Origin of the sequence: Azospira sp. I09, assembly GCF_009177135.1 — a bacterium.
Classification (GTDB): domain Bacteria; phylum Pseudomonadota; class Gammaproteobacteria; order Burkholderiales; family Rhodocyclaceae; genus Azospira; species Azospira oryzae.
Genome location: NZ_AP021844.1, coordinates 1,519,639 through 1,574,756 on the forward strand (window position 1 = coordinate 1,519,639; position 55,118 = coordinate 1,574,756).

A 55,118-nucleotide genomic window follows, 5' to 3' on the forward strand; every position below is an offset into this window, starting at 1 on the left:
AGGAAGGATCGGGCCTCCCCCTCATCCGGGGCCTCCCTGCGGGGAGGCCCAGAGTGTTGCAAGCTTACTTCTTCTTGCCCGGCTTGGCTGCACACATGGAGCCAGGCATGGTCATGCTGGACTGGTAGGCGGAGATGGCCACCAGCTGTTCGTTGTTGTACTTCTTGATGATCTTCACCATGTCCGGGTTGGCGTTACGGCGGTGGCCGTCGCGGATCTCGGTCATCTGGCGCAGCAGGTACTTGTAGTGCTGGCCGGCGATCACGGGGTAGAACTTGTCCTTGACGCCTTCGCCGTTCTTGCCGTGGCACTCCAGACATTCCTTCTCGTACAGCTCCTTGCCCTTGGCGATCTGCATGGAGGCGTCGACGCCCTCATACTTGCCGTGGTCGGTGGGGATGCACAGGCCTTCAATGTAGGCAGCCACATCAGCCAGTTCCTGGGGATCGGTCAGGGTGGCGGCGAAGGGATACATGGTGGGGTTGTCGCGCAGACCGGCACGGATGTCGGCCATCTGCTTGATCAGCACGGTGGTGTGCTGGCCGGCGAGCTGGGGGAAGGTGCCATCGGGACGGCCGGCACCGGAAGGCAGGTGACAGGCGCCGCAGACCTCGTAGGCTTCCTGGCCGCGCTTCTTGTCGCCCTTGAGCTTCAGGGCTTCGATCTTCTCGCCCTCCTGGGCATTCCACTTGTAGTCCTTCGACTCGATACCGCCTTGGTGGGGAGCCGGCGGACCGGCATGGGCCACCCCCAGGGCGATGAGGGAAAGGGAGGCGGCGATGATCAGCTTTTTCATTTGAATCCCCTTACAGAGAGAAAATTGCTATGTGCTAATGTTAGTCGGGCCCGGCGGGGCCTGTATTTGATGCGGGTCAATCCGAAAAAAAGACGCCGGTCGGCAAGCTAGCCGCACCGCCGTCCTCCGGGGATTCGGATCAGGGCTTGACCTTGGACAGGTAGTCGGCCAGCGCCTTGATTTCTTCGTCATTGACCAGATGCATGACACCCTTCATGGCGGCAGTCTGGCCGTTGTTGCGGGCGCCGCTCTTGATGTCCTTCATCTGCTGCTCGGCGTAGGCGGCATTCTGGCCGGCCAGCTTCGGGTAGTTGGGCATCAGGGGCTTCTTGCCCTCGGCACCGTGACAGGCATTGCAGGTCTTCTCGGCAAACAGCTTGGCGCCGTCGGCAGCAAAGGCGGGGGCGGCCACAGCGGCGGCCAGGGCGGTGAAAAGCACCAGTTTTTTCATGGGTATTCCCTTTCATAAGAAAACGGGGAGCATGGTGATGCTCCCCGCGTTCAACAACTATTACCTGAATCAAATCCGGCGGATTACTTCACCTTCTTGGCGCCGTTCTGTTCCAGATAGGTCTTGGCGCGCAGGCCGAGGTCGGCTGCCTTCACCTGGTACTGCCAGACTTGCTCGGCCCACAGGGTGGCCTGGTTCCAGTCCTTCTTCTTGGCAGCGTCTTCATGCTTGGCCTTGGCGTCCTTGATCTTGTTCAGCTGATCGACGGCGTCGTCCATCATGTTCACCACGTCCGGGAAATCCTTGTAATTCACGGAGGTGATGTAGCCGACCACCTGATCGATGACGGCCTGGGTATCGGCCACCTTCTTCAGCTGCTTCTTGTAGTCGTCTTCGCTGTAGATCGCCTTCTCGGCACCGGCCGTCTTGGTCGCCTTCCAGCCCTTCGGCTTGACCAGGAGGTAGCCCTGCATTTCCAGGTGCAGCGCGGAGCAGAACTCGGTGCAGTAGTAGGGATAGACGCCTTCCTTGTCGGCCTTGAACTTGACCGTGACGGTCTTGCCCGGCTCGACGGAAGCATGGACGTTGTAGGTGGAGACGGTGAAGCCGTGGGTCTCGTCCTGGGCCCGTTCGAGGTTGGTCAGGTGGATGGTGATTTCGTCGCCCACCTCGGCCTCGATGGTTTCCGGGGTGATGTGGGAACGGATCAGGGTACCCTTGACCTCGATCTTGTTGCCCTTCTTGGTGGTGACTTCCTCACCGGCACGGACGGCGCCGGGGTGCGGCTTGTCGGTGCGGGAGTCGGTACCCACCTTGTAGCGGACGCCGGGCTTCAGCTTGGCGGCATCGATGGCGACAACGTAGTGCGGCTCGCCCAGCGGCAGGGGCATGTCGTACAGGAGCTGCATCTTGTCGTTGCTGATGTCGATCAGCTGGTGGTTCTGCGGGTGCAGGGGACCGACGGGCACGAAGCGGTCGATGGACAGCTTGTTCAGCGCCACCAGGTAACGGCCCTTGGGATCGGCGGAGTCACCTTCCATGGTCATCAGGTGACCGATGTTGTAGTGCACGCTGATTTTGTCGAGAACCTTGCCTTCACAGAAGTTCCACTTCACCACCTGGGAATCCACGTACAGGGAGGTGTAGGCCAGACACTGCTTGGAGTCGTACTGGGTGTGCAGGGGGCCGAGGCCCAGTTGCACCTGGGTGTGCAGCGCGTCCTTCATGGCGATCACGGGGATGCCGTAGGCGTCCTTGGACTCGAACTTGCCGGCCTTGATGGCGGCCTGGATCTTGTCGAAGGAATACACGGACACGTGGGTGTCGAGCTTGCCGGCAACGGTGATGAACTTGCCGTCCGGGGTCACGTCGACGCCGTGGGGAGACTTGGGTTCCGGAATCAGGAACAGCACGCCTTCCTTGACGGCAGTTTCGATTGCCAGGACGTTATGGCCGTTGATCTTCTTGGCCATGCCCTTGGCGACCAGTTCAGCAGCCTTCTTCCAGTTGATCACGTGCAGATAGTCGGTGTCCTTGGCGGAACAGCCGGCTTCATAGGGAGGACGACCCTTCTCGATACCGCCCACATAGCGCTCGGAGCAGAAGGAGTTGGTGAAGGACCAGCCGTCGGACGGACCCTTGCCAGCGTCGGACAAATCCTGGCTGTAGGGGGGCAGTTCGAGGGAGAAGGACTGCTTCGGATCGATGCGGCCTTCCTTGCGGTCAAACTTCCAGTAGGTGACGCCGCCGCGGTACTTCTCGTTGAACTCTTCGAGGGGGTAGAACTTCTTGTTTTCCAGCGGGGAAGCGTACTGGGCAGCCTCGATGACGTAGTCGGTGTTCGGGGTGACGAAGGCGCCGCCGTGTTCGGACTTGAAGATCGGGTTCACCACGATCTGCTTGGTCTCGAAATCGCGCAGGTCGATCACTGCCAGACGGGGATTGGCCTTGTCGTTGATGAAGAGGAACTGGCCGTCGTACTTGCCGTCGGTTTCGGAGATGGCCGGGTGGTGAGTATCACCCCAGGTGATCTGCTTGCCGTCGATCATGCCCTGGTTCAGCACGGCCTTGGAGTTCTCGTCGTAGCCGTAGCCCTGCCAGGGTTCGGGGGTGAACACGCCGATGTACTTGAGGATGCGCATGGACGGAATGCCATACACGATCACCTGACCGGACTGACCGCCGGAGGAGAAGGCGACGAATTCATCACGCTTACCGGTGGGAACGTAGGTCTTGGCCGCTGCCAGCAGGTCCTGCTGGGACAGGCTGCGACGTTTCATCACGTCCTGCAGGGACTCTGCTGCCGTGGCAGCCCCCGCTGCCGCGAAACCGATACCGGCTGCAACCAGCGCGGCGACGGTCTGCTTCATACGAGTCTTCATTTTGACTCTCCCGTTGATAAATAAAGGAAATTTCTCTGCTATTGCCCTAGGCACCATAGGGTGCGCACCTACTATGCGGCAATATGTCGCACATCATCGGCGCCGCCACACTTCTAAACTTTGATGCAGGTTAAATTGGGGAAATGGCTCGGGGTTGAGAATCGAGCCCATCGCCAAGCCAGTAGCGGCTTTGGCGTCATCGTGTCAGGATAGCCAAGGAATTACGCGCCTTCGCGGCACCGCCACCCGGCCCATCAAGCCCTAACGCGGTCCGCCGGCCCTCCGCAACACCGGTACCCATTACCTGCCCCAGCCCCGAAGCAACGAATGTCCAAAAAAATTATTTATGACCTGGCCATCCTCGGCGCCGTCATCGCCCTCGGCGGCCTCGGTTACACCCTGGCCCCCCTGCTCACCCCCAAGACCGACCTGGCAGCCCCCCTCTCGGACTGCGACCTGAACCGGGGCCCCTGCCGGGCGGCCCTGCCCGGAGGCGGCGAAGTGGAATTCAGCATCAGTCCCCGCCCGGTGCCGGCCCTCAAGCCCCTGACCCTGAGCGCCCGGGTCAGCGGCATCCCAGCCAGCCAGGTGGAGGTGGATTTTGCCGGGGTGGACATGAAGATGGGCTATAACCGCCCCCTGCTGGCCGCCGCCAAGGAAGCCGGCACCTTTGTCGGGCAGGGCAACCTGCCCGTCTGCATCACCGGCACCATGATCTGGCAGGCCACCGTGCTGGTCGGCAGCGGCGGCAAGAATATCGCCGTCCCCTTCCGCTTCGAGTCGGCCGCCCCGGAAGGCCACTGAAAGACACCATGCGCCTCATTGCCCTGCTCACCATCCTGGCCCTGGCCATCCCGGGCCTGCCCGGCTGTTCCCGCGACACCCCGCCAGCCCCCGGCGGCCTGACCCTGGCCGCCCCGCCCAGCGGCGGCGATTTCAGCCTGGACAGCGCCGACGGCCGTATCGCCACCCAGAACTTCCGCGGCCAGGTGGTCGCCCTCTATTTCGGCTACACCTACTGCCCGGACGTCTGCCCCACCTCCCTGGCGGCCCTCGGCAGCGCCCTGGAAAAGCTGACGCCGGCGGAACTGGCCCAGGTCCAGCCCCTGTTCATCTCCGTGGACCCGGAGCGGGACAGCGTGGCCCGCCTCAAGGACTACGCCGTCTTTTTCCACCCCAAGCTCAAGGGCCTGACCGGCACCCCGTCGGAAATCGCCGCCATTGCCCACGCCTACGGCGCCAGCTACAGCCGGCAGGAGGTCAAATCGGAAGGCGGCTATGTGGTGGACCACTCCTCTTTCGTCTACCTGCTGGCTCCCGACGGCCGCCTGGCCGCCTCCCTGCCCCACGGCACGACGCCGGAAGACATGGCCGCCGCCATGCGGCGCCTGCTGCCCCAACCCAAGTAACCGACTTCACCCACAGGAGTTCCCCATGCAACTGCACCGCCGCCTCATTTCCGCCGCCCTGGCCTGTTCCGCCCTGTTCGCCCTGCCGGCCCTGGCCGACAGCCCGATCAAGGTGGAAGACCCCTATGTGCGCCTGGTTCCCACCGGCACCCCCAACACCGGCGCCTTCATGGTCATCAAGAACAGCGGCAACGCCGACCGCAAGGTGCTGAAGGCCGAGAGCCCCGTCTCCAAGGTGGTGGAACTGCACAACCACATCAACGACAACGGCGTCATGCGCATGCGCCCGGTGGCCGACATCGAGGTCAAGGCCAAGGGCGAGGCCGTACTGCAGCCCGGCAGCCTGCACGTCATGCTGATCGGCCTCAAGCAGGACCTGAAGGAAGGCGACGTGGTGCCCATCACCCTGAAGCTGGACGACGGCTCCTCCACCAAGATCGAAGCCCCGGTACGCAAGATCCAGGTGCCCGCCGCCAAGCCGGAAGACATGGGCCAGCACAACCACGGCGCCATGAAGCACTGAGCCTGTCCGGACGCAGCAAAGCAAAGGGACTCCCGCGGGAGTCCCTTTTTGCTGGCCGGCGCTTCAGAACTGGCTGAAGTTGCGCCCCATGACGTGTTCGTCGGTGCGGTATTTGTCCAGTTGCTGGGTGCGCTCGAAATACAGGGGCGGGTCTGGCACCTGCATGACGCCGCAGGTGCCGACGGGCATCCAGCGCAGGCGCAGGGCCCGGGCCGCATGTTCGATGGAAATCTCCACGCTTTCCGAAATGCCCAGTTCCAGGCGCAGGAATTCCAGCATGTTGCGGCGGGTGCCGTCGTCAAAGCGGACGAAATCCTCCCAGGTGTGGGGCACCCAGGGCGTATCGTAGGTCAGGCAGAGCAGGCTGTGCCCCCGGTAGGAACGCAGGCGGCAACCGTCGGCGCAGCAGGTGCAGGCAAAACGCAGTTCCAGCGCCTTGACCAGGCCATCCATATCCATGCCCGCCTCCTTTCGCCCATGCCCAGATGCCCACCTGTTTCATAGTGGGAAAAAAGCGGGGCAAGCGCAAGGAGGGATTTTCCCGCCCCGGCGGAACAATCCCGACCTCAAGGACGGGCGGGTTCCTCGGTGACGAAGGCGATCTTGGCGATGCCCACCCGCTGGGCGGTGGCCATCACTTCCGCCACCTTCTCGTAGCGGGTGCCGCGGTCGGCCCGCAGGTGCAGTTCCGTTTCCGGCCCGGCCAGGCCCTGCAGGCGGGTGGCCAGGGCTTCGCCGGCCACGACCTCGCCGTTGATGAAGACCTGGCTGTTGCCGTCCAGGGCCAGCTGCACCACCTGGGGTTTCTGCTCCACCTGGGTGGCGCTGACCTTGGGCAGATCCACCGGCACGGCCTGATTGAGCAGGGGCGCGGTGATGATGAAGATCACCAAAAGCACCAGCATCACGTCCACCAGGGGCGTGGTGTTGATTTCCGCCATGGGCTGGGCGCTGCCGCCCTCGTTGAAGGATCCGAAAGCCATGCCGGCGGCCTCAGGCAACCCGCACCAGGCCGCCCTGGGGCACGGTGCTGGAGAGACGCACGCCGGTGGTGAGATAGGCGTGGAGGTCGTGGGCAAAGCCGTCCATCTGGGCCAGCACCAGGCGGTTGGCCCGGGTAAAGGCGTTGTAGGCCAGCACGGCGGGAATGGCGACGAAGAGGCCGGCGGCGGTCATGATCAGGGCCTCGCCGACGGGACCGGCCACCTTGTCCAGCACCACCTGGGAAGAGCCGGAGAGGCCCACCAAAGCGTGGTAGATGCCCCACACCGTGCCGAACAGGCCAATGAAGGGCGCCGTCGAGCCCACCGAAGCGAGGAAGGTGAGGCCCTGCTCGATGCGGGCCTGGGCGGTGACGATGCTCTGGCGCAGGCAGCGGGTGACGAATTCACTGGCATTGACGCCGGCGCCGATGCCCCGGGCCGCATGCTGCTCATGGGCCTGGGCGGCGTGGGCGCCGGAGAGGGCCAGGCCGGCCAGGATGCCGCTGGCGTCCTCGCGGCGGATGGCTTCCAAGGCTTCGGGCAGGGAATCGGCCTGCCAGAAGGCGGCCAGGGCCCGGCTCTGGGTGCGGGAGGCGCGCCAGTGGGCGATGAACTTGCCGACGATGACGCACCAGCTGGCCACCGACAGCAGCAGCAGGATCAGGGCGACGGAATGGGAAACCCCATCTCCCTGGGCCCAGAAATGGGAAAGACCGAGTTGGGTGTTCATGGGGACTCCTGCAATGGGTTAGCTGTCGAGAGCGAAAGTGATGGGAACGATGACCGAGGCTGCCACGGCCTCGTCGCCGCGCCGGGCGGGGACGAAACGCCAGCGCTGGACGGCCTCCCGGGCGGCGCTGTCGAGGCGGGAATAGCCGCTACCGGTCTGGATATCCACCTGCTCCGCCGTGCCCTGGGGCGTCACCCGCACCTTGAGCAGAACCTTGCCTTCCTCGCCGAAACGGCGGGACATGGGGGGGTAAACAGGTTTCGGGTTGTGCAGGTAGTCCGCATCGAAACGGGCCGGCACCAGGGTAGGTGCGGCCGCAATGGTGCTGCTGGCGGGACGGCTGGGCGGTGCTTCGGGAGCGACGAAGTCGCTGCTGACGGCCGCCGCCGGCGTTGCGGCCAGTATCGGTGCCGGCGTCTTCGCCAGCGGCACGGGGGCCGGCGCCTTGGGCTGCCGCGGCCGCTCGACCTTGGGCGGCATCGGCTGGGGCGGCGCCACCTCGGGCTGGGGCCTGGCCGCAGGCGCGGCGTCGATGAGGCGCACGCTCATCGGCTGGGGCACCATGGCGCTGACCACGGCACTACCGGAATGCAGGGCGTAGGCCAGACCGCCCCCATGGAGGGCCAGCACCAGCAGGAAGATCGAGCCCCGGCGCCCCCGGGAGAGGGAGGGCCATGGACTGGGCAATGAAGCAGACAGAAAACGATCCTTTTCGGGCCGCGAGGGGCCCCGCAGCGGCATCCCGACGAGGGCTCGCGGGACTGCCGGAAACGCCGTCGCCAGGGCGGCCATGCCGGCTTTGGCGAGAGGGTGGCGAACCCCGTAATTCTAGGGTTCAACGGCCGCCAAGGGGATGCGACCAAAGGTCGCAGGGGCGGCCGGAAAAGGGCGCCAGTCTTAGCGCAGGGAGAGTATCCAGCGCACCAGGGCCTGCAGGTCGGCATCGCTGACCCGCTTGTTGGGCGACATGAAATCGTCGCCCCAGACGCCGCTGCCGCCTTCCCTCACCTTCACCAGCAGGCGGGCCTCGGCTTCCGGGTCGTCCCGGTAGCGGCGCCCCACCTCGCGCCAGGCCGGACCCCGCACCTTGACGTCCACCTCGTGGCAATTGAGGCAGCGGTGCCGCTCGGCCAGTTCGAGCATGGCGGCATCCCGCTTCTTGTCCGCGGCCTGGGCCGGTACGGCAACCACGCCGAGCAGGGCGGCGCAGAGCAGGGTTCGGGTCGTCAGTGACATCCTCATCTCCTTCGACAAAAGGCGTGCACCATGAAAAAACCGGGGGCCGCAGCCCCCGGTCATTAGACAACGATTCCGACAATAACGCTTAGTACACGTCGTGCTGGGTGTTGTGGATGTTGAACTTGCCGGTGGGCGTGACCAGCTTCGGATCCTTGATCACGGTCTTGAACTTGCGGGTCTTGTCGTCCAGCACCACGATGGCGGAAGGCTCGGTCTTGTTGCCCGTCCAAACGGAGAACCAGACTTCGTCACCCTTCTCGTTGTACTCGGCATGCACCACCCGCTTCACGCCCTTGGTTTCCGGCAGGCCGGCCATCTTGGCGACGTTGATCACCTCAGGCTTGGCATCCGGGTTGCCCAGCTGGTCGATGCTGTACACGGTGACGGATTCGGCAGCATCCTTCTCCGGCATCAGCGGGGCATCGGCCCACAGGTTGTTGGACTTGGGATGGGTCTTGACGAACAGGGAACCGGAACCGTGGTTCTTCAGCTCGGCCACGACCTTCCAGGCGTACTGGGGATGCTTCTCCGGATCGGTACCGATCAGGCTGATAACGTCGGAACCCAGGTGGGAAGTGGACCACACGGGACCGAACTTCGGATGCACGAAGTTGGCGCCGCGGCCGGGGTGGGGCTTGGGCTTGGTATCGACCAGGGCGGCCAGCTTGCCTTCCTTGGTATCGACGACCACCACCTTGTTGGAGGCGTTGGCAGCGACGAGGAAGTAACGCTTGGTGGCATCCCAACCGCCGTCATGCAGGAACTTGGCGGTTTCGATGGTGGTTTCCTTCAGGTTCTTCACGTCGGAGTAATCCACCAGCTTGACCAGGCCGGATTCCTTCACCGTCACCACCCACTCGGGCTTGATCAGGGAGGAAACGATGGAGGCAACGCGGGGCTCCTGGTGATACTCGCCATCCACGGTGATGCCGCGGGTGGAGACGTTCTTCAGGGGCTCCAGGGTCATGCCGTCCAGGATGGTGTACTGGGGCGGCCAGTAGGAACCGACGATGGCGTACTTGTCTTCCCAGCCCTTGAACTTGGAGGTATCGACGGAACGGGCTTCCAGGCCGGCCTTCAGGGTGGCGACGATGGTGGGCTTCTCGAACCACATGTCGATCAGGTCCAGACGGCCGTCGCGGCCGATCACATAGACGTAGCGACCGGAAGCGGAAGTACGGGAAATGTGCACGGCGTAGCCGGTCTTGACGATGCCCCAGATCTTCTTGGTGTCGCCGTCGATCAGGGCCACTTCGCCGGAGTCACGCAGGGTGGTGGAGAAGACGTTCTGCAGATTGATGTTGTTCATCTGCTTGGTGGGGCGCTCGGCCACGGGCACGTGCACCTTCCAGTTGGCCTTCATTTCCTTCATGCCCCACTCGGGCGGCACATCCGGCTGCTGCTGGATGTAGGTGGCCATGTTCTTGATTTCATCCTTGGACAGGATGTCGTCGAAGTTGGGCATGCCGCCTTCGGTACCGTAGGTCAGGATCTTTTCCAGACGGCCCTGGCCGAGCTTCTGGGTGTTCGCCGGCTCCAGGTTCTTGCCGGTGGCGCCCTTGCGCAGCATGCCGTGGCAGCCGGCGCAACGCTCGAAGTAGATCTTGGCGGAAGCCTCTTTGGCTTCCTTGGTCAGGCTCGGCGCATTGGCTGCGGGTGCAGCGAAAGCGGAGCCCATGGCGGCCGCGAGGGCCGTAAAGATAAAGGCACTAACTCCCTTTTTCATGCTTTCCTCTCCTCAATAGGAATTATCAGCAAACCGTTACCCCCGACACAGCATCCGGGGATGGCGAAAGATTGCGCCCGGTGACTTGTCCAAATCCTTGATGCGAATCAACTTCAAAAAGTAGGGATATTCACTAGAGTGGTGCCTAGGCCGAAACACCCCCAAAAGGGATTGAAGGCCGACGGCCAGCCCGGCTATGCTGCCTTTTGCCAAACGAGAAAAAATAATGCTCATGCCCGATCCGAACCGCACCCACCCTGCCCTGCCCGGCACCGTCTATCTCGTCGGCGGCGGCCCTGGCGACCCCGACCTGCTGACGGTACGCGCCGCCCGCCTGATTGCCCAGGCCGACGTGCTGGTCTACGACCACCTCATTGGCGACGGCATCCTGGACCTGGCCCGGCCCGACGCCGAGATCATCTACGCCGGCAAGGAAGCCTCGAAACACACCCTGCCCCAGGACGACATCAACCACCTGCTGGTACAGCTGGCCCAGAAATACCGCTGTGTGGTCCGCCTCAAGGGCGGCGACCCCTTCATTTTCGGCCGCGGCGGCGAGGAGCTGGAGATCTTGGCCCGCCACGGCGTGCCCTTCCAGGTGGTGCCCGGCGTCACCGCGGCGGCCGGCTGCGCCGCTTACGCCGGCTTCCCCCTGACCCACCGGGACCACGCCCAGGTGCTGGTGTTCGCCACCGGCCACCTGAAGGACGGCACGGTCAATCTGGACTGGCAGGCCCTGGCCCGGCCCAAGCAGACCGTGGTTTTCTACATGGGAATTGCCGGCCTGGGAGAAATCAGCCGGCAGATGATCGCCCACGGCCTCTCCCCGCAGACCCCGGCTGGCGTGGTGCAACAGGGCACCACCCGCCAGCAGCGGGTGGTGGTGGCCGATCTGGCCACTCTGGAAGCGAAGGTGCAGGAAGCGGGCATCACCACGCCGGCCCTGATTTTCGTCGGCGGCGTGCTGCAGCTGCAGCCCCAGCTCAGCTGGTTCGAACCCCAGGCCGCAGCCGAGACGGTCTAAGCCGGATCAGCCGGGTCGAAAGAGACAGCCCAGGAGCAGCAGGAAGGAGAACAGCAGCTGCAACTGGGCGGTGCGGCCGAGCAGCAGGTTATGGCCGGTACCCGGCGTCGCCCGGGCGAAGCGCACCACCAGCAGCAGGGCCGGCGGCAGCGCCAGCAGGGGCAGGCCGGCGGCCAGATGGTGGCCGGAGGCGGCCAGCCAGCCCAGCAAAACGAAGGGCGCCAGCATCAACAGCCCGTATTCCACCCGGCATCCCGTCAGGCCCAGGCGCACCGCCAGGGTCCGCTTGCCGGCCCGGGCATCCCCGGCCCGGTCCCGGGTGTTGTTCACCACGATCACCGCCGCCGCGAACAGGCCGGACATGTTGGCCAGGGCCAGGGCGGCCCGGCTGAGGCCGCCGGTCTGCAGGTAGTAGGTGCCGAGCACCGCCCCCAGACCGAAGAACAGCCACACGAAGACCTCGCCGAAAGGCCCGTAGGCAATGGGTTTGGGGCCGCCGGTGTAGGCCCAGCCGCAGAACAGGGAAGCCAGGCCGAGCAAGACGATGGGCCAGCCGCCCTGCCCCACCAGATAGATGCCCAGCAGGAAGGCGCCGCCCAGGGCCAGGAAGCCGCCCCGCTTGACCTGGGCGGCGCTGAGCCAGCCCATGGCCGTGGCCCGGGGCGGGCCCAGGCGGTCCGGCGTGTCCGTGCCGCGCTCGAAGTCGCCCACGTCGTTGAGCAGGTTGGTGCCGATCTGGATCAGCAGGGCCGCCGCCAGGGTCACCAGGGCCACCAGCCAGCGCAGCTGGCCCGTTTCCGACCAGGCCAGGGCGCAGGTGGACAGCACCGGGGCCGCCGCCACCGGCAGGGTGCGGGGCCGCAGGGCGAGCCACCAGGCCTGCCCGGGTGTGGGACGGGAGAGGCTGGCGAGTGTGGAAGCGTTCATGGGTAACGGGCGTAAGGGAAAAACAGGCCACAGTCTAACCACAGCGCGGCAAAACGGCGCATGGCCAGATCAAAAGGTGCCGAATTTATCCCGGAACGAAGACTGTGAGAGAATGCGGCCTTTGCAAAAACCGCCCCACGGGGTGGGTGTATTTGGTGCCGGGAGAGGGACTCGAACCCTCACACTGTTACCAGCGGCGGATTTTGAATCCGCTGCGTCTACCGATTCCGCCATCCCGGCCCGGGACGCCCGGCCAGAGCTGGCGGGCACTACTGCGCGAGGGGCGCATTATCACCGATTCACGACGCCCCCACAAGCCGGACGAGGACACCCGCCGCCTGCTCCGGGCACCACCGCCAAAGCCGCAAGACCATGAGCCTTTCCGTCGACCTTTTCGACTTTCCCCTGCCGCCCGAACTGATCGCCCAGCATCCGGCCAGGGAACGCAGCGCCAGCCGCCTGCTGCACGTGGACGGCCCCCACCTGGCCGACCTGCGCTTCACTGACCTGCCCGGCCTGCTGGCCCCCGGCGACCTGCTGGTGTTCAACGATACCCGAGTGATCAAGGCCCGCTTCTTCGGCCAGAAGGACTCCGGCGGCCAGGTGGAAGTGCTGCTGGAGCGCATCGTGGACGAGCACCACGCCCTGGCCCAGGTGCGGGCCAGCAAGTCGCCCAAGGCCGGCACCCGCATCACCCTGGAAAACGCCTTCAGCCTGGTGTGCAGCGGCCGCCAGGGCGAGTTCTTCGCCCTCGAACTGGAGGGCGAAGGCAATCTGTGGGACCTGGCCGAACAGTACGGCCGCCTGCCCCTGCCGCCCTATATCGAGCACGGGGTGGAGGCGGAGGATGAGGCCCGCTACCAGACCGTCTATGCCCGCCACCCGGGCGCCGTGGCAGCGCCCACCGCCGGACTGCACTTCGATGAGGCAATGCTGGAGCGGCTCTCCGGGCAGGGTGTCCGCCGAGCCGCGCTGACGCTGCATGTGGGGGCAGGCACCTTCCAGCCGGTGCGCGTGGAAAAGATCGACGAGCACAAGATGCACAGCGAGCGCTTCCACGTGCCGGAAGAAACCGCCGCGGCCATCGCTGCCACCCGGGAACGGGGCGGCAGGGTGGTGGCGGTGGGCACCACCTCCCTGCGCACCCTGGAATCGGCCGCCTGCGGCAACGGCCTGGTACGTGCCGGCAGCGGCGAGACGGACATTTTCATCACTCCGGGCTACCGCTTCCAGGTGGTGGACCGGCTCATCACCAATTTCCACCTGCCCCGCTCCACCCTGCTCATGCTGGTCTCCGCCTTCGCCGGCCTGGACCCCATCCGCGCCGCCTACGCCCACGCAGTGGCAGAAAAATACCGCTTTTTCAGCTACGGCGACGCCATGCTGCTGGAGCGGGAAGAACATTGATTCAATAAGCCACAGAGGACACAGAGAGCACAGAGAGAAAGACCAGACCCATCCCCTGCCGCAACTGGCGGCAGCCGGTTTTACTCTGTGATCTCTGTGTCCTCTGTGGCAAAAACGCTTTTAGGAATACGTCCATGCAGTTCGAACTTCTCAAGACCGACGGCCAGGCCCGTCGCGGCACCCTGACCCTGGCCCACGGCACGGTGCAGACCCCGGTGTTCATGCCGGTGGGCACCTACGGCACGGTCAAGGCCATGACGCCCCAGTCCCTGCACGACATCGGCGCCCAGATCTGCCTCGGCAACACCTTCCACCTGTGGCTGCGCCCGGGCCTGGAAGTAATCAAGGCCCACGGCGGCCTGCACGACTTCATGGGCTGGAACAAGCCCATCCTCACCGATTCGGGCGGCTTCCAGGTCTTCTCCCTGGGGGCCCTGCGCAAGATCACCGAGGAAGGGGTGAAGTTCTCCTCCCCCATCGACGGCGCCAAGCTGTTCCTGACGCCGGAAGAATCCATGCGCATCCAGCACACGCTGAACTCGGACATCGTCATGATCTTCGACGAATGCACGCCCTACCCGGCCACCGTGGACGAGGCGGCCAAGTCCATGCGCCTCTCCCTGCGCTGGGCCCAGCGCTCCATCGACGAGCACCGTCGCCTGGGCAACGGCAACGCCCTTTTCGGCATCGTCCAGGGCGGCATGTACGAGACCCTGCGCGACGAATCCCTGGCCGGCCTGGATGAAATGGGCTTCGACGGCATGGCCATCGGCGGCCTTTCCGTGGGCGAGCCCAAGGAAGACATGGCCCGCATCCTGGCCCACACCGCACCGAAACTGCCCGCCCACAAGCCCCGCTACCTGATGGGCGTGGGCACGCCGGAAGACCTGGTGCATGCGGTGAGCCAGGGCATCGACATGTTCGACTGCGTCATGCCCACCCGCAACGCCCGCAACGGCCACCTGTTCACCCGCTACGGCGACCTCAAGATCAAGAACGCCATCCACCGCCAGGACACCGGCCCCCTGGACCCGTCCTGCGACTGCTACACCTGCCGCAACTTCAGCCGGGCCTACCTGCACCACCTGTTCCGCGCCGGGGAAATCCTTGGCTCCATGCTCAACACCATCCACAACCTGCACTACTACCAGGTGCTGATGGCCGAATTGCGCGCCGCTATTGAAGAAGGGCGCCTGCAGCCCCATATGGAGAACTTCCATCGGGACCGTTCCCGGGGTGCCAGCCCGGCGGCCGGCTAAAGCCGCACCGTAGGTCCGCCACCGGGCATCCGCGTCATGGCTCGGTGGTACAATGCCCCGTTCAAATTTCGAAGCAATCAAGGAGTAAAACCGTGCTGATTAGCGCCGCTCACGCCCAGGCCGCAGGCCAGGCTGCCGACCCCACCGGGGGCCTGATGCAATTCCTGCCCATCATCCTGATGTTCGTGGTGTTGTGGTTCCTCATGATCCGCCCCCAGATGAAGAAGGCCAAGGAACACAAGGCCATGGTGGACGCCCTGCAGAAGGGTGACGAAGTGGTCACCCAGGGCGGCATGGTGGGCCGCGTCTCCAAGATCGGCGACGCTTACGTCCATCTGGAAATCGCCCCCAACACCGAAGTCGTGGTGCAGAAACCCGCCATCGGGGTGCTGCTGCCCAAGGGAACCCTGAAGTCCCTGTAAGTCATCCCCGGGGCCGGATTCGTCCGGCCCCTTGCCTTTTTCGGTCCCCCAGGAACCGCCCATGAACCGCTATCCGCTCTGGAAATACATCACCGTCGTCGTCGCACTGGTGATCGGTTTCCTCTACACCCTGCCCAATTTCTTCGGTGAAGCCCCGGCCGTCCAGCTTTCCCCGGCCCGCGCCACCCTGAAGACCGATGCCCAGCTGCTGTCCCGCGTCGAAGCCGCCCTGCAGGGCGCCGGCATCAGCCACGACGGCATCTTCCTCGACAGCAACGGCGTCAAGACCCGCTTCAAGGACACCGACACCCAGCTCAAGGTCAAGGACCTGCTGGAAAAGACCTTCAACCCGAATCCCCAGGACGCCCAGTACGTGGTCGCCCTGAACCTGCTCTCCTCCTCCCCCAAGTGGCTCTCCAACCTGGGCGCCCTGCCCATGTACCTGGGCCTGGACCTGCGGGGCGGCGTGCACTTCCTGCTGCAGGTGGACATGGCCGGCGCGCTGACCAAGCGCCTGGACTCCATGTCGGCCGACCTGCGCACCCTGCTGCGGGACAAGAACCTGCGCCACGCCGGCATCAACCGGGAAGGCAATGCGGTGGTGGTCAAGTTCCGCGACGCCGACACCCGCACCAAGGCCCGCATCGTGCTGGAAGACAACCAGCCCGACCTGACCTTCGTGGACGGCCAGGACGGCTCCGACCTGAAACTCACCGCCAGCTTGAAGCCCACGGCGGTCAAGCGCATCCAGGACTTCGCCCTGAAGCAGAACATCACCACCCTGCACAACCGGATCAACGAGCTGGGCGTGGCCGAGCCGGTGATCCAGCAGCAGGGCGCCGACCGCATCGTGGTGCAGCTGCCCGGCGTGCAGGACACGGCCAAGGCCAAGGACATCCTGGGCCGCACCGCCACCCTGGAAATCCGCATGGTGGACGACACCCCGGGCGCCCTGGAAGCGGCCATGGCCGGCCAGGCACCCTTCGGCACCGAGCTTTACAGCGAACGGGGCGGCTCGCCCCTGCTGGTGAAGAAGCAGGTGGTGCTGACCGGCGACCGCCTCACCGACGCCCAGCCCGGCTTCGACGGCCAGACCCACGAACCGGCGGTGCACCTGACCCTGGATTCCGCCGGCGCCCGCATCTTCAAGGACATCACCCGGGAGAACGTGGGCAAGCGCATGGCCATCCTGCTCATTGAAAAGGGCAAGGGCGAAGTGGTCACCGCCCCGGTGATCCGCACCGAAATCGGCGGCGGCCGGGTCCAGATCAGCGGCAAGATGAGCACCATGGAAGCCAACGACACCGCCCTGCTGCTGCGGGCCGGTTCCCTGGCGGCGCCCATGGACATCGTCGAAGAGCGCACCATCGGCCCCTCCCTCGGCGCCGACAACATCAGCAAGGGCTTCCACTCCACCCTGTGGGGCTTCCTCGCCATTGCCGCCTTCATGATGTGCTACTACCTCATGTTCGGCCTCATCTCCACCCTGGCCCTGGCAGCCAACCTGATGTTCCTGGTGGCCCTGCTGTCCCTCATGCAGGCCACCCTGACCCTGCCGGGCATCGCCGCCATCGCCCTGACCCTGGGTATGGCCATCGACTCCAACGTGCTGATCAACGAACGGGTGCGGGAAGAACTGCGCAACGGCGCCAGTCCCCAGGCGGCCATCTCTGCCGGTTACGAGCGGGCCTTCGGCACCATCCTGGACTCCAACGTCACCACCCTGATCGCCGGCGTTGCCCTGCTGGCCTTCGGCTCCGGCCCCATCCGGGGCTTCGCCGTGGTGCACTGCCTGGGCATCCTGACCTCCATGTTCAGTTCCGTGGTGGTCTCCCGGGCCCTGGTCAACCTCATCTACGGTCGCCGCAAGAAGCTGGACAAGGTCTCCATCGGCCAGGTCTGGAAGCCCGGCCTGGACAGCGCCAAGTAAGCGCCTAGCAAGGGATACTCAACATGGAATTTTTCAAGATCCGCAAGGACATCCCCTTCATGCGCCATGCGCTGGTGTTCAACGTCATTTCGTTGGTCACCTTCCTCCTGGCCGTGTTCTTCCTCGCCACCCGGGGCCTGCACCTGTCGGTGGAATTCACCGGCGGCACCCTGATCGAGGTCAGCTACAGCCAGGCCGCCGACCTGGAGAAAATCCGCGGCGCCCTGGGCAAGTCCGGCTTCTCCGACTACTCGGTGCAGAACTTCGGCTCCTCCCAGGACGTGCTGATCCGCCTGCCCCTGAAGTCCGAGCAGAACACGGCCAAGCTGGGCGAGTCCGTCATGGCCGCCCTCTCCGCCGAGGACGCTTCCGCCTCCCTGCGCCGGGTCGAGTTCGTCGGCCCCCAGGTGGGCAAGGAACTGGCCGAGAACGGCGCCATGGCCCTGCTGGTGGTGATCATCGGCATCGTCATCTACCTGGCCTTCCGCTTCGAATGGCGCTTCTCGGTGTCGGCCATCATCGCCAACCTGCACGACGTCATCATCATCCTGGGCTTCTTCGCCTTCTTCCAGTGGGAATTCTCCCTCTCGGTGCTGGCGGCGGTGCTGGCGGTGCTGGGCTACTCGGTGAACGAATCCGTGGTGGTCTTCGACCGGGTGCGGGAAACCTTCCGCAAGGCCCGCGGCATGACCACGCCCCAGGTGCTGGACCACGCCATCACCAGCACCATCTCCCGCACCATCATCACCCACGGCTCCACCCAGATGATGGTGCTGTCCATGCTGGTGTTCGGCGGCGAGACCCTGCACTACTTCGCCATGGCCCTGACCATCGGCATCCTCTTCGGCATCTACTCCTCGGTGCTGGTGGCCAGCCCCCTGGTGATGTGGCTGGGGGTGTCCCGGGAGCAGTTCATCAAGGCCCCCAAGGCCAAGGACCCCAACGTCAGCGACGACGGCGCCTGCGTCTGAGTCTGGATCAGCAACGGCCGGTTACATTCGGCCACAGCCCCGCCCCTGCGGCAGGGGCTACAATTCGACGGGTCGCCTGCCACCGCGGGCGGCCCGTTTTACTTGCATGAGGGAGAAACACTCGTGAGCACGCAGAAAATCAAGGTGTGGGACCTGCCCACCCGCCTCTTCCACTGGCTGCTGGCCGCCCTGGTGCTGGGCGCCGTGGTCACCGGCCAGGTCGGCGGCAACGCCATCTTCGTTCACGGCAAGCTGGGCCTGGCCATCGTCGGCCTGCTGGTGTTCCGTCTGGTGTGGGGCGTAGCCGGTTCCACCTACGCCCGCTTCAGCCAGTTCGTGCCCGGCCCCGGCGCCATCAAGGCCTATCTGCAGGGCCGCTGGCAGGGCCTGGGCCACAATCCCCTGGGCGCCCTCTCCGTCCTGGCCCTGCTGGCCCTGCTGCTGTTCCAGGTGGTATCCGGCCTCTTCGCCAACGACGACATCGCCTTCCGCGGCCCCCTCATGGACCTGGTGGGCAAGGATCTCTCCGACACCCTCTCCGGCCTGCACAAGGGCGCCTTTCCCCTGATCCTGGCCCTGGTGCTGGTGCACGTGGGCGCCATCGTCTTCTACGCCCGGGTGAAGAAGGACAACCTGGTCAAGCCCATGCTCACCGGCTGGAAGGAGCTGCCGGCAGCACAGCCCGCCGTGCCCGCCACCGCCCATGCCCAGGGCGGCGGCCTGGTGGCCTTCATCGTCGCCCTGGCCCTGGCGGCCCTGGCCGTCTGGGGCGCTTCCGGCGTCTGGATCGCACCGCCGCCCCCGCCGCCGGCATCGGCACCGGCCACGCCCAGCTGGTAAGCGTCGAGTCCCCCAAAGAAAAGGCCGCCCACGGGCGGCCTTTTCTTTGCCTGCACGCTCCGGACAGGACGACGCCAGGGTCGCCTGCCGGGCGCAAGGACCTCAGTCCTTCATGCGGAACTTGTCGTGGCAGGACTTGCAGGTCTCGCCGGTCTTGCCGAACTGGGCCTTGATGGCGTTCACGTCGCCGCCGGCAGCCACTTCGGCCAGCTTGTTGGCTTCGGCATTGAAGGCGCGGGCGATCTTGCCCACTTCCTCCTGCTGCTGGAAGAACTCGGGCTTGACCCGGGTCTTCTGGCCGCCGGCGTCCTTGTCGGAGCCGGGCACGTAGAGGGCGCCCATGCCGGAGTTGGCGATGGCGGCGATGGTGCGGGCAGCGGCCAGGACCTGGTCCTTGTTGTAGGCAGCCGGGTTGTCGATGGTCTGCTCCTTGATCTTGCCCATGTTCCAGGACATGTAGGAGTAGCCGGCCTTGCGGTACTTGATGGCGTCTTCAGGCTTGACCTGGGCGGAAGCGCCGGCGGCCACGGCCAGGGCGGAAAGGGCGAGCAGGAGCTTGGGCAGTTTCTTCATGGCATTTCTCTCGTGTTGTGGTTTGAATGGAAAGGCTGACGGTGGCACCGCAAGGCGCGGCGCAACGACGGGCAATTATACGACTCAAGGCAATGGCATATCAGCCGGCGTCAATGTACGGCACCCACCGGACAAGACCGGAGCAACAGCCTGGAAACGGCCGCAGATGCGGCTGCCAGCCGGGCTGGGAGCAAGAAAAAAGGCGGCCGCAGCCGCCCTTTTCCACCGGATTTTTACAACTTTTACACGGCAAAGACGTGCTTGGCGCGCAGGGTCTTGCCCTCGGCCGCCAGCTGGATCAGGCGGTCGATATTGGGATGCTTGCCCGGATGCAGCTTGGCATCCTCGCTGTGCTCGGCATAGATCTCGATGCCCTTCAGCGCGGCCTGGGGCGTGATGGCGCCGTAGGTCTGGGCCAGGTGGTTGTAGACGGCGACGGAACCGGCGCTGCCCGGCTTGTTCTCGATGGTGGCGACGGTATTGCCTTCGGCATCGAGCAGGTTGATGGCGGCCAGGTGGGAAATGCCCGGCAGCTTCTTCAGATTTTCAGCAAAGCTCATGGGGAAACTCTGGTTGTGGTTCTTGGGAGAAAAAAATCAGCGCCGGCGCAGCATGCCGAACAGCACGCCGGTGATGGCGCAGGCCGAGGCGATGCCGAAGGCGATGGCCTTGATGCCCCGCTCGGGCCCGTAGGCGCCGAGCAGCAGGCCGGCCAGCAGCAGGCCCAGCAACAGGCCGGCCAGGCCGCCCTGGCGGGCGCCCCGGACCATGGCCTTCTGCCGGGCTTCAAGACAGTCGGGGCAGAGGTCGCTCCGACGGTCCTCCATGGGCTGATCGCAGCGGGGGCAGCGCATGGGCTTAGATGCGCTTGGCCAGTTCGGCAGCCTTGCCGGTGTAGTCCCAGGGCGTCAGCTTGAGCAGTTCGGCCTTGGCGGCTTCCGGGATTTCCAGGGACTGCACGAAGGTCTGCATGCCTTCGCGGGTGACGCGGGTGCCCCGGGTCAGTTCCTTGAGCTTCTCGTAGGCCTGGGGCACGGCGTAGCGGCGCATCACGGTCTGGATCGGCTCGGCCAGCAGTTCCCAGTTGGCGTTGAGGTCGTCGTGCATGGCCTGGGAATTCACTTCCAGCTTGTTCAGGCCGCGCAGCAGGGAATCGTAGCCGAGCAGGGCGTAGCCGAGGCCGACGCCCATGTTGCGCAGCACGGTGGAGTCGGTCAGGTCGCGCTGCCAGCGGGAAATGGGCAGCTTCTCGGAGAGGTGCTTCAAGACGGCGTTGGCCAGGCCCAGGTTGCCTTCGGAGTTCTCGAAGTCGATGGGATTGACCTTGTGCGGCATGGTGGAGGAACCCACTTCGCCGGCCTTCACCTTCTGCTTGAAGAAGCCCAGGGAGATGTAGCCCCAGACGTCCCGGTCCAGGTCGATGAGGATGGTGTTGGTGCGGGCGAAGGCGTCATACAGTTCGGCCATGGCGTCATGGGGCTCGATCTGGATGGTGTAGGGGTTGAATTCCAGGCCCAGGCTCTCGACGAAGCGCTTGGCGAAGCCTTCCCAGTCGAAGCCGGGGTAGGCGGCCAGGTGGGCGTTGTAGTTGCCGACGGCACCGTTGATCTTGCCCAGCAGGCCGACTTCGGCGATGCGGACGCGGGCCCGGTTGAGGCGATAGACGGCGTTGGCCAGTTCCTTGCCCATGGTGGAAGGCGTGGCGGGCTGGCCGTGGGTGCGGCTCATCATGGGCACCTCGGCCAGTTCATGGGCCAGGTCGCGCAGGCGGCCAATGACCTTGTCCAGGGAGGGCAGCATCACCTCGTCCCGGGCGGCCTTGAGCATGAGGGCGTGGGAGAGGTTGTTGATGTCTTCGGAGGTGCAGGCGAAGTGGATGAATTCGGTGACCTTGGTGACTTCGGCGTTGGCCTTGGTCTTGTCCTTGATCCAGTATTCCAGGGCCTTCACGTCGTGGTTGGTGGTGGCCTCGATGGCCTTCACCTCGGCGGCCTGTTCGGGGCCGAAACCGGCCACCAGGGCATCCAGCTCGGCCACGGTGGCGGCGGAGAAGGCGGGGATTTCGGCGAAATGGGGTTCAGCCGCCAGGGCCTTGAGCCATTCGATTTCCACCTGGAGGCGGCGGCGGATCAGGCCGTACTCAGAGAACTGGGGACGCAGGGCATCCACCTTGCCGGCATAGCGGCCGTCCAGGGGGGAAAGGGCGGTGAGAGCGTGAAGAGACATGGAATGGGTATCCTGTTGAGCCAAGAGCGGAATTTTACCCGCCGGGCAAAGGTCTGGGCAAACCGGAATTGCCGTCCCCGAACCAGCACGGCATGGCGTACGTGACTTGCTTGGCAGGGGACGGTGGTCCGGGGTGTTATACTTTGCCTCCCCATCCGGCCGGGCCTGCCCGGTCGAAAACACGCATACAGACAACGAGAAGCTCATGAAACTGATCGGTTCCTACACCAGCCCCTTCGTGCGCAAGGTACGGGTGGTCCTGGCGGAAAAGAAGATCGAGGCCGAGTTCGAAATCGAGTCGCCGTGGACGCCGGAAAGCCGCGTTCCGGAGCACAACCCCCTGGGCAAGATTCCCGTCCTGCTGCTGGACGACGGCACGCCCCTGTTCGATTCCCGGGTCATCGTCGAATACCTGGACAACGTCACCCCCAACAACAAGCTGATGCCCGCCCCCAACCGGGAACGCATGGAAGTGAAGCGCTGGGAGGCCCTGGCCGACGGCCTGCTGGAAGCGGCGGTGGCCACCTTCCTCGAAGGCAAACGGCCGAAGCAGAAGCAGGATGGAGCCACCATCGCCCGGCAACGGGAAAAGATCCAGCGCACCCTGGACTACATGGCCAAGGAACTGGGCGAAAACCCCTGGTGTATGGGCACCCACTTCTCCCTGGCGGACATCGCCGTGGGCGTCGCCCTGGGCTACCTGGACTTCCGCTTTGCCGACATCGAATGGCGGCCGGCCTATCCGGGCCTGGCCCGCATCCACGAGAAGCTGATGCAGCGCCCCGCCTTCAGCGACACCCTGCCCCACGACTGAACGCCAGGGCTCGGCGGCCAATGCGCCTCCCCGAAAAAGGCTGCCGCGGGCAGCCTTTTTTCTTGCCCCCGGCATTATCCTAGGGCGAAAGGGGACGGTTTTTCGGTAGAGTAAGGACTATCGCCGGGACACCGGGGTCAATGCAGGCAGAGGCAGGAGGCTGGCATGGAATATGGGCACGATCATCCCACCCGCCACATTCTGGTGGTGGACGACGAACTGAGCATCCTCCATGCCGTGGAGCGGGAGCTCAAGGGCCGCCGCCTGGGCCGCTATGCCTTCACCGTGGCTGGTTTCACCGACCCGCGCCAGGCCCTGGTGGCTGCCGAGCGGCAGACCTTCGACGCCGTCATCAGCGACTTCCGCATGCCGGGCATGGACGGCCTGGAATTCCTCAAGGCCCTGGCGGCCATCCAGCCGGACTGTCCCCGCCTGGTCCTGAGCGGCCAGACCGACATGGACAGCCTGGTGCGCATGGTCAATGAAACCCACATCTACCGGTTCATCGCCAAGCCCTGGCCGGCCTACATGCTCCAGGCCGCCCTCGCCCAGGCCATCGACTACGCCGAGACCCTGGCCGAAAACCGGCGCCTGGCCGAAGCGGCGCGCCAACGCCAGCTGTCGGAACTGCTGCCGGAACCGGCGGCGGTGGAACAGCTGCTGATCGTGGACGACGACATGGGCGTGCTCAACAGCCTGGCCCGGGTGCTCACCCACCACAGCAAGTCCGACGGCCTCTTCGCCGCCATCCTGGCCGAACAGCACGGCCAGCCCCGCCGCCGGACCCTGGCGGAGGACCACATCAGCGTCCAGATCACCCCATCCCCCGCCTACGCCCTGCAGATGGCGGAGCGGGTCGCCTTTTCCTGCATCATCGCCGACTACCGCATGCCGGAGATGAACGGGATCGAACTGCTGCAGCGCTTTGCCGCCCGCCAGCCGGACTGCAGCCGCATCCTCATCAGCGGCCAGATCGGCGAGGCCGAACTGGCCCAGGCCATCCAGCAGGCCCACATCTTCGCCTTCGTCGAAAAGCCCTGGAGCGACTTCGAACTGAAGGCCAACATCGCCCTCGCCCTGGCCCAGCATCGTCTGCAGCTGGAAAACCGCTGGCTGGCGGCATTCATGCGGCCGGAGGCGGAGCCGGCGGCTTCCGGAGTCTTCCCAGGATGATTGAAAACGACCTGCCCGAGGCGGGGGGCGCCCCCCTGCACCAGGAAACCGTCCTGGTGGTGGACGACACCAAGGAAAACCTCACCGTCATCGGCGAGCTGCTCAATCCCCACTACAACGTGCGCATCGCCAACAGCGGCCAGCGGGCCCTGAAGGTGGCCAACAGCACCCCGGTGCCGGACCTGATCCTGCTCGACATCATGATGCCGGAGATGGATGGCTACGAAACCCTGGCCGAGCTGCGGGCCAATCCGGCCACCCGGCACATTCCGGTGATCTTCGTCACGGCCCTGGATGCGGACGAGGACGAGGAGCGGGGCCTGGCCCTGGGGGCCGTGGATTACATCGCCAAGCCCATCCGCCCGGCCATCCTGCTGGGACGCATCCGCACCCAGCTGGACCTGAAGCTGGCCCAGGACCAGCTGCGCCGGCAGAACGCCTCCCTGGAGGCGGAGGTGCAGCGCCGGGTGGCGGAAAACCTGGCCATCCAGGAACAGGGGCAGCGCAACGAGGCCCGTCTCAACCGCATGCGGCAGCTGATCCTTTCCTCCGCCAGCGAAGGCATCTTCGGCGTGGACGTGGAGGGGCGCATCAATTTCATCAACCCGGCCGCCACGGCCCTGCTGGGCTACACCGAGGAGGAACTGCTCGGCCAGGACTCCCACCGCATGCTGCACCACTCCCACATCGACGGCAGCCACTACGCCGTCGAAGACTGCCCCATGCACCTGTGCCTGCACTCCGGCATCACCATCCGGGACCGGGAAAGCACCCTCTGGCACCGGGACGGCACGCCCCTGCCCCTGGAGTGCTCCCACACCCCCATCGTCGAGGACGGCAGGATCATCGGCGCCGTCACCACCCTGCGCGACATCCGGGACCGCAAACGCTACCTGGAACAGCTGGAGCGCCACTCCAACTACGACGAACTGACGGACCTACCCAACCGCAACCTGCTCTACGACCGCCTCAACCACAATATCGAGGTGTGCCGCCGCAGCGGCATGAACATCGCCGTCCTCACCCTCAACCTGGACCGTTTCAAGAGCATCAACGACACCCTGGGCCGGGCCGCCGGCGACCAGGTGCTGCGGGAAGTGGCCCAGCGCCTGGGGCGCCAGGTGCGCAAGATGGACACCCTGGCCCGCCTCGAAGGGGACGAGTTCGTGCTGGTGGTGGAGGTGGCCACGGCCGAGCAGTCCAGCGCCTTCGCCCAGCCCATCCTGAAGGCCCTGGCCAATCCCTTCCACGTGGCGGAGCGGGAGTTCTTCCTGTCCGGCAGTATCGGCATCGCCACCTTTCCCAAGGACGGCGACAACGGCGAGGAACTGCTGCGCAACGCGGATGCCGCCATGTACAAGGCCAAGACCAAGGGCGGCAACCGCTTCCAGTTCTACACGGCGGAAATGAACCAGCGCTCCCTGGAGCGCCTGGACCTGGAAAACGGCCTGCGCCGGGCCATCGACCAGGGCGAGCTGGTGGTGTACTACCAGCCCCAGGTGAACCTGCGCAACGGCGCCATCATCGGCGCCGAAGCCCTGGTGCGCTGGCAGGACCCGGAGAAGGGCCTGGTCATGCCCGGCTCCTTCATCGCCCTGGCGGAGGAAACCGGCCTCATCGTGCCCCTCGGTGAATGGGTGCTGCGCACCGCCTGCAGCCAGAACAAGGCCTGGCAGGACGCGGGCCTGCCCAAGATTCCCGTGGCGGTGAATCTGTCCGCCCGCCAGTTCGCCGCCCAGGATGTGGTGGAGCTGGCCGCCCGCATCCTGCACGACACCGGGCTGGCCCCCAACTACCTGGAACTGGAGCTGACGGAGAGCGCCGTCATGGCCGACGCCGAGGCCTTCATCCGCGCCACGGAAAAGCTCAAGGGCCTCTCCATCGCCCTCTCCATCGACGACTTCGGCACCGGCTTCTCCTCCCTCAGCTACCTCAAGCGCTTCGCCATCGACCGGCTGAAAATCGACCAGACCTTCGTCCGCGACATCACCCACGATCCCGACAGCGCCTCCATCGCCCTGGCCATCATTTCCCTGGCCCACAGCCTGAAGCTGCTGGCCATTGCCGAAGGGGTGGAGACGGAGGCCCAGCTCAATTTCCTGCGGGCCCGCAATTGCGACGAAATGCAGGGCTACTTCTTCAGCCCGGCCCTGCCCGCCGACGAATTCGAGGCCATGCTGCGCCAGGGCCGCAAGCTGGAGTTCCAGCCCGAGTCCAAGGTACCCGGGCGCACCCTGCTGCTGGTGGACGACGAACCGGGGATTCTCTCGGCCCTGAAACGCCTCTTCCGCCGCGAAGGCTACGTCATCCTCACCGCCAACAGCGGCAAGGAGGGCCTGGACATCCTGGCCGGCCACGACGTCGGGGTCATCATTTCCGACGCCCGCATGCCGGAGATGGACGGTGCCGAATTCCTGGGCAAGGTGCGGGCCATGTACCCGGACACCATGCGCATCATCCTTTCCGGTTACACCGACCTGAAAGCTGTCACCAGTGCGGTGAACCGGGGCGAACTGTTCAAGTTCCTGACCAAGCCCTGGGACGACGGCGAACTGCTGGAAACCATCCGGGATGCCTTCCGCCAGTACGAAATGCGCAAGCCGCCGCCCGCCGACGGCGCCGCGCCGGAGCACTGAGGCCGGCTGGGAAAGCCGGCCGTGCCTGTGCTACCCTTTTGACATGTCCCGCCGCCCCAGCGTGCGGCCACTCCCTCATTCAGGAATGCAGATCGTGGACCAAAACAACATCCGCCACATCCTCGTTGTGGACGACGAGCCCAACATTGTCAGCGCCGTGCAGCGGGAGCTGGCCTCGCCGCCCCACGGCCGCTACCGCTACCAGGTGACCGGCTGCACCGACCCGCTGCAGGCCCTGGCCAAGGCCCGGGAACAGAGTTTCGACGCGGTCATCAGCGACTACCGCATGCCCGACATGGACGGCCTGGAGTTTCTCAAGGAACTGACCCTGTTGCAGCCCGAATGCGCCCGCCTGGTGCTGAGCGGCCAGACCGACATGGCCACCCTGATCCGCATGGTCAACGAGACCCACATCTACCGCTTCATTCCCAAGCCCTGGCACGACTACTACCTGAAGAGCTCCCTGGCCCAGGCCATCGGCTATCACCAGACCCTGCGCCAGCACCGGGAACTGGCGGCTGTGGTGCGGCAGCGGCAGATCAGCGTGCCGCCCCTGCCCGAAGGCAACATGGAGCAGATCCTGATCGTGGACCACGACCCGGGCGTGCTCAGCTCCCTCTCCCGGGTGCTCACCCACCACTCCGAGGTGGACGACCTCTACCTGGCGATCCGTGCCGAAGTGGCCCACGCCACCACGCCGGTGCTGCAGGAAGGCAAGATCAGCGTGCAGGTCACGCCCTCGGCCCGCTACGCCCTGGAGCTGGTGAAGAACAACACCTTCTCCTGCATCATCGCCGACCGCAAGATGCCGGAAATGGACGGGGTGGAGTTGCTGCAGCGCTTTGCCGACCTGCAGCCCGACTGCTTCCGCATCCTCATCAGCAACGAAATCTGCGAAGGCGACCTGATCCAGGCCATCGGCGGCGCCAACATCTTCGCCTTCATCCAGAAGCCCTGGAGCGATTTCGAACTGAAGAACAGCATCGCCCAGGCCCTGGCCCAGCGCCGCATGCTCCTGGAAAACCGGCAGCTGGCCGAAATCGTGCAGCAGGCCGGCGCCGTGTAGCACCGGGGCTGGCCCCGCGCCGGCCCGGCCACAGCCGGTTTTACCCGCCCTCTAGCGGATGACGCCGCCGCCCAGGCAGACCCGGGACTCGTACAGCACCACCGACTGCCCCGGGGTCACGGCCCATTGGGGTTCGGCGAAATCGATCAGGCAGGATTCCCCATCCACCCGCTCCACCTCGCAGGGCGCATCCTCCTGCCGGTAGCGGGTCTTGGCGCAATAGACCCAGTGGGGCCGCGGCGCCCGGCCCGAGACCCAGGACAGGTCATGGGCTTCCAGGCGGCCCGAGAGCAGGGCCGGATGGTCGTGGCCCTGGACCACGTAGAGCACGTTGGCCGCCACGTCCTTCTTCGCCACAAACCAGGCATCGTGCTCGCCGTTGGTCTTCTGGCCGCCGGCCAGACCGCCGATGTGCAGGCCCTTGCGCTGGCCGATGGTGTGGTAGGTCATGCCGTCGTGTTCCCCCAGCACCTTGCCGCTGTCCAGATCCCGGATCTCGCCCTTCTGCGGCGGCAGGTAGCGCATCAGGAAATCCTTGAAGGGCCGCTCGCCGATGAAGCAGATGCCGGTGGAGTCTTTCTTCGCCGCCACGTGCAGCCCTTCCTCCAGGGCCAGCTTGCGCACGTCCCGCTTGTACCAGTCGGCCAGGGGGAAGAGGGTCTTGGACAGCTGGGCCTGGTTGAGGCGGTGCAGGAAATAGCTCTGGTCCTTGGTGCCGTCCTCGGCTTTGAGCAGTTGGTACTCGACGCCGACGCCGGCCGGATGGGGCACTTCCCGCACCCCGGCATAGTGGCCGGTGGCGATCTTGTCGGCTCCCAGCTGCATGGCGTGGTCGAGGAAGGCCTTGAACTTGATTTCCGAGTTGCACAGGATGTCCGGATTGGGGGTGCGGCCGGCCTGGTATTCCTTGAGGAACTCGGCGAAGACCCGCTCCTTGTACTCCTTGGCGAAATTCACCACCTCCACGTCGATGCCGATGGTGTCGGCCACGCTCATGACGTCGATGAGGTCCTGGCGGGAGGAGCAGTATTCCTCGTTGTCGTCGTCCTCCCAGTTCTTCATGAAGAGGCCCACCACCTTCCAGCCCTGGCGCTTCAGCAGCAGGGCTGCGACGGAGGAATCCACCCCGCCGGAAAGACCGACCACGACCGTACCTTTTTCCTGTGCTGCGCTCATTGCTTCACCTGTCTTTCCATCTGTTCCTGGACCGCCTCGGCGACCCGGTGCCGCACTTCCGGGTCCCGGCCGTCCAGCCAATCCTCGAAGGGGATGACGGCCGGCGTCTCCCCGTAGTCAAAAAACCAGCTATCCACCGCAAATTTCTCCCCGTTGCCGTCCTCGATGGCGGCGGTCCAGTGATCGAAGATCAGGCCGCGGCGCCGCATCTGGCGGGGCAGCAGGGTGTGGTAGCGCAGCCAGCCGCGGCCGGCCAGCAACTCGATGAAATGGGTGGTGTTGGTGGAGTGGTCGATGCAGTCCATGCGCCCCTCCACCGCGTCGTCCTCGGAATTGCCGCCCTTGTCGCGCCAGATGGGCGTCTGGGTGCCGGCGATGCGGTACAGGCGGGCCACCGCCTCGGCCAGGAAGCGGCGCTCGGACTCGGCGTCCCGGGCCTTGAGCATGTCCCGCCCGATGGCGTCCAGCTGGGCCCGACTCACCTCCACTTCCGTCTGCACCGTGCAGCCGTAGTTGTAGCAGAGTCCCACCGGCTCCGCGGCGGCCCCCAGAGGCAGCCCCAGAGCCAGCAGTGCAGCGACGAGGACTCTCATGAATAGTGGGTGATGAGGTCCAGGGGATGGCGCTTGCCGGCCACGTAGTCCTCGATGCAGCGCAGGATCAGGGGGCTGCGGTGGCGTTCCGCCGTGGCCCGCACTTCCTCCAGGGTCAGCCAGCGGGCGCCGATGATGCCCGTATCCAGGGCCCGGCCTTCCTCGAAACCTTCGATCTCGCCGGTGAAGGCGAAGCGCAGGTAGGTGATGTCGCCGGCCGGCCGCGGCCACTGGTAGATGCCGACCAGGGCGGTGGGACGGAAACGGTAGGCGGTTTCCTCCAGGCACTCCCGGGCACAGGCATGCACCAGGGACTCGCCCTCGTCCAGATGGCCGGCAGGCTGGTTGAAGCGCAGACCGTCGTCGGTCTCTTCTTCCACCAGGAGAAAACGGCCGTCCCGCTCGACGACGGCGGCCACGGTGACATTGGGTTTCCAGACGGGTGCCATGGGAATTCCGGATTGCGCAAAGGCCGCATTTTACCCCCAGGCCCAAGGCCGGGGCCAGCCGTCATGCCGCGCCGCACCAATGCAGGCGGTGCGGATTTGGGCTAGAATTTCGGACTTTATCGAACACGCAGCGAACGGAGATTCAACATGTCTATGTCGGACCGCGACGGTTTCATTTGGCAAGACGGCAAACTGGTGCCCTGGCGCGAAGCCACCACCCATGCCCTCACCCACTCCCTGCACTACGGCATGGCCGTGTTCGAGGGCGTCCGGGCCTACCAGACCGACAAGGGCACCGCCATCTTCCGTCTGCAGGACCACACCCAGCGCCTGGCCCGTTCCGCCCACATCTTCCAGATGGCCCTGCCCTACAGCCAGGAAGAGCTGAACGAAGCCCAGAAGGAAGTGATCCGCGCCAACAACCTGGAATCCGGCTACATCCGCCCCCTGGCCTTCTACGGCTCCGAGAAGATGGGCGTTTCCCCCAAGGGCGCCAAGGTGCACGTCATCATCGCCGCCTGGCCCTGGGGCGCCTACCTGGGCGAGGAAGGCATGCAGCGCGGCATCCGCATCAAGACCTCCTCCTTCACCCGCCACCACGTGAATATCACCATGGTGCGGGCCAAGGCCTCCGGCAACTACATGAACTCCATCCTGGCCAACAACGAAGCCCTCACCGACGGCTACGACGAAGCCATGCTGCTGGACCCGGAAGGCTACGTCTGTGAAGGCGCCGGCGAGAACATCTTCATCGTCAAGAACGGCAAGCTGTACACCCCGGACCTGACCTCCTGCCTGGAAGGCATCACCCGCGCCACGGTGATCCAGCTGGCCGGCGAAATGGGCATCGAGGTGGTGGAAAAGCGCATCACCCGCGACGAAGTCTATTGCGCCGACGAAGCCTTCTTCACCGGCACCGCCGCCGAAGTGACCCCCATCCGCGAACTGGACAACCGCCAGATCGGCGTCGGCCACCGCGGCCCCGTCACCAAGGCCCTGCAGGAAAAGTACTTCGACGTGGTCAATGGCCGTTCCGCCGCCCACGCCGACTGGCTGGCCTTCGTTTAATCCTTTCGCCCGTTCCGAGACCGACCATGGCCGACAATCTGACCGTCGAAGTCACCGCCGACGACCTGCCCCTGCACTGCCCCACCCCCAAGGCTCCCCTGTGGAGCCAGCATCCCCGGGTGTTCCTGGACGTGCTGAAGACCGGCGAAGTGACCTGTCCCTACTGCAGCACCCGCTACGTCTTCAAGGGCGAAGCGCCCAAGGGTCACCACTGACCCCGTGCCGTTTCATGGAGGAGAGGCGATGACCTTGCGTCGCGGGCTCATCGTCGCCCCCTCCTGGATCGGCGACGCCGTCCTCGCCCAGCCCCTGTTCCAGCGCCTGCAGGAACGCCACCCGGGGCTGGTGCTCGATGCCCTGGCGCCCCGCTGGGTGGCGCCGGTGCTCTCCCGCATGGACGAGATCGGGGAAGTCCTGGACAACCCCTTCGCCCACGGCGAACTCAATCTCAAGGCCCGCTGGGCCCTCGGCCGCCAGCTGGCGGCCCGGGACTACGACGCCGCCTGGGTCCTGCCCAATTCCCTGAAATCCGCCCTGGTCACCGCCTTCGCCGGCATTCCGCTGCGTGTCGGCTTCACCGGCGAGGCCCGCTACGGCCTGCTCAACTGCCGCCACACCCTGGACAAAAGCGCCACGCCCCTGATGGTGGAACGCTTCGCCCAGCTGGCGGAAGCCCCCGGCCGGCAGCCGCCCCGGCCCATTGCCCCGCCCCGCCTGCACTCCCGGGAGGCAGACCAGATGCGGACCCTGGCAGCCCTGGGCCTGGAACGCCCGTCCCGCCTGCTTGTCTGCTGCCCCGGTGCCGAGTACGGCCCCGCCAAACGCTGGCCCGAGGCCCACTACGCCAGCCTGGCCCGGGCCGCCGCCGCCCAGGGCTGGACCGTCTGGCTGCTGGGCTCCCACAAGGATGGGCCGGTGGGCGAAAGCATCGCCCAGGCCGCCGAGGGCTGCGCCCGCAACCTGTGCGGCGCCACCAGCCTGGACCAGGCCATCGACCTGCTGGCCCTGGCAGACCACGTGGTCTGCAACGATTCCGGCCTGATGCACGTGGCCGCCGCCCTGGGGCGCAGCCTCACCGCCCTCTACGGTTCCTCCTCCCCCGGCTTCACGCCACCCCTCAGCGAGCGGGCCACGGTGCTGCAGCTGGGCCTGGAATGCAGCCCCTGTTTCAAACGGGAGTGCCCCCTGGGGCACTTCAAATGCCTGCAGGACCTGGAACCTCTCCGGGTCCTGGACACCCTCCCCCGCTGACCGCCGGAGTCTCCCATGCCGACACCGCCCTTCCCCCGCCCTGAAGATGCCGAAAACGCCTTCTACGAGGCCCTGGAGAAGGGCGATCTGGAGGCCATGATGGCCATCTGGGCCGACGACGAGGACGTCGTCTGCATCCATCCCGACGGCCAGCGCCTGTGCGGCCACGCCCAGATCCGCCACGGCTGGCAGAGCCTCTTCGCCAGCGCTCCCCGGCTCACCGTGCGCATCGGCGAGCGGGTCGCCTGGCTCGGCGGCATGCTGGCGGTGCACAGCCTGCAGGAAACCTTTTTCGCCGAAGGGGACCCGGAACCCCGGGGCCCGGTGCTGGTGACCAACGTCTTCATCCGCGGCAGCGACGGCTGGCGCCTGCTCTCCCACCACGCCTCCCCCGGCGCCGAAGAGGGCAACGGCGACAGCGACGGGGACGCCCAGCCCCGGGTCCTGCACTGATGGCCCATCCGCCGGCCTACACCCCGCCGGGGTGGCTGCCCGGCGGCCACCTGCAGACCATCTACCCCCTGCTGATCCGGCCGGCGCCCCCGGCCTACGTGCGGGAGCGCTGGGAAACGCCGGATGGCGATTTCATCGACCTGGACTGGCTGGACCCGGACCGGGAGGCCCCGCCCCTGGCCCATCCGCCCTGCCGGCGGCCCCTGCTGGTGCTGTTCCACGGCCTGGAGGGCAGTTCCCGCAGCCACTACGCCACCGCCCTCATGGCCGCCGCCGCCGAGGCCGGCTGGGGCGGTGTGGTGCCCCACTTCCGCGGCTGCTCCGGCGAACTGAACCGTCTGCCCCGGGCCTACCATTCCGGCGACTCCGCCGAAATCGACTGGATCCTGCACCGCCTCCGGCAGCGCTTCCCCGAACGGCCCCTGTTCGCCGCCGGCGTTTCCCTCGGCGGCAACGCCCTGCTTAAGTGGCTGGGGGAACAGGAATTCCAGGCCACCCGGGTGGTGGAGGCCGCCGCCGCGGTGTGCCCGCCCCTGGACCTGACCGTCTGCGGCGACGCCCTGGGCCGGGGCTTCAACCGGGTCTACAGCGCCCATTTCCTCGGCACCCTGAAACGGGGGGCGGAGGCCCGCCTGCGGCGCTTCCCCGACCTCTTCGACCCGCGCCCCATGCGCCGGGCCCGCAGCCTGCGGGCCTTCGACGATGCGGTGACGGCGCCCCTGCACGGCTTCGCCGGGGTGGACGACTACTGGCGACGGGCTTCCAGCAAGCCCCTGCTGCAGGGCATCCGGGTGCCCGCCCTGGTGCTCAATCCGCGCAACGACCCCTTCCTGCCGGCCCATGCCCTGCCCACCCCTACTCAGGTATCATTGCAGGTCCGGCTGGAGCAACCGGCCCACGGCGGTCACGTGGGCTTCGTCCGGGGCGGCCCGCCGGGCCGCCTGGACTGGCTGCCCCGGCGCCTGCTGCACTTTTTCCGGCAACACTGCTGACGCCGCCACCAGGCGCTGCCACCCGAACATTCGCCCGAACATAAAAACACGAGTCCGATTCATGAACGCCTCCGTCCAGATTCCCGCCCTGCCCCCCGAAATCTTCAAGGCCTACGACATCCGCGGCATCGTCGGCAAAAGCCTCACCGCCGACGTGGTGCGCGCCATCGGCCACGGCCTCGGCAGCCTGGCCCGGGAGCGGCAGCAGACGGCCATCGCCATCGGCCGCGACGGCCGCCTCTCCGGCCCGGAGCTGGCCGGCGCCCTGGCCGACGGCATCCGCGCCGCCGGGGTGGACGTGATCGACATCGGCTGCGTGCCCACCCCGGTCACCTATTTTGCTGCCCACCACCTGGGCTGCCACTCCTGCGTCTCCGTCACCGGCAGCCACAATCCGCCGGACTACAACGGCCTGAAAATGGTCATCGGCGGCGAGACCCTGGCCGGCGAGGCGATCCAGGCCCTGAAGCGCCGCATCGAATCCGGCGACCTGGCCCGGGGCGAAGGCAAGCTGACCCAGGCCGACGTCAAGGCCGCCTACGTGGAACGCATCCTGGCCGACGTCAAGCTGGCCCGCCCCATGAAGATCGTCATGGATTGCGGCAACGGCGTCGCCGGCGCCGTGGCGCCCGAACTGTTCAAGAAACTCGGCTGCGACATCGTGCCCCTCTTCTGCGAGGTGGACGGCAACTTCCCCAATCACCACCCGGACCCCTCCAAGCCGGAGAATCTGGCCGACGTCATCCGCGCCCTGAAGGAGACCGACGCCGAGATCGGCATCGCCTTCGACGGCGACGGCGACCGTCTGGGGGTGGTGACCAAGGACGGCGAAGTGATCTTCCCCGACCGCCAGCTGATGCTCTTCGCCGCCGACGTGCTGTCCCGCGTCCCCGGCGGCGAGATTGTTTACGACGTCAAATGCACCCGCCTGCTGGCCCCCTGGATCCGCGAACACGGCGGCAAGCCGGTGATGTGGCAGACCGGCCACGCCCTGATCAAGAAAAAGCTGAAGGAATCCGGCGCCCCCCTGGCCGGCGAAATGAGCGGCCACGTCTTCTTCAAGGAACGCTGGTTCGGCTTCGACGACGGCCTCTACACCGGCGCCCGCCTGCTGGAAATCCTGGCCCGGGCCGCCGACGCCAACCCGGTGCTGAAGAGCCTGCCCAACGCCACTTCCACCCCGGAGCTGAACATCAAGATGGCCGAAGGCGAACCCTTCGCCCTGCTGGACAAGCTCAAGGCCGGCGCCAAGTTCGAGGCCGCCCGGGAGATCATCACCATCGACGGTCTGCGTGTGGAGTACGCCGACGGCTTCGGCCTGGCCCGCCCCTCCAACACCACGCCGGTGGTGGTGCTGCGCTTCGAGGCCGACAACGCCGAGGCCCTGGCCCGCATCCAGGCCGACTTCCGCCGCGAACTGGCCGCCGCCTGGCCCGGCCTGGCCCTGCCCTTCTGACCCGACCGCCATGATGCTGCCCCTGGACGCCGACATCTTCCTGGCCCGCCAGCCCATCCTGGACCGGGAGCAGAAGCTCGTCGCCTACGAACTGCTGTTCCGCAGCAGCGGCGTGGACCGGGCCGCCGTGGCCGACGGCCGCCTGGCCACGGCCCGGGTGGTGGCCAATGCCTTCGGCGAAATGTCCCTGGGGGACGTGCTGGGGCCCTACAAGGCCTACATCAACGCCACCCCGGACTTTGTCCTCGGCCCCGAGGTGGAAATCCTGCCCGGCGCCAGCGTGGTCCTGGAACTGCCCGCCGACACGCCGGCGGACGAGGCCCTGCTGGCCCGCTGCCGCGAGCTGAAGCAGCAGGGCTTCACCTTCGCCCTGGGCGGCGTCGCCGAGTTCGCGGAAATCAACCTGCCCCTGCTGCCGGAAGCGGAAATCCTCAAGGTGGACCACCTGCTGCTGGACAACCACCAGCTGTTCCTCCTGGCCTGCAAGCTGCGCCCCCTGCAGAAGAAGCTGCTGGCGGAAAAGATCGAAAACCAGAGCCAGATGGAGCATTGCTTCGACCTGGGCTTCGAATATTTCCAGGGCTACTACTTCGCCCGCCCCACCCTCATCTCCGGCAAGAAGCTGACCCATTCGGCCATGACGGTGATGCGCCTGCTCGACCTGATCCTCAAGGACGCGGACACCGCCGCCCTGGAGCGTTCCTTCAAGGGCGAGCCGGGCCTCACCCTGAACCTGCTGCGCCTCACCAACTCCTGCGCCAGCGGCCTGGCGGTGCGCATCGCCTCGGTGCGCCACGCCATCACCATCCTCGGCCGCAACCAGCTGCAACGCTGGCTGCAACTGCTGCTCTACGCCGATCCGGAAGGCGGCGAGGTGGGCCCCCTGCTGCAGCTGGCCGCCACCCGGGGCCGCTTCCTGGAACTGGTGACCCAGAAGTTCCTGCCCCGGCAGAAAGACCTGCCGGACCGGGCCTTCATGGTCGGCATCCTCTCCCTGCTGCCCGCCGTCATCGGCCAGCCCATCGCCGACATCATCACGCCCCTGCCCCTGCCGCCGGACGTGAAGCAGGCCCTGATCGAATACAAGGGCGACCTGGGCCGCCTGCTGGCCCTGGCCGAGCAGCTGGAGAAGGCCGACGGCGATGCCACCTTCAACGGCCTCATCGCCGAGATGCCCGGCCTGCGGGGCGCCCTCCTCACCGAATGCCTGGCCCAGGCCATGGCCTGGGCCAACATGCTGGCCCGCGACAGCTGACCGCCATGGCCCCCGACACCACCCACACCACGCCCATCTACCTGGGCCGCCAGCCGATCCTGGATGCCCGGCAGAGCCTCTACGGCTACGAGCTGCTGTTCCGCTCCGGGCCGGCGCCCAACCGGGCCATCGTTGCCAACCACATGGTGGCCACCGCCACGGTCATCACCCACGCCTTCACCGAACTGGGCCTGGCCGACGCATTGGGGGAACAGAAAGCCTTCATCAATGTGGACGGCGACTTCCTCCTCAGCGAGGCGGTGGAGCTGCTGCCGAAGGACAAGGTGGTGCTGGAAATTCTGGAGACGGTGGAGGTGACGCCGGAACTCCTCAAGCGCTGCCGGGAGCTGAAGGCCAAGGGCTTCACCCTGGCCCTGGACGACATCGTCGCCGTCACCCCGGCCATGGAGCCCCTGCTGGACCTGATGGACATCGCCAAGGTGTGCATCTCCGCCGTGTCCGAGGAGGCCCTGCCCGGCCTGGTGCAGGCCCTGGCCCGGCGTCCCCTGGAACTGCTGGCGGAGCAGGTGGAAAGCCGGGAACAGATGGAACACTGCCGCAACCTCGGCTTCCATCTCTTCCAGGGCTACTACTTCGCCCACCCCACCATCCTCTCCGGGCGCAAGCTGGGCCAGTCCCGCCTCTCCCTGCTGAAGCTGCTGTCCCAGGTCCTGGACGATTCGGACACGCCCCAGCTGGAGCAGACCTTCAAGCACGAGCCCGGGCTCTCCATCAACCTGCTGCGCATGGCCAATTCCGCGGCCGTCGGCGCCCGCACCCGCATCACCTCCCTGCGCCACGCCATCACCCTGCTGGGCCGGCGCCAGCTGCAGCGCTGGCTGCAACTGCTGCTTTATACCGACCCGGCCGGCAACACCGGCTTCCCGCCCCTGCTGCAACTGGCGGCGACCCGGGCCCGGCTGCTGGAACTGCTGGCGGAAAGCCACATGGCGGCAGACCGGGATTTCGCCGACCGGGCCTTCATGACCGGCATCCTTTCCCTCACCCCGGCCCTCTTCGCCACGCCCATAGACGAAATCCTCAGCCAGATTTCCACCCTGGCCACGGACGTGAAGCAGGCCCTGCTTCGCCACCAGGGCTCCCTGGGGCTGCTGCTGCGCCTCATCGAGGCCCTGGAAAGCGAGGACCTGAGCCAGGTTCCGGCCCTGGTGGCGCAGCTGCCGGGGCTCTCGCCGGAGCGGGTCAACCTGGCCCAGGCCCAGGCGCTGGCCTGGACCCGGGCCATCGGCCAGGAACAGCAAAACTGATTTGCGCCGGCCTGCCGGGCCAATGCCGCCTCCCTGCTGGGCTGGCGGCAAAATAAAGAAAGCTGATGGTGCACTGCAAATTGCACCCCTTGCCGGCTTCATATAAAACGTTGGAAAACCAGGCTCAAAGGTCGCCTCGCGGCGGCCTCCGTCCATCCGGAATCCCCGCTGCACACTGACCATCCGCCGCCCCCGGCGGACGAGGAGGAGGCAAGCAATGTTCCAGATTCGCCAAGCTGCCGGCGCCGATCACGACGCCATCCATGCCCTGCTGTCCCTGGCCCACCCGGACGAACCCAGCCACTGCCGCCAGGTGGAAGACGTGGTGTACGTCGCCGACTCGGACGTGGGCCTGGTCGGCGCCGGAGGCCTCGCCCCCTGCGGCGACGTGGCCCTGCTCCATTCCCTCATCGTCCGTCCCGGCTTTCGCAAGCAGCGCATCGCCCGCCAGCTCTACCAGCACGTCCTGGACCACGCCTACGGCATGGGCATCCGGGAGCTGTACACCCTGACCGCCTCCAGCCGCACCTATTTCGAGACCCTGGGCTTCACCCCGGCCCACCGCGACACGGCCCCCGAGTCCCTGCGCCAGGCCCTGCTGCGGGACGATCCGGACCCGGACCAGACCGCCCTCATGCGCCGCTCCCTGGCCCACGCCCGCAGCGTGCCCAGCACCCCCCACAGCTACCACGGCGTGGATCCCACCAGCCAGGCCGGCGACTTCTTCGATTCGGGTTTCTACTGCGCCGAAAGCGTGCTGCTGGCCCTGGCCCGGCACATGGGCCTGGACTCCCCCCTCATTCCCGGCATTGCCACCGGCTTCTGCAGCGGCCTCTCCCGCACCTGGGGCACCTGCGGCGCCTACTCGGGCGGCGTGCTGGCCCTCAATCTGGCCCTGGGCCGCAGCGACCCGCGGGAACCGGTGACCGCCAACTACGACGCCATCCAGCGCTTCACCGACGAATTCCGCGCCACCTGCGGCGGCGGCCATTGCAGCGAACTCCTCGGCTGCGACCTGCAGACCCAGGAAGGACGCCAGGTGTACCGGGAAAACCACCTGCACGCCCAGTGCCGGGAATACGTGGTCATCGCCACCCGTCTGGCCCGGGAAATCCTGGACCAGCAGAACGGCGACGAACGCCTGCCCAATCTCTGAGACGGGGGCTTGCTCCCCGGGCCGTGCGCCCCAAGCGGCGACGCAGGAATCCCTTCAGCCGGCGCTGCGCCGGCGCAGCCAGTCAGTCGGCCACCGCCAGACCGGTGCCGTAATCCCAGGGTTTCAGCTTTTCCGGCGCGATCAGGCGGACTTCCGCCAGTTCCTCGTTGAGGCAGATTTCCCCTTGGGCCGGCACGTGGAAGGCCATGATCACCTCGTTCTTGCGGGCAAAGGGATAAGTGCCGATAAGCTGGGCACCCACCGCCACCAGCCCCAGCTCCTCCCCCACCTCCCGGCAGGCGGCCTCGGCCGGCGCCTCGTCCCGCTCCAGGAAGCCCGTCACCAGGCCGAACTGGCCTTCGGCCCAGGCCGCGTTGCGGGCCAGGATGACGCTGCCCTGCCACTCCACCAGGGCCGCCACCACCGGTACCGGATTGCCCCAGAAGACGTGGCCGCAGCTCGCGTCGTCGCAGACCTGGCGCGGCGCGCCGCCGATCTCGCGCCAGCTCAGGGTGCCGGCGCAGCAGGGACAGAAACGGTAGGGGGAAGACAGCTCCGACATCAGCGGGCCTTGGGGTTGAGGGAGCCCCGGTTGTAGTCCTTGTCGCCGGGCATCAGCATCTTGCTGCCCGGCACCCAGCCACCCTGGGCCTCAATGGGGCGAACCTGGTTTTCCGGGTACTGCTCGGCCCGCTTCCTGGCCTCGGCGGCCTTGGCCCCGTCCACGAATTCCCACTTGCCCGTGGGGTAGAGACGCACCTTGTCGCCGGCGGCGGTGGTGGCCTCCACCGGCGTGCGGTCCAGGTTGTCGGCGGCCAGGGCCGGGGCCAGGGAAGACAGGGCCAGGAGGGAAGAGAGCAGCAGGATGCGCATGATGTCGGCAAGCGGAAAAGGGAAAACCGCAGGATAGCACTGCTGGCGCCGCCGGCCCACGGCCGGGACCGGTGGCCGGCCTGCCGCAGGGGTACCCCGGAAGGCAGGAACGGTGCGCCTCTCCGGCCAGGCCGGCCCGGGAAGCTTGTGTAGCTTTTGCTACAGAGGTGCCGCCGGCAACGGCCTAAGCTCCGCCCCACTACATCCCGTAGTCACCGCCAAGGAGCCGACCATGCAAGCCCTGCGTTTTTTCATCGACACCCACGACCAGCAGCACGGCACTTTCCCCGCCGGCCTCAGCGCCGCCGACTTCGAGGGCTTCTACGCCCAGTACGAAGCCGCCTGCTACGCCGAAGGCGTCATCCCCCTGCGCACCCACCTCAGCTACGCCGACGGCCGCGCCTTCTGCCTCAACATGGCGCCCGACGCGGAAGCGGTGCGGCGGGCCCACGAACGGGTGGGCCTGCCCTTCGACAGCATCTGCGAAGTGTCCACCGCCACCCCGACCGACACCTTCTTCCGCCGCCCCGCCCGGGCCTGACCCCAGGGCGCCCCCGGGGCCAGGGGGCGCCCGCCACCCAAGGGAGAACATCATGGACAGCGATCTGTTTGACTTACTGGCGATCGGTCTGGTGACCGTCATCGGCCTCTTCACCCTGCTGGCCCTGATGGTGCGGCAGGACCTGGGCCCCCGCGCCGGCCTCACCCGGGAGGGGCGCTGGCTGCTCACCGGCGCCCTGGGCACCGGGCTGCTGGCCTTCAGCCTGAAAATGGCGGTGGCGGCGGTGCTGGTCCAGGCCCCCGGCGGCACGGTGGCTCCCCTCATCGCCGCCGCCTACCGCCCGCCCCCGGCGGAAGAGGAGGCAGCCGTCCTGCCGGTCGCCCTGCCGGCGGTGCCCCAGGCGGCCCCGGCCTACGTCTGGGAAGCCCTGCCGCTGCAGGCGCCGGAGCCGGCCGACAACCCGGGCAACGCCGCCAAGATCGCCCTGGGCGAACGCCTCTTCCACGAAACCCGCCTCTCGGGCCGGGGCACCCAGTCCTGCAGTTCCTGCCACGACCTCTACGCCAAGGCCGGCGGCGACCGGCGCCCCACCGCCCTGGGGGAAGCGGGGCAGAGCGGCCCGCGCAACACGCCGACGGTATGGAACGCGGCCTTCCAGTCGGTGCTGTTCTGGGACGGCCGCGCCCCTTCCCTGGAGGAGCAGGCCAAGGGCCCCATCCTCAACCCCGTGGAAATGAACCTGGACAGCCCCGGCGAGGCGGAACGGCGCCTCGCGGCCGACCCCGGCTACCGCCGGGATTTCGCCCGGGCCTTTGGCGACGGCGAGGTCACCTTCAACCGCATTGCCCAGGCCCTGGCCGCCTTCGAGCGCACCCTGATCACCCCGGACAGCGCCTATGACCGCTTCGTCCGCGGCGACGCCACCGCCCTCAGCCAGGCCCAGCTGCGGGGCATGGCCCTGTTCGAGTCCGTCGGCTGCGTCCTCTGCCACAAGGGGCCGGCCTTCAGCGACGCCAGCCTGCTCGGCGGCCAGGCCCCGCGCCGCCATTTCCCGGCCAACCCCACGGCCTACGAGGACCAGTACCCCCTGCTGCTGGAAGACGGCCGCCGGGGCGTCTGGCGCGTGCCCTCCCTGCGCAACGTGGCCCTCACCGGCCCCTGGCTGCACAACGGCTCGGTGGACCGGCTGGAGGAAGTGGTGCGCATCATGGCCAGCGCCCAGCTGGGGCGTTCCGGCCGCCTGACAGCCTGGCGCGGCCAGGACCGGGCCCTGCACCGCATCGAGCGCTCGCCCCTGAGCCCGCGGGAGGTAGCGGACATCGTCGCCTTCCTCAACGCCCTCAGCAGCGACAGCCTGCTGGCCCGGCAGCGGGCCGCCGCCGGCAAGCATGCCGACGCCATGCCGGCGGGCTAGAATGGCCCCATGCCGCCCCCCGGGAGACCGCCCCGTGCAGGACTTCGACACCCTTCCCCTCTTTCGCCAGCTCAGCCCGGACAGCCTGCAACTGCTGCGCCAGGGCGTGGTCACCGCCGAGTGCCAGCCGGGCTCGCCGGTCCTCTACAAGGGCCAGGCCATCTCCGGCGCCTATTTCGTCCTACGGGGGCGGCTGCGGGTCTATTCCCTGGCCCCCAACGGCAACGAGGCCACCCTCTATTGCATCGACCCGGGAGAGACCTGCGTCTTCGCCCTCAACAGCCTCTTCAACGACCTGCGCTACCCGGCCTGGGTCCAGGCCGAACAGCCCACCACCGTGGCCCTGGTGCCCGGCCCCCTGTACCGCACCCTGTTCGCCCGGGAAGACGCCATCCGGGACCTGACGGTGCACACCCTGGCCACCCTGGTGTTCCGCCTGATGCAGGAACTGGAGCAGGTGCATGCCTACAAGCTCAACCAGCGCCTGGCCAATCTCCTGTTGCTGCAGGCCTCGGCCGCCGGAGAGCTGCGCCAGACCCAGCAGCAGCTGGCCGACCACCTGGGCACCACCCGGGAGGTGGTGGCCCGCCTGCTGGGGGAACTGGCGGCCGACGGCCTGGTGGCGACCGGCCGGGGCCTGATCCGCATCCGCGACGCCCAGCGCCTGGCCGCCCTCATCGCCAGCCCCTGAGCCAAGACGCGCAACGGCCATAAAAAAAGCCCTCCCGCAGGGGGAGGGCTTTTTGCCGAGGGAAAGCGGCAGCTTAGAGCTTGCCTGCCACCCAGGCAGCCACGGAATCCAGGGCTGCCGGCAGATTTTCCGGCTGGGTGCCGCCGGCCTGGGCCATGTCGGGACGGCCGCCGCCCTTGCCGCCCACCTGCTGGGCCACCTGATTGACCAGCTCGCCGGCCTTGACCTTGGCGGTGAGGTCGGCGGTGACGCCGGCGATCAGGGTGACCTTGCCTTCGGCGCTGGAGGCCAGGACGATGGCGGCGGACTTGAGCTTGTCCTTCAGCTTGTCCATGGTCTCCCGCAGGGCGGTGACGTCGGCCCCTTCCAGGGTGGCGGCGAGGACCTTGGCGCCCTTCACTTCCACGGCCTGGTTCACCAGGTCGTCGCCCTGGCTGGAAGCCAGCTTGGACTTCAGCTTGGCCAGTTCCTTTTCCAGGGCCTTCACGGCCTCCTGGGTCTGGGCGATCTTGGCGGGCAGTTCGGCCACCGGGGCCTTGAAGGCGGCGGCGGCCTGGGCCAGCACGGCCTGCTGCTGCTGCACCAGGGCCAGGGCGTTGTCGCCGGTGACGGCCTCGACGCGGCGCACGCCGGCAGCGACGCCGGATTCGGCGACGATTTTGAAGAGGCCGATGTCGCCGGTGCGGGTCACGTGGGTGCCGCCGCACAGTTCCTTGGAGGAGCCGATGGAAAGCACCCGCACCTCGTCGCCGTACTTCTCGCCGAAGAGCATCATGGCGCCGCTCTTCTGGGCGTCGTCGATGCCCATGACCTGGGCTTCGGTGGCTGCGTTGGCCAGCACTTCCGCATTGACGATGGCTTCCACCTTGCGGATTTCCTCGTCGCTCATGGGCGCGTTGTGGGCGAAGTCGAAGCGGGTCTTGTCCGGGTCCACCTGGGAGCCCTTCTGCTGCACATGGCCGCCCAGCACTTCGCGCAGGGCCTTGTGCATCAGGTGGGTGGCGGAGTGGTTGCGCACGGTGCGGCTACGGGCCTGGATGTCCACCTTGGCGGTGACGTTGTTGCCCACCGTCAGGGTGCCGGTCTTGACCACGCCGTGGTGGCCGAAGACGGTGGCCTGGATCTTCTGGGTGTCTTCCACCGCGAAGATGCCGTGCACGCTCTGCAGCGCGCCCCGGTCGCCCACCTGGCCGCCGGATTCGGCGTAGAAGGGGGTGTTGTCTAGCACCACCACGCCCATGTCGCCTTCGTGCAGTTCATTGACCGCGACGCCGTCCTTGTACAGGGCCAGCACGTTGCCCTTGAACTCCAGGGTGTCGTAGCCGTGGAAGGTGGTGGCGGGGCCGTCGTATTCCAGGTTGGCGGCCATCTTGAACTTGCCGGCGGCGCGGGCCTGTTCCTTCTGGCGGGCCATGGCGGCGTCGAAAGCCGGAGCATCCACGGTGAAGTTGCGCTCGCGGCAGATGTCGGCGGTGAGGTCCAGGGGGAAGCCGTAGGTGTCGTGCAGCTTGAAGGCGGTCTCGCCGTTGAAGACGGTGGTACCGGCTTCCACCATACCAGCCAGTTCGGCTTCGAGGATGGCCATGCCGTGTTCGATGGTGGCGAAGAAGCGTTCCTCTTCCTGCTTCAGCACGTCCATGACGCGCTTCTCGCCGGAGGCCAGCTCGGGATAGGCGGCGCCCATCTCGGCCACCAGGTCCGGCACCATCTTGTGGAAGAAGGCGGCGCGGGCGCCCAGCTTGTAGCCGTGGCGGATGGCGCGGCGGATAATGCGGCGCAGGACGTAGCCCCGGCCTTCATTGCCCGGGATGACGCCGTCGGCGATGAGGAAGGAACAGGCGCGGATATGGTCGGCCAGCACCTTGAGGGACGGGCTGTCCATGTCGGCGCCGGAGGTTTCCCGGGCGGCGGCGGCGATCAGGCGCTGGAACAGGTCGATCTCGTAGTTGGCGTGCACGCCCTGCAGCACGGCGGCGATGCGCTCCAGGCCCATGCCGGTGTCCACGCTGGGCTTGGGCAGCGGGTGCATGACCCCGGCTTCGTCCCGGTTGAACTGCATGAACACGTTGTTCCAGATTTCGATGAAGCGGTCGCCGTCTTCCTCGGGGGATCCGGGAGGGCCGCCCCAGATGTGCTCGCCGTGGTCGTAGAAAATCTCGGTGCAGGGGCCGCAGGGACCGGTGTCGCCCATCATCCAGAAGTTGTCGGAAGCGTAGCGGGAACCCTTGTTGTCGCCGATGCGGATGACCCGTTCCACGGGCACGCCGATTTCCTTGGTCCAGATGTCGTAGGCCTCGTCGTCTTCCGCATAGACGGTGACGGTGAGCTTGTCCTTGGGCAGCTTGAAGACGACGGTGAGCAGCTCCCAGGCGTAGCTGATGGCGTCGCGCTTGAAGTAGTCGCCGAAGCTGAAGTTGCCCAGCATCTCGAAGAAGGTGTGGTGGCGGGCGGTATAGCCCACGTTCTCCAGGTCGTTGTGCTTGCCGCCGGCGCGCACGCACTTCTGGGAAGTGGTGGCCCGGGTGTAGGGACGCTTGTCGAAACCGAGGAAGACGTCCTTGAACTGGTTCATGCCGGCGTTGGTGAACAGCAGGGTGGGGTCTTCGTGGGGCACCAGGGAGCTGGAAGAGACAATCTGGTGGCCCTTGGAGGCGAAGAAGTCGAGAAACTTCTGGCGGATTTCGGCGCTTTTCATCGTCGTTGCATCCTTGGCCCCGGCCAATGGCGGGGGCGGCTGAATTGGAAAAACGCGCATTTTATCATTGAACCGGGCCGGGACCGGCTTGCCGCAGTACCCGCGATCGGCAGGAGCATGGCGGCCATGGAGAAAGCGCCGAGGCCCGCGCCAGGCGGGCCCCGGGCCGGCCAGGATGCCCGCGGGACGGGGCTCCTGGCCGGGTGGTCGCAAATTCCGGCGGCGACGGCGGGGCCGCGGCCGGCGGCGGCTTACTGACGCGCGGCGCGGCGGGCAGCCCGGCGCTCGGCCCGGTCGCTGCGGCCGTCGTGGTTGAAATCATGCTGGCCGTCCCGCTTTTCCCGGGCGATGCGGCGGCTCTGCACGTCCTGGGCGTGGTCCAGGCGGGCCCGCTCCCGGGCCGTCACCTTGCCATCGGCCTGGGTCCGGGTTTCCACGTTTTCCACGTGGGTCTGGCCCTTCTCCAGCCGGGCCGCTTCCTTGCCGGTGAGGGTGCCGCTCTGGGCGCCCTGGTCGATGCGCTGCTCCTGGTTGGCCTGGCGCTGGTCCACCTTGGGCGTGACGGTCTGGGCCAGCAGGGGGCCGGACAGGGCGAGGAAGAAGGCGGCGGCGGCAACGGGCTTGAAGGTCTTCATGGCAGGTCTCCTGATTTGAATGTCATGGGCGATTCCCATGGCCACTTTAACGTCATGGCCCGGCGGCCGACGACAAGCAGGAAGTAAGCGTGTGTAAGCGGATGTATCCGAGATGCCAGGTCAGGCCGGGCCGGCCAGATCCAGGCGATCGGTGAACACCCCGGCGACGCCCCACTGCAGCAGGGCGGAAATACGGGCGGCGTCATTGACCGTGTAGCAGGCCAGGGCCCCGCCCCGGGCGGCCAGCCCGGCAGCCAGCTGCCGCACCGTATGCTCGTCCAGCCCGGCGGCGGCGCAGTGCAGGGCCACCGCCCCCAGGCGCGCCAGACGGGCTTCCCAGTCCGCCGGCACGGCCGTCACCAGGAGGGCCCGGGCCAGGCCGGGGGCCGTCTGCCGCGCGGCAGCCAGGGCCTCTTCGGCAAAGGAGGAGAGCACCAGGGCGGACGCCGGCAGGCCGGCGGCCACCGCCCGGGCCGCCACCTCGGCCACGGCGGCGCCGGTTTCAGCCTCCCGCCCGCGACTCGGCTTGATTTCCAGATTGACCCACAGGCCCAGGCTGCGGCACAGGTCCAGGGCCGCTGCCAGGGTCGGCAGGGGTTCGCCACGGAAGGCGGGGGAATGCCAGCTGCCCGCATCCAGGCCGGCCAGGAGCGCGTCGCTGCTGGCCGCCACGGCGCCGCAGCCGTTGCTGGTGCGCTCCAGGGTTTCGTCGTGGATCAGGAAAGGGGTGCCGTCGGCACTGAGCATGGCGTCGAATTCCACCCCGGCGAAACCGGCACGGTGGCCGGCGCGGATGGCGGCCAGGGTGTTTTCCGGCGCGCTGCTGCCGCCGCCCCGGTGGGCGATGAGCCGGGGATAGGCGGGGGCGGATGCAAAAACGCCGGCCCCAGGGACCGGCGTTTCTTGTGGCGGCACTTGCTGGCCCACGACGCGGATCAGCGCACCTTGGAGGCCGCAGGCGCTTCGGCCAGGCGGGCGGCGGCGCCGGAGCGCAGGACCGCGTTGGCGCGGCTGACGGCGTTGTCCAGGGCCAGCTTGGCCGGCTTCTTGTTGGACCACACCTGCTCCAGCTCCTCGTCGATGATCAGGCGCACCGGGTTGATGGCGGAGACCACCGGGGTCAGGGCGGCAGCCTTGCTCACCGAGGTGCGGGGCACCACCGGGCCGAGCTGGGCCTGGGCCACGTCGATGTTGCGCATGTCGTCCTTGAGCAGCTTGCCCTTGGCCGCGGCCTGGGCGGCGGCGGTGAGGGGCAGGTAGCCGCCGGAGCGGGCGATTTCCACCTGCATGTCGGGAGCCATGAGGAAGCCGACGAACTTGGCCACGCCCTTGTACTCGGCGGCCTTGTGGCCGGGGCCGACCCACAGGGAGGCGCCGTCGGCCAGGGCCTGGCGGGGAGCGCCGTAGGCGTCGTCGTAATAGGGCAGGGGCGCCACGCCCACGTCCAGGTCCTTGTTCTCGCGGAAGGTGACGAAGCGGTCGGAGGCGGTGGTGATCATGCCGCACTCGCCGCTGGCGAAGTGGGCGTCGGCCTCATTCTGGCCACCGAAGGTATGGAAGTAGCGGGCCTTGTACCAGGAGTTGAGCAGGGCCACGTGCTTCACCTGCATCATGCCGTTGAAGGCCATCTCGCCCTTCTCGCCCACGGTTTCCACGTTGTTGCGGGCGGCCAGGTTGTCGATGTGCACCCAGGCCGGGCGGGAGGTGGTGTAGGGGCACTTGATGCCGGCGTCGAACAGCTTGCCGGCCACGGCCTGCAGTTCCCACCAGGTCTTGGGCGGGGCCTCGGGATCCAGGCCGGCGCGGCGGAAGGCGCTCTTGCTGTAGAACAGCACGGGGGTCGAGTAGGCCATGGGCAGGCCCAGCAGACGGCCCTTGCCGTCGGTGACGCCGCTGCGCAGTTCGGGCGCCAGGCGGGCGGTGTCGATCTTTTCCTTGCTCTCGCTGATGACCTGGTGCAGGGCCCGGTAGGGTTCCTTGCCGCTGACGAAGTGGCTCAGCTCGTCGCGCAGGGCCAGGTTCATATGGTAGTTGCCGGCGCCGCCCTGGCGGTGCACCAGCACCACCTTGTAGGCCTTCTGCTGGCCGTTGAAGCGGTCCACCACTTCCTGCAGGCGGGAGGTGCGGGATTCTTCCAGCTGGTGGGACAGGGTCAGTTCCACCGGCTCCTGGGGAGCGGCAGCCTTGGCCGGGGCGGCAGGGGCCTTGGCCGGCTTGGCGGCCTGGGCGGGGCCGGCCAGGGCGAAGGCGGCGGCCAGGGAAAGGGCAAGCAAAGAAGTGCGTCGGGCGGAAATCAACATCGCCAATCCTCAAGCAGTGCTAAAACGACAATTATAGCGCCGGAAAGATGACCGCCGGAGGACAACGCCAGACCCGGCCCCGGGGGCCGCCGGCCTGCTTGTCAGCCCCCGGCCCAGCCACCATAATGACTCGTGCATGGGCATCCATGCCCGGCGCCACCGAGAGCGAGAGCCATGAACAAATATCAGAGACTGGTGTGCATCGTCGCCCTGCTGGACCTGCTGCTGATGGTGCTGTTCCCCCCCTTCAACAACATCCCCCTGGCCCGGGGCGCCCTCAATTCCTTCGACGGCTTCTACCCCCTGCTGACCCAGCTGGGGCACAAGCCCATCCACCAGGAGCTGCTGACCCTGCAGCTCATGTTCGTCGCCGCCAACGCCCTCAGCGCCTGGCTGCTGCTGCAACAGCGGGAGGCCCACGAGATTCCCCGCTTCCGCTACAGCCGGGCCATCGGCCTGTTCACCCTGGTGAACCTGGCGCTGATCTGCCTTTTCCCGCCCTTCGAGCCCTATCCCTCCCTGCTGCGCCAGGCGGCGACCTCGGGCTTCGACAGCTTCTACTTCATCCTCGGCGACCGTTCCCAGCGCCCCATCTTCACCCCCCTGCTCTATCTGGAGGTGGTGCTGGTGGTGATCAACGCCCTGGCCCTGTGGCTGCTCTTCAACGTCGTGCAGCGCAACGAGGACGCCACCCGGCGCAAGATCATCGAACTGGCCGAATCCCTGGACGACGAGGCCCTGCAGGCCCTGGGCGAGGAGATGCGGCAGAAGGTGCTGGCCCACAAGGCCCGCCCGACCCTGGGCCGGGGCGACGACCGGCGCCAGGCGGAACAGACCCACGCAGGACCCGAACGCCGCCAGGGCGACCGGCGCCAGGAGGCCGAGTGAGCCCGGCGGCCGCCTGCGGCGCCGGGGAATGCGGTTAAAATCCCCGCTCCATCAAGGAGGAATGAAGGAAGAGGAGCCCATGAGCCGCTTCAACTGGGAAGACCCCCTGCTGCTGGACGACCAGCTCAGCGCCGAAGAGCGCCAGATCCGGGACACCGCCCGCCAATACAGCCAGGACCGGCTGCTGCCCCGCATCGTCCAGGCCTTCCGCCACGAACAGACCGATCCGGCCATCTTCCGCGAACTGGGGGAACTGGGCCTGCTCGGCGCCACCCTCGACGGCTACGGCTGCGCCGGCGCCAGCTACGTTTCCTACGGCCTGCTGGCCCGGGAGATCGAGCGGGTGGATTCGGGCTACCGCTCCATGGTCTCGGTGCAGTCCTCCCTGGCCATGTACCCCATCCACGCCTTCGGCAGCGAGGCCCTGAAGGAGCGGCTATTGCCGAAGATGGCGACCGGCGAGCTGATCGGCTGCTTCGGCCTCACCGAGCCCAACCACGGCTCCGACCCCGGCTCCATGGAAAGCCGCGCCAAGGCCGTGCCCGGCGGCTGGGAGCTGACGGGGGCCAAGATGTGGATCACCAATTCCCCCATCGCCGACGTCTTCGTGGTGTGGGCCAAGGACGGCCAGGGTGAGGACGGCGGCGAAATCCGCGGCTTCGTCCTGGAGAAGGGCATGAAGGGCCTGTCCGCCCCGGTCATCCAGGGCAAGATGGGCCTGCGTGCCTCGGTCACCGGCGAGATCGTCATGGACAAGGTGTTCGTGCCGGAAGAGAACCTGCTGCCCAAGGTGAAGGGCCTCAAGGGCCCCTTCGCCTGCCTCAACCAGGCCCGCTACGGCATCGCCTGGGGCGCCCTCGGCGCCGCCGAAGCCTGCTGGCACGCGGCCCGCCAATACACCCTGGACCGGCCCCAGTTCGGCCGTCCCCTGGCCGCCAACCAGTTGGTGCAGAAAAAGCTGGCGGACATGCAGACCGAGATCGCCCTGGGCCTGCAGGGCTGCCTGCGCCTGGGCCGCCTGAAGGACGCGGGCCAGGATGCGCCGGAAATGACCTCCCTCTTGAAGCGCAACTCCTGCGGCAAGGCCCTGGAGATCGCCCGGACGGCCAGGGACATGCACGGCGGCAACGGTATCAGCGACGAATTCCACGTGGTGCGCCACATGCTGAACCTGGAAGTGGTGAATACCTACGAAGGCACCCACGACATCCACGCCCTCATTCTGGGCCGGGCCCAGACCGGCATCGCCGCCTTCGCCAACTGACAGAAGCGCCAGCTGAGATAGAATCCAGGGACCAAATCAAAGGCCGACCATGAAAAGAAGCGCCATCGCCATCACCATTCTTGCCGCCCCCCTGCTGCTGGGCGGCTGCGACCAGGTCCAGAGCAAGCTGGGCATCGAGGACCAGGCGGCCAAGGCCGCCAAGCTTGAGGCCGAAGGCAAGGCCGTGGGCGGCGCCTGCCGCCAGTCCGGCCGCGCCATCGAGGACTGCTACAGCGTCTATTACTGGCTGCCCAAGGACGCGGTGTACGGCGGCTGGCGCGAGATGGACGTGTACATGCGGGAAAACCAGATCCAGACCATCGCCCCCACCCTGCCCCCGGCGCCGCCGCCGGAAGACCCGAAAAAGAAGAAGACCAAGAAGAAGGCCGACGCCGAAGCCGCCCCGGCGGAAGGCGGCGAGGGAAGCAAGGACGGCGGCAAGGAAGGGGCCAAGGAAGCAGCGAAGGAAGAGGCTCCCGCCAAGCACTGAGGACCGCCCGGCCCGCCACCAGCCACCCGCCCGTTGCGGCCCCCGCCGCAACGGGTTTTTTACGCCATGATGGGGCCAGCCCCCAGACACCCAGACACCCTAAGGCCGCCATGCCCACCATCCTCACCCATCCGGCCGTTCCCCTGGCCCTCGCCTGGGGCCTGAGCCGCCGGCACATCTCCCCCCGGCTGGCGGCAGCCGGGGCCCTGGTGGCCATCCTGCCGGACCTGGACGTGCTCGCCTTCCGCCTCGGCATTCCCTATGCCGCGCAATTCGGCCACCGGGGCTTCAGCCACTCCCTGCTCTTCGCCCTCCTCGCCGCCCTGCTGGGCACCCTCCTGGCCCGCTGGCTGCACGCCCGTGCCGCCGTGGCCTTTCCTTTCCTCGCCCTCAGCGGCGCCTCCCACGGCCTGCTGGACACCCTCACCAACGGCGGGCTGGGCATCGCCCTGCTGTGGCCCCTGGCAGAAACCCGTTTCTTCGCCCCCTTCCGCCCCATCGAGGTGGCGCCCCTGGCACTTTCCCGCTTTTTCTCGGAACGGGGCCTGGCCGTGCTCGGCTCGGAACTGCTGTGGGTCTGGCTGCCCCTCCTGAGCCTGGCGGCCCTGGCCGCCTTCCTGCGCCGGCGGGCAACCCGGCCGGCCCCCTGAAGGGGCAGCCGGCCTGCCTAGAGGGCCGGATTGGGAAAGCGCTGGTGCACCCGGTCAATGTCCGCCTGGATGGCCTGCCAGGCTTCGCCCCGGGGACGCTGGGTCCAGGCCTCCAGGTTTTCCTCCAGCTGGGCCAGGGAGGTGGCGCCGATGATGGTGCTGGTGACGCCGGGCCGGTTGTAGCAGAAGGCCAGGGCCAGCCCGGTCATGGAAAGGCCGTGGCGGGCGGCCAGCTCCCGGTAGGCGGCCAGGGCCGGCGGCACATTGACCTTCTCGTAACGCTGGCCGAAACCGGGGAAGGCGGTGATGCGCCCGGCCGCCTGGGCATCGGCCAGGTACTTGCCGGAGAGATGGCCGAAGGCCAGGGGCGAATAGGCCAGCAGGGACACCCGCTCCCGGAAGCAGACTTCGGACAGGCCGCCGGTGTCGTAGAGGCGGTTAATCAGGTTGTAGGCGTTCTGGGTGGAGGCGATGGCCGGCAGGCCGTGCTCCCGGGCCAGGCGCAGGAATTCCATGACGCCCCAGGGATGCTCGTTGGAGACGCCCACCTGGCGGATCTTGCCTTCCTGCACCAGCACCGCCAGGGCCTCCAGGGTTTCCCGCAGGGGCGTGGACTCCCGTTCCTGTTCCGGCTCGAACTGCCACTGGCCGAACATGGGCTGGTTGCGGGCCGGCCAGTGCAGTTGGTAGAGGTCCACGTAGTCGGTCTGCAGGCGCTGGAGGGAATCCTCCAGGGCGCGGCGCAGATTGGCCAGGTCGAAGGCCAGGGGGCCGCCGCGAATCCACTCCATCCTGCGGGCGGGGCCGGCGGCCTTGGTGGCAATCACCACCTGGTCCCGGGCCTGGCGCTTGAGCCAGGAGCCGACGATGCGCTCCGTGGCGCCGTAGGTCTCGGCCCGGGCGGGCACCGGATACATCTCGGCGGTGTCGATGAAATTGATGCCGGCGGCGACGGCCCGGTCCAACTGGGCGTGGCCTTCGGCCTCGCTGTTCTGCTGGCCGAAGGTCATGGTGCCGAGGCAGACGGCGGAAACCTTGAGCTCGCTGCGGCCCAATGCGCGATATTCCATGCTGTGCTCCGTAGAGGGGGTACGCCATTCTAGCGGCTCGCCCCCACTATTCAGAGCGGGTCGGGTTTCCTATACTCGCCGCATATCCAGGCACGGCCCCGCCAACGAAGGGCCGGCGCTGCCTTCCCGCCCACCGACCGAGGACCGCCATTCCATGACCACTCCCCAGAACACCCACCGCTGGCGCTTCTTCCGCGCCGGGGGCTTCGACCAGGTGCGCCTGGACCGGGCCGAGGACCTGCTGCACCTGGACCAGCTGGACCAGAAGCTGTGGGTCGCCCTCTCCTGCCCCATCCAGGGCCTGGAGTTCGACCGCCGCACCCTGGAGCTGATCGACACCGACCAGGACGGCCACATCCGCGCCCCGGAACTGATCGCCGCCCTGCACTGGACCGGCGCCCTGCTCAAGGACAAGGCCCTGCTCGGCGCCGGTGCCGCCACCCTGCCCCTGGACGCCATCGACGACAGCAGTGAGGAAGGCCGCCAGGTGCTGGCCGCCGCCCGGCGCATCCTGCAGAGCCTGGGCAAGGGCGAGGCCGCCAGCATCACCCCGGCCGACACCTGCGACATCGCCGCCATCTTCGCCGCCGCCCGCTTCAACGGCGACGGCATCGTCACCCCGGCCAACTGCCAGGACGAGGCCCTGGCCGCCCTGGTGCAGGAGATGATGGAGCGCATCGGTAGCGACACCGACCGCAGCGGCGAGCCCGGCGTATCCCAGGCCCAGGTCGAGCGCTTCCTGGCCGAGGCCAAGGCCTGGTGCGAATGGCAGGCCGCCGCCCGGCAGGATGGCGCCGTGCTGCCCCTGGGCGAGGCCACCGCCGCCGCCCGGGATGCCGTGGCCGCGGTGCGGGCCAAGGTGGAAGACTATTTCACCCGCTGCCGCCTGGCCGCCTTCGACCCCCGGGCCGGCGGCCTCATGAACGGCGCCGAGGACGACCTCAAGGCCCTGGCGACGCGCAACCTGGAAGCGGGGGATGCGGCCATCGCCGCCCTGCCCCTGGCCCGCATCGAAGCCGGCCGCCCCCTGCCCCTGGAAGGCGGCCTCAACCCGGCCTGGAGCGCCGCCGTGGCCACCCTGGCCAGCGCCGCCGTAACGCCCCTGCTGGGCCAGCGGCAAGCACTGACGGAGGCCGACTGGCAGGCCCTGCTGGCCAGGCTGCAGGCCCATGAGGACTGGCTCGCCGCCCGGGTCGAAACCCCGGTGGCCGAGCTGGGCCTGGAGCGGCTGCGGGCCATCCTCGCCGGCGACCTGCCGGCGCGCCTGCTCGCCCTCATCGCCGAGGACGCCGCCGTGGCCCCCGAATTCGAGGCCATCAGCAGCGCCGACCGACTGGTGCATTACGTGCGCGACCTGGCCCTGCTGGCCAACAACTTCGTCTCCTTCCGCGACTTCTACACCCGCCGCGGCAAGGCCATGTTCCAGGCCGGCACCCTGTACCTGGACGGCCGCAGCTGCGAACTGGTGATCCCGGTGAACGACGCCGCCAAACACGCAGCCCTGGCCGGCCTCTCCCGCATCTGCCTGGTCTATTGCGACTGCCAGCGTGGCGGCGAAAAGCTCTCCATCGCCGCCGCCTTCACCGCCGGCGATTCGGACCAGCTGCTGGTGGGCCGCAACGGCGTCTTCTACGACCGCCAGGGCCGGGACTGGAACGCCACCATCAGCAAGATCGTGGACCACCCCATCAGCATCCGCCAGGCCTTCTGGTCGCCCTACCGCAAGGTGGCGCGCATGATCGGCGAGCAGTTCCAGAAATTCGCCGCCGCCAAGGCCGCCGCCGTAGAGCAGCAGTCCGCCACCCTGGTGGCCGACGGCGCCAAGAAGGTGGAAAGCGCACCCACCGCCCCCGCTGCCCCGGCACCGGCCAAGCCGACACCGACGCCCTTCGACGTGGGCAAGTTCGCCGGCATCTTCGCTGCCCTGGGCCTGGCCGTGGGCGCCATCGGCACCGCCATCGCCTCGGTGGTCACCGGCTTCCTCGGCCTCTCCTGGTGGCAGATGCCCATCGCCGTGGCCGGCCTCATGCTCATGGTCTCCGGCCCCTCCATGCTGCTGGCCTGGTTCAAGCTCAGAAGCCGCACCCTGGGCCCCCTGCTGGACGCCAACGGCTGGGCGGTGAATGCCCGGGCCCGCATCAACATTCCCTTCGGCACCGCCCTGACCCAGCTGGCCAAGCTGCCGGAGGGCGCCGAACGGGCCCTCACCGACCCCTACGCCGACAAGCGCCGGGTGTGGCCCTGGGCCCTGACCTTCCTGGTGCTGCTGGCCGTCTTCGCCTGGGTGGTGCTGCGGGGCCACGTCTGATGGGCGCGGGCCGCCCGTGACGGCAGGCACCTCCCTCCTCGGCCTGCTGACCGCCCTGCTGGGCGGCATCGGTCTCTTCCTGCTGGGCATGACCATGCTCACCGACGGCCTTAAGCTGGCCGCCGGGCGGGCCCTGGAGCGCATCCTGGCGGCGTGGACGCGGACCCGCCTGCACGGCCTCATCACCGGCATCTGCGTCACCGCCCTGGTGCAGTCCTCCACCGCCATGACCGTGGCCGCCATCGGCTTCGTCAATGCGGGCCTGCTCAGCTTCGCCGCCGCCCTGTGGGTGGTCTTCGGCTCCAACCTGGGCTCCTCGGTGACCGGCTGGCTGGTGGCCTGGATCGGCTTCAAGATCTCCATCGACGCCTTCGCCCTGCCCTTCATCGGCATCGGCATGGCCCTCAAGCTCACCGGCGAAGGCACCCGGCGCAGCGGCCTGGGCATGAGCCTGGCCGGCTTCGGCCTGCTCTTCCTCGGCATCGAGCTGCTCAAGGACGGCTTCGCCGGCCTGGGGCCGGACGCCCTGCCGCGCCTGGGCAGCGACCCGGGCGCCCTGGCCCTGGCCATCCTCATTGGCATCGCCCTCACCGTCATCCTGCAGGCCTCCGCCGCCACCCTGACCCTGGCCCTGACAGCGGTGGCCGGCGGCATGCTGCCCCTCACTGCCGCCGCGGCCCTGGTCATCGGCGCCAACGTGGGCACCACCCTCACC

Annotated in this window: 56 protein-coding genes and 1 tRNA gene (1 of these 57 running past the window's edge); 32 read left to right on the top strand and 25 right to left on the bottom strand. The window is 67.3% G+C overall.

Annotated elements, in window-relative coordinates; translation table 11 throughout:
• Positions 1–64: 64 nt before the first annotated feature.
• From AZSP09_RS07015 to nosZ, 3 genes are all read right to left on the bottom strand, one after another.
• Positions 65–796, bottom strand: a complete 732-nt coding sequence (locus tag AZSP09_RS07015) for a c-type cytochrome (protein ID WP_152089584.1) — start codon at positions 794–796, stop codon at positions 65–67.
• A 139-nt stretch (positions 797–935) separates the two neighbouring features.
• Positions 936–1,247 carry a c-type cytochrome gene (locus AZSP09_RS07020; RefSeq protein WP_014238319.1) on the bottom strand — a complete coding sequence of 104 codons (312 nt, stop codon included), beginning with the start codon at positions 1,245–1,247 and terminating at the stop codon, positions 936–938.
• Positions 1,248–1,330: 83 nt separating this feature from the next.
• Positions 1,331–3,628, bottom strand: a complete 2,298-nt coding sequence (gene nosZ, locus AZSP09_RS07025) for a Sec-dependent nitrous-oxide reductase (RefSeq protein WP_014238320.1) — start codon at positions 3,626–3,628, stop codon at positions 1,331–1,333.
• A 327-nt stretch (positions 3,629–3,955) separates the two neighbouring features.
• Between nosZ and AZSP09_RS07030 the strand changes: the two genes are divergently transcribed.
• The 3 genes from AZSP09_RS07030 to AZSP09_RS07040 are packed head-to-tail and all read left to right on the top strand — an operon-like array spanning position 3,956 to position 5,560.
• On the top strand, positions 3,956–4,432 hold the full coding sequence (locus tag AZSP09_RS07030) for a hypothetical protein (protein ID WP_014238321.1): 477 nt from the start codon (positions 3,956–3,958) through the stop codon (positions 4,430–4,432).
• Between the two features lie 8 nt (positions 4,433–4,440).
• On the top strand, positions 4,441–5,037 hold the full coding sequence (locus tag AZSP09_RS07035) for an SCO family protein (protein ID WP_152089585.1): 597 nt from the start codon (positions 4,441–4,443) through the stop codon (positions 5,035–5,037).
• A 25-nt stretch (positions 5,038–5,062) separates the two neighbouring features.
• Positions 5,063–5,560, top strand: coding sequence for a copper chaperone PCu(A)C (locus AZSP09_RS07040; protein WP_130458926.1), 498 nt, complete (start codon positions 5,063–5,065; stop codon positions 5,558–5,560).
• 63 nt (positions 5,561–5,623) lie between these two features.
• Here AZSP09_RS07040 and AZSP09_RS07045 read toward each other — a convergent pair whose 3' ends face one another.
• From AZSP09_RS07045 to AZSP09_RS07070, 6 genes are all read right to left on the bottom strand, one after another.
• A complete protein-coding gene (locus AZSP09_RS07045; protein ID WP_014238324.1) occupies positions 5,624–6,019 on the bottom strand; it encodes a hypothetical protein in 396 nt (131 codons plus the stop codon).
• Positions 6,020–6,126: 107 nt separating this feature from the next.
• On the bottom strand, positions 6,127–6,543 hold the full coding sequence (locus AZSP09_RS07050) for an ExbD/TolR family protein (protein ID WP_014238325.1): 417 nt from the start codon (positions 6,541–6,543) through the stop codon (positions 6,127–6,129).
• Between the two features lie 10 nt (positions 6,544–6,553).
• Complete coding sequence (locus AZSP09_RS07055) at positions 6,554–7,273, bottom strand: MotA/TolQ/ExbB proton channel family protein (RefSeq protein ID WP_130458928.1); 720 nt, start codon at positions 7,271–7,273, stop codon at positions 6,554–6,556.
• An 18-nt stretch (positions 7,274–7,291) separates the two neighbouring features.
• Positions 7,292–7,960 carry an energy transducer TonB gene (locus tag AZSP09_RS07060; RefSeq protein ID WP_152089586.1) on the bottom strand — a complete coding sequence of 223 codons (669 nt, stop codon included), beginning with the start codon at positions 7,958–7,960 and terminating at the stop codon, positions 7,292–7,294.
• A 210-nt stretch (positions 7,961–8,170) separates the two neighbouring features.
• Complete coding sequence (locus AZSP09_RS07065) at positions 8,171–8,509, bottom strand: c-type cytochrome (RefSeq protein ID WP_014238328.1); 339 nt, start codon at positions 8,507–8,509, stop codon at positions 8,171–8,173.
• 88 nt (positions 8,510–8,597) lie between these two features.
• Positions 8,598–10,238, bottom strand: a complete 1,641-nt coding sequence (locus tag AZSP09_RS07070) for a nitrite reductase (RefSeq protein WP_130458930.1) — start codon at positions 10,236–10,238, stop codon at positions 8,598–8,600.
• A 226-nt stretch (positions 10,239–10,464) separates the two neighbouring features.
• Here AZSP09_RS07070 and cobA point away from each other — a divergent pair, with 226 nt between their 5' ends.
• Positions 10,465–11,262: a uroporphyrinogen-III C-methyltransferase gene (gene cobA, locus AZSP09_RS07075; RefSeq protein WP_152089587.1), complete on the top strand. Its 798-nt coding sequence runs from the start codon at positions 10,465–10,467 to the stop codon at positions 11,260–11,262.
• A 6-nt stretch (positions 11,263–11,268) separates the two neighbouring features.
• Here the strand turns inward: cobA and AZSP09_RS07080 are convergent, their stop codons facing one another.
• Positions 11,269–12,189, bottom strand: a complete 921-nt coding sequence (locus AZSP09_RS07080; RefSeq protein ID WP_014238331.1) for a 1,4-dihydroxy-2-naphthoate polyprenyltransferase — start codon at positions 12,187–12,189, stop codon at positions 11,269–11,271.
• Between the two features lie 153 nt (positions 12,190–12,342).
• Positions 12,343–12,429, bottom strand: a tRNA-Leu gene (locus AZSP09_RS07085).
• A gap of 132 nt (positions 12,430–12,561) precedes the next feature.
• On the opposite strand from AZSP09_RS07085, the gene queA reads away from it, so the two are divergent.
• The 6 genes from queA to AZSP09_RS07115 all read left to right on the top strand — a co-directional run bounded on the left by queA (position 12,562) and on the right by AZSP09_RS07115 (position 19,018).
• A complete protein-coding gene (queA, locus tag AZSP09_RS07090) occupies positions 12,562–13,596 on the top strand; it encodes a tRNA preQ1(34) S-adenosylmethionine ribosyltransferase-isomerase QueA (protein ID WP_152089588.1) in 1,035 nt (344 codons plus the stop codon).
• Positions 13,597–13,730: 134 nt separating this feature from the next.
• Positions 13,731–14,855: a tRNA guanosine(34) transglycosylase Tgt gene (gene tgt / locus AZSP09_RS07095; RefSeq protein WP_014238333.1), complete on the top strand. Its 1,125-nt coding sequence runs from the start codon at positions 13,731–13,733 to the stop codon at positions 14,853–14,855.
• Positions 14,856–14,947: 92 nt separating this feature from the next.
• Entirely contained in the window at positions 14,948–15,277 is a 330-nt protein-coding gene (gene yajC / locus AZSP09_RS07100; protein WP_014238334.1) for a preprotein translocase subunit YajC, read from the top strand.
• A gap of 61 nt (positions 15,278–15,338) precedes the next feature.
• Positions 15,339–17,207, top strand: coding sequence for a protein translocase subunit SecD (gene secD / locus AZSP09_RS07105; protein ID WP_014238335.1), 1,869 nt, complete (start codon positions 15,339–15,341; stop codon positions 17,205–17,207).
• A gap of 23 nt (positions 17,208–17,230) precedes the next feature.
• Positions 17,231–18,178, top strand: coding sequence for a protein translocase subunit SecF (gene secF / locus AZSP09_RS07110; RefSeq protein ID WP_014238336.1), 948 nt, complete (start codon positions 17,231–17,233; stop codon positions 18,176–18,178).
• Positions 18,179–18,301: 123 nt separating this feature from the next.
• Entirely contained in the window at positions 18,302–19,018 is a 717-nt protein-coding gene (locus tag AZSP09_RS07115; protein WP_014238337.1) for a cytochrome b/b6 domain-containing protein, read from the top strand.
• A gap of 102 nt (positions 19,019–19,120) precedes the next feature.
• On the opposite strand, the gene AZSP09_RS07120 is transcribed toward AZSP09_RS07115, so the two are convergent.
• The 4 genes from AZSP09_RS07120 to purB form a co-directional block, all read right to left on the bottom strand.
• Positions 19,121–19,591: a c-type cytochrome gene (locus AZSP09_RS07120; protein WP_014238338.1), complete on the bottom strand. Its 471-nt coding sequence runs from the start codon at positions 19,589–19,591 to the stop codon at positions 19,121–19,123.
• 242 nt (positions 19,592–19,833) lie between these two features.
• Complete coding sequence (locus tag AZSP09_RS07125; protein WP_014238339.1) at positions 19,834–20,151, bottom strand: DUF2322 family protein; 318 nt, start codon at positions 20,149–20,151, stop codon at positions 19,834–19,836.
• 36 nt (positions 20,152–20,187) lie between these two features.
• On the bottom strand, positions 20,188–20,418 hold the full coding sequence (locus AZSP09_RS07130; protein ID WP_152089589.1) for a hypothetical protein: 231 nt from the start codon (positions 20,416–20,418) through the stop codon (positions 20,188–20,190).
• Positions 20,419–20,449: 31 nt separating this feature from the next.
• Complete coding sequence (gene purB / locus AZSP09_RS07135) at positions 20,450–21,817, bottom strand: adenylosuccinate lyase (protein ID WP_014238341.1); 1,368 nt, start codon at positions 21,815–21,817, stop codon at positions 20,450–20,452.
• 205 nt (positions 21,818–22,022) lie between these two features.
• On the opposite strand from purB, the gene AZSP09_RS07140 reads away from it, so the two are divergent.
• From AZSP09_RS07140 to AZSP09_RS07155, 4 genes are all read left to right on the top strand, one after another.
• Entirely contained in the window at positions 22,023–22,631 is a 609-nt protein-coding gene (locus AZSP09_RS07140) for a glutathione S-transferase (RefSeq protein ID WP_014238342.1), read from the top strand.
• A 165-nt stretch (positions 22,632–22,796) separates the two neighbouring features.
• The gene (locus AZSP09_RS07145; protein ID WP_014238343.1) at positions 22,797–23,804 is read left to right on the top strand and encodes a response regulator; all 1,008 of its coding nucleotides are present in this window, start codon (positions 22,797–22,799) and stop codon (positions 23,802–23,804) included.
• Positions 23,801–26,440 carry an EAL domain-containing protein gene (locus AZSP09_RS07150; RefSeq protein WP_014238344.1) on the top strand — a complete coding sequence of 880 codons (2,640 nt, stop codon included), beginning with the start codon at positions 23,801–23,803 and terminating at the stop codon, positions 26,438–26,440. Before AZSP09_RS07145 ends, AZSP09_RS07150 begins: the two co-directional genes overlap by 4 nt.
• 85 nt (positions 26,441–26,525) lie before the next feature.
• Positions 26,526–27,506 (top strand): response regulator, encoded by a 981-nt coding sequence (locus tag AZSP09_RS07155; protein ID WP_152089590.1) that lies wholly within the window; start codon positions 26,526–26,528, stop codon positions 27,504–27,506.
• A 51-nt stretch (positions 27,507–27,557) separates the two neighbouring features.
• On the opposite strand, the gene mnmA is transcribed toward AZSP09_RS07155, so the two are convergent.
• From mnmA to AZSP09_RS07170, 3 genes are read right to left on the bottom strand one after another with little or no spacing between them, the layout of a single operon-like run.
• Complete coding sequence (gene mnmA / locus AZSP09_RS07160) at positions 27,558–28,682, bottom strand: tRNA 2-thiouridine(34) synthase MnmA (protein ID WP_014238346.1); 1,125 nt, start codon at positions 28,680–28,682, stop codon at positions 27,558–27,560.
• Entirely contained in the window at positions 28,679–29,275 is a 597-nt protein-coding gene (locus AZSP09_RS07165; protein WP_152089591.1) for a hypothetical protein, read from the bottom strand. Before AZSP09_RS07165 ends, mnmA begins: the two co-directional genes overlap by 4 nt.
• A complete protein-coding gene (locus AZSP09_RS07170) occupies positions 29,272–29,724 on the bottom strand; it encodes an NUDIX hydrolase (RefSeq protein WP_014238348.1) in 453 nt (150 codons plus the stop codon). The genes AZSP09_RS07165 and AZSP09_RS07170 overlap by 4 nt, the downstream gene beginning before the upstream one ends.
• Before the next feature lie 147 nt (positions 29,725–29,871).
• Between AZSP09_RS07170 and AZSP09_RS07175 the strand changes: the two genes are divergently transcribed.
• The 9 genes from AZSP09_RS07175 to AZSP09_RS07215 all read left to right on the top strand — a co-directional run bounded on the left by AZSP09_RS07175 (position 29,872) and on the right by AZSP09_RS07215 (position 38,623).
• The gene (locus tag AZSP09_RS07175) at positions 29,872–30,792 is read left to right on the top strand and encodes a branched-chain amino acid transaminase (RefSeq protein WP_014238349.1); all 921 of its coding nucleotides are present in this window, start codon (positions 29,872–29,874) and stop codon (positions 30,790–30,792) included.
• Between the two features lie 26 nt (positions 30,793–30,818).
• On the top strand, positions 30,819–31,007 hold the full coding sequence (locus AZSP09_RS07180) for a zinc-finger domain-containing protein (RefSeq protein WP_014238350.1): 189 nt from the start codon (positions 30,819–30,821) through the stop codon (positions 31,005–31,007).
• 28 nt (positions 31,008–31,035) lie between these two features.
• Positions 31,036–32,043: a lipopolysaccharide heptosyltransferase II gene (gene waaF / locus AZSP09_RS07185; protein WP_152089592.1), complete on the top strand. Its 1,008-nt coding sequence runs from the start codon at positions 31,036–31,038 to the stop codon at positions 32,041–32,043.
• Positions 32,044–32,058: 15 nt separating this feature from the next.
• Positions 32,059–32,496 carry a YybH family protein gene (locus AZSP09_RS07190; protein ID WP_014238352.1) on the top strand — a complete coding sequence of 146 codons (438 nt, stop codon included), beginning with the start codon at positions 32,059–32,061 and terminating at the stop codon, positions 32,494–32,496.
• Positions 32,496–33,488, top strand: coding sequence for a hydrolase (locus tag AZSP09_RS07195; protein ID WP_014238353.1), 993 nt, complete (start codon positions 32,496–32,498; stop codon positions 33,486–33,488). Before AZSP09_RS07190 ends, AZSP09_RS07195 begins: the two co-directional genes overlap by 1 nt.
• Positions 33,489–33,549: 61 nt before the next feature.
• Entirely contained in the window at positions 33,550–34,944 is a 1,395-nt protein-coding gene (locus AZSP09_RS07200; protein WP_152089593.1) for a phosphomannomutase/phosphoglucomutase, read from the top strand.
• Positions 34,945–34,954: 10 nt separating this feature from the next.
• Positions 34,955–36,199: an EAL and HDOD domain-containing protein gene (locus tag AZSP09_RS07205; protein ID WP_152089594.1), complete on the top strand. Its 1,245-nt coding sequence runs from the start codon at positions 34,955–34,957 to the stop codon at positions 36,197–36,199.
• 5 nt (positions 36,200–36,204) lie between these two features.
• Complete coding sequence (locus tag AZSP09_RS07210; protein WP_014238356.1) at positions 36,205–37,467, top strand: EAL and HDOD domain-containing protein; 1,263 nt, start codon at positions 36,205–36,207, stop codon at positions 37,465–37,467.
• Between the two features lie 217 nt (positions 37,468–37,684).
• Positions 37,685–38,623, top strand: a complete 939-nt coding sequence (locus AZSP09_RS07215; protein WP_014238357.1) for a C-GCAxxG-C-C family (seleno)protein — start codon at positions 37,685–37,687, stop codon at positions 38,621–38,623.
• A gap of 82 nt (positions 38,624–38,705) precedes the next feature.
• Here AZSP09_RS07215 and AZSP09_RS07220 read toward each other — a convergent pair whose 3' ends face one another.
• Positions 38,706–39,185, bottom strand: coding sequence for an NUDIX domain-containing protein (locus AZSP09_RS07220; protein ID WP_152089595.1), 480 nt, complete (start codon positions 39,183–39,185; stop codon positions 38,706–38,708).
• Positions 39,185–39,496: a hypothetical protein gene (locus tag AZSP09_RS07225; RefSeq protein ID WP_014238359.1), complete on the bottom strand. Its 312-nt coding sequence runs from the start codon at positions 39,494–39,496 to the stop codon at positions 39,185–39,187. Before AZSP09_RS07225 ends, AZSP09_RS07220 begins: the two co-directional genes overlap by 1 nt.
• Before the next feature lie 232 nt (positions 39,497–39,728).
• Between AZSP09_RS07225 and AZSP09_RS07230 the strand changes: the two genes are divergently transcribed.
• Genes AZSP09_RS07230 through AZSP09_RS07240 form a run of 3 tightly spaced genes read left to right on the top strand, consistent with a single transcriptional unit; the run spans position 39,729 to position 42,103 of the window.
• Positions 39,729–40,037 (top strand): DUF4242 domain-containing protein, encoded by a 309-nt coding sequence (locus tag AZSP09_RS07230; RefSeq protein WP_152089596.1) that lies wholly within the window; start codon positions 39,729–39,731, stop codon positions 40,035–40,037.
• A 52-nt stretch (positions 40,038–40,089) separates the two neighbouring features.
• A complete protein-coding gene (locus AZSP09_RS07235; RefSeq protein ID WP_152089597.1) occupies positions 40,090–41,412 on the top strand; it encodes a cytochrome-c peroxidase in 1,323 nt (440 codons plus the stop codon).
• A 34-nt stretch (positions 41,413–41,446) separates the two neighbouring features.
• The gene (locus AZSP09_RS07240) at positions 41,447–42,103 is read left to right on the top strand and encodes a Crp/Fnr family transcriptional regulator (RefSeq protein ID WP_014238362.1); all 657 of its coding nucleotides are present in this window, start codon (positions 41,447–41,449) and stop codon (positions 42,101–42,103) included.
• Between the two features lie 73 nt (positions 42,104–42,176).
• Here the strand turns inward: AZSP09_RS07240 and alaS are convergent, their stop codons facing one another.
• From alaS to AZSP09_RS07260, 4 genes are all read right to left on the bottom strand, one after another.
• Positions 42,177–44,798, bottom strand: a complete 2,622-nt coding sequence (alaS, locus tag AZSP09_RS07245; RefSeq protein ID WP_152089598.1) for an alanine--tRNA ligase — start codon at positions 44,796–44,798, stop codon at positions 42,177–42,179.
• A gap of 251 nt (positions 44,799–45,049) precedes the next feature.
• Positions 45,050–45,433 (bottom strand): hypothetical protein, encoded by a 384-nt coding sequence (locus AZSP09_RS07250; RefSeq protein ID WP_014238375.1) that lies wholly within the window; start codon positions 45,431–45,433, stop codon positions 45,050–45,052.
• 120 nt (positions 45,434–45,553) lie between these two features.
• On the bottom strand, positions 45,554–46,348 hold the full coding sequence (gene ugpQ, locus AZSP09_RS07255) for a glycerophosphodiester phosphodiesterase (protein ID WP_152089599.1): 795 nt from the start codon (positions 46,346–46,348) through the stop codon (positions 45,554–45,556).
• Between the two features lie 20 nt (positions 46,349–46,368).
• Positions 46,369–47,733: an extracellular solute-binding protein gene (locus tag AZSP09_RS07260; protein ID WP_152089600.1), complete on the bottom strand. Its 1,365-nt coding sequence runs from the start codon at positions 47,731–47,733 to the stop codon at positions 46,369–46,371.
• Between the two features lie 174 nt (positions 47,734–47,907).
• On the opposite strand from AZSP09_RS07260, the gene AZSP09_RS07265 reads away from it, so the two are divergent.
• The 4 genes from AZSP09_RS07265 to AZSP09_RS07280 all read left to right on the top strand — a co-directional run bounded on the left by AZSP09_RS07265 (position 47,908) and on the right by AZSP09_RS07280 (position 51,025).
• Complete coding sequence (locus AZSP09_RS07265) at positions 47,908–48,621, top strand: hypothetical protein (protein WP_152089601.1); 714 nt, start codon at positions 47,908–47,910, stop codon at positions 48,619–48,621.
• A 79-nt stretch (positions 48,622–48,700) separates the two neighbouring features.
• On the top strand, positions 48,701–49,885 hold the full coding sequence (locus tag AZSP09_RS07270) for an acyl-CoA dehydrogenase (protein ID WP_152089602.1): 1,185 nt from the start codon (positions 48,701–48,703) through the stop codon (positions 49,883–49,885).
• Between the two features lie 49 nt (positions 49,886–49,934).
• On the top strand, positions 49,935–50,375 hold the full coding sequence (locus AZSP09_RS07275; protein WP_152089603.1) for a hypothetical protein: 441 nt from the start codon (positions 49,935–49,937) through the stop codon (positions 50,373–50,375).
• Positions 50,376–50,485: 110 nt separating this feature from the next.
• On the top strand, positions 50,486–51,025 hold the full coding sequence (locus tag AZSP09_RS07280) for a metal-dependent hydrolase (protein WP_152089604.1): 540 nt from the start codon (positions 50,486–50,488) through the stop codon (positions 51,023–51,025).
• Between the two features lie 17 nt (positions 51,026–51,042).
• Here the strand turns inward: AZSP09_RS07280 and AZSP09_RS07285 are convergent, their stop codons facing one another.
• Complete coding sequence (locus AZSP09_RS07285) at positions 51,043–52,095, bottom strand: aldo/keto reductase (RefSeq protein WP_152089605.1); 1,053 nt, start codon at positions 52,093–52,095, stop codon at positions 51,043–51,045.
• Between the two features lie 154 nt (positions 52,096–52,249).
• Between AZSP09_RS07285 and AZSP09_RS07290 the strand changes: the two genes are divergently transcribed.
• Positions 52,250–54,403, top strand: a complete 2,154-nt coding sequence (locus AZSP09_RS07290; protein WP_152089606.1) for a hypothetical protein — start codon at positions 52,250–52,252, stop codon at positions 54,401–54,403.
• Positions 54,404–54,419: 16 nt separating this feature from the next.
• Positions 54,420–55,118, top strand: partial view of a Na/Pi cotransporter family protein gene (locus AZSP09_RS20570; protein WP_152089607.1) — the start only. 993 nt of this gene lie beyond the right edge of the window; the window shows 699 of its 1,692 coding nt (coding positions 1–699); it begins with the start codon at positions 54,420–54,422; the stop codon falls past the right edge of the window.

Coding starts and splice junctions, on each gene's coding strand:
- AZSP09_RS07015 (WP_152089584.1), bottom strand. CDS start 796: ATGAAAAAGCTGATCATCGCCGCCTCCCTTTCCCTCATCGCCCTGGGG.
- AZSP09_RS07020 (WP_014238319.1), bottom strand. CDS start 1,247: ATGAAAAAACTGGTGCTTTTCACCGCCCTGGCCGCCGCTGTGGCCGCC.
- nosZ (WP_014238320.1), bottom strand. CDS start 3,628: ATGAAGACTCGTATGAAGCAGACCGTCGCCGCGCTGGTTGCAGCCGGT.
- AZSP09_RS07030 (WP_014238321.1), top strand. CDS start 3,956: ATGTCCAAAAAAATTATTTATGACCTGGCCATCCTCGGCGCCGTCATC.
- AZSP09_RS07035 (WP_152089585.1), top strand. CDS start 4,441: ATGCGCCTCATTGCCCTGCTCACCATCCTGGCCCTGGCCATCCCGGGC.
- AZSP09_RS07040 (WP_130458926.1), top strand. CDS start 5,063: ATGCAACTGCACCGCCGCCTCATTTCCGCCGCCCTGGCCTGTTCCGCC.
- AZSP09_RS07045 (WP_014238324.1), bottom strand. CDS start 6,019: ATGGATATGGATGGCCTGGTCAAGGCGCTGGAACTGCGTTTTGCCTGC.
- AZSP09_RS07050 (WP_014238325.1), bottom strand. CDS start 6,543: ATGGCTTTCGGATCCTTCAACGAGGGCGGCAGCGCCCAGCCCATGGCG.
- AZSP09_RS07055 (WP_130458928.1), bottom strand. CDS start 7,273: ATGAACACCCAACTCGGTCTTTCCCATTTCTGGGCCCAGGGAGATGGG.
- AZSP09_RS07065 (WP_014238328.1), bottom strand. CDS start 8,509: ATGTCACTGACGACCCGAACCCTGCTCTGCGCCGCCCTGCTCGGCGTG.
- AZSP09_RS07070 (WP_130458930.1), bottom strand. CDS start 10,238: ATGAAAAAGGGAGTTAGTGCCTTTATCTTTACGGCCCTCGCGGCCGCC.
- cobA (WP_152089587.1), top strand. CDS start 10,465: ATGCTCATGCCCGATCCGAACCGCACCCACCCTGCCCTGCCCGGCACC.
- AZSP09_RS07080 (WP_014238331.1), bottom strand. CDS start 12,189: ATGAACGCTTCCACACTCGCCAGCCTCTCCCGTCCCACACCCGGGCAG.
- queA (WP_152089588.1), top strand. CDS start 12,562: ATGAGCCTTTCCGTCGACCTTTTCGACTTTCCCCTGCCGCCCGAACTG.
- tgt (WP_014238333.1), top strand. CDS start 13,731: ATGCAGTTCGAACTTCTCAAGACCGACGGCCAGGCCCGTCGCGGCACC.
- secD (WP_014238335.1), top strand. CDS start 15,339: ATGAACCGCTATCCGCTCTGGAAATACATCACCGTCGTCGTCGCACTG.
- secF (WP_014238336.1), top strand. CDS start 17,231: ATGGAATTTTTCAAGATCCGCAAGGACATCCCCTTCATGCGCCATGCG.
- AZSP09_RS07120 (WP_014238338.1), bottom strand. CDS start 19,591: ATGAAGAAACTGCCCAAGCTCCTGCTCGCCCTTTCCGCCCTGGCCGTG.
- AZSP09_RS07125 (WP_014238339.1), bottom strand. CDS start 20,151: ATGAGCTTTGCTGAAAATCTGAAGAAGCTGCCGGGCATTTCCCACCTG.
- AZSP09_RS07130 (WP_152089589.1), bottom strand. CDS start 20,418: ATGGAGGACCGTCGGAGCGACCTCTGCCCCGACTGTCTTGAAGCCCGG.
- purB (WP_014238341.1), bottom strand. CDS start 21,817: ATGTCTCTTCACGCTCTCACCGCCCTTTCCCCCCTGGACGGCCGCTAT.
- AZSP09_RS07140 (WP_014238342.1), top strand. CDS start 22,023: ATGAAACTGATCGGTTCCTACACCAGCCCCTTCGTGCGCAAGGTACGG.
- AZSP09_RS07145 (WP_014238343.1), top strand. CDS start 22,797: ATGGAATATGGGCACGATCATCCCACCCGCCACATTCTGGTGGTGGAC.
- AZSP09_RS07150 (WP_014238344.1), top strand. CDS start 23,801: ATGATTGAAAACGACCTGCCCGAGGCGGGGGGCGCCCCCCTGCACCAG.
- AZSP09_RS07155 (WP_152089590.1), top strand. CDS start 26,526: ATGCAGATCGTGGACCAAAACAACATCCGCCACATCCTCGTTGTGGAC.
- mnmA (WP_014238346.1), bottom strand. CDS start 28,682: ATGAGCGCAGCACAGGAAAAAGGTACGGTCGTGGTCGGTCTTTCCGGC.
- AZSP09_RS07165 (WP_152089591.1), bottom strand. CDS start 29,275: ATGAGAGTCCTCGTCGCTGCACTGCTGGCTCTGGGGCTGCCTCTGGGG.
- AZSP09_RS07170 (WP_014238348.1), bottom strand. CDS start 29,724: ATGGCACCCGTCTGGAAACCCAATGTCACCGTGGCCGCCGTCGTCGAG.
- AZSP09_RS07175 (WP_014238349.1), top strand. CDS start 29,872: ATGTCTATGTCGGACCGCGACGGTTTCATTTGGCAAGACGGCAAACTG.
- AZSP09_RS07180 (WP_014238350.1), top strand. CDS start 30,819: ATGGCCGACAATCTGACCGTCGAAGTCACCGCCGACGACCTGCCCCTG.
- waaF (WP_152089592.1), top strand. CDS start 31,036: ATGACCTTGCGTCGCGGGCTCATCGTCGCCCCCTCCTGGATCGGCGAC.
- AZSP09_RS07190 (WP_014238352.1), top strand. CDS start 32,059: ATGCCGACACCGCCCTTCCCCCGCCCTGAAGATGCCGAAAACGCCTTC.
- AZSP09_RS07195 (WP_014238353.1), top strand. CDS start 32,496: ATGGCCCATCCGCCGGCCTACACCCCGCCGGGGTGGCTGCCCGGCGGC.
- AZSP09_RS07200 (WP_152089593.1), top strand. CDS start 33,550: ATGAACGCCTCCGTCCAGATTCCCGCCCTGCCCCCCGAAATCTTCAAG.
- AZSP09_RS07205 (WP_152089594.1), top strand. CDS start 34,955: ATGATGCTGCCCCTGGACGCCGACATCTTCCTGGCCCGCCAGCCCATC.
- AZSP09_RS07210 (WP_014238356.1), top strand. CDS start 36,205: ATGGCCCCCGACACCACCCACACCACGCCCATCTACCTGGGCCGCCAG.
- AZSP09_RS07215 (WP_014238357.1), top strand. CDS start 37,685: ATGTTCCAGATTCGCCAAGCTGCCGGCGCCGATCACGACGCCATCCAT.
- AZSP09_RS07220 (WP_152089595.1), bottom strand. CDS start 39,185: ATGTCGGAGCTGTCTTCCCCCTACCGTTTCTGTCCCTGCTGCGCCGGC.
- AZSP09_RS07225 (WP_014238359.1), bottom strand. CDS start 39,496: ATGCGCATCCTGCTGCTCTCTTCCCTCCTGGCCCTGTCTTCCCTGGCC.
- AZSP09_RS07230 (WP_152089596.1), top strand. CDS start 39,729: ATGCAAGCCCTGCGTTTTTTCATCGACACCCACGACCAGCAGCACGGC.
- AZSP09_RS07235 (WP_152089597.1), top strand. CDS start 40,090: ATGGACAGCGATCTGTTTGACTTACTGGCGATCGGTCTGGTGACCGTC.
- alaS (WP_152089598.1), bottom strand. CDS start 44,798: ATGAAAAGCGCCGAAATCCGCCAGAAGTTTCTCGACTTCTTCGCCTCC.
- AZSP09_RS07250 (WP_014238375.1), bottom strand. CDS start 45,433: ATGAAGACCTTCAAGCCCGTTGCCGCCGCCGCCTTCTTCCTCGCCCTG.
- AZSP09_RS07260 (WP_152089600.1), bottom strand. CDS start 47,733: ATGTTGATTTCCGCCCGACGCACTTCTTTGCTTGCCCTTTCCCTGGCC.
- AZSP09_RS07265 (WP_152089601.1), top strand. CDS start 47,908: ATGAACAAATATCAGAGACTGGTGTGCATCGTCGCCCTGCTGGACCTG.
- AZSP09_RS07270 (WP_152089602.1), top strand. CDS start 48,701: ATGAGCCGCTTCAACTGGGAAGACCCCCTGCTGCTGGACGACCAGCTC.
- AZSP09_RS07275 (WP_152089603.1), top strand. CDS start 49,935: ATGAAAAGAAGCGCCATCGCCATCACCATTCTTGCCGCCCCCCTGCTG.
- AZSP09_RS07280 (WP_152089604.1), top strand. CDS start 50,486: ATGCCCACCATCCTCACCCATCCGGCCGTTCCCCTGGCCCTCGCCTGG.
- AZSP09_RS07285 (WP_152089605.1), bottom strand. CDS start 52,095: ATGGAATATCGCGCATTGGGCCGCAGCGAGCTCAAGGTTTCCGCCGTC.
- AZSP09_RS07290 (WP_152089606.1), top strand. CDS start 52,250: ATGACCACTCCCCAGAACACCCACCGCTGGCGCTTCTTCCGCGCCGGG.